39 protein-coding genes and 1 other RNA gene (2 of these 40 cut by a window edge) are annotated in these 57,671 nt (G+C 71.7%); 26 read left to right on the top strand and 14 right to left on the bottom strand.

What is annotated here, in order from left to right:
- The 4 genes from galE to ACWD02_RS04370 all read right to left on the bottom strand — a co-directional run.
- Positions 1–32, bottom strand: partial view of a UDP-glucose 4-epimerase GalE gene (gene galE / locus ACWD02_RS04385; protein ID WP_451204247.1) — the beginning only. It extends 952 nt beyond the left edge of the window; 32 of the gene's 984 nt are visible here — the first part of the coding sequence; the start codon lies at positions 30–32; its stop codon lies beyond the left edge, outside the window.
- Between the two features lie 116 nt (positions 33–148).
- Positions 149–1,810: a glycosyltransferase family 2 protein gene (locus ACWD02_RS04380; protein ID WP_451204245.1), complete on the bottom strand. Its 1,662-nt coding sequence runs from the start codon at positions 1,808–1,810 to the stop codon at positions 149–151.
- A gap of 35 nt (positions 1,811–1,845) precedes the next feature.
- A complete protein-coding gene (locus tag ACWD02_RS04375; protein WP_451204243.1) occupies positions 1,846–3,465 on the bottom strand; it encodes a hypothetical protein in 1,620 nt (539 codons plus the stop codon).
- Positions 3,462–6,953: a CDP-glycerol glycerophosphotransferase family protein gene (locus ACWD02_RS04370; protein WP_451204241.1), complete on the bottom strand. Its 3,492-nt coding sequence runs from the start codon at positions 6,951–6,953 to the stop codon at positions 3,462–3,464. The genes ACWD02_RS04375 and ACWD02_RS04370 overlap by 4 nt, the downstream gene beginning before the upstream one ends.
- 151 nt (positions 6,954–7,104) lie before the next feature.
- On the opposite strand from ACWD02_RS04370, the gene ACWD02_RS04365 reads away from it, so the two are divergent.
- Positions 7,105–9,213, top strand: a complete 2,109-nt coding sequence (locus tag ACWD02_RS04365; RefSeq protein WP_451204239.1) for a bifunctional glycosyltransferase/CDP-glycerol:glycerophosphate glycerophosphotransferase — start codon at positions 7,105–7,107, stop codon at positions 9,211–9,213.
- Here the strand turns inward: ACWD02_RS04365 and ACWD02_RS04360 are convergent.
- The gene (locus tag ACWD02_RS04360; RefSeq protein WP_451204237.1) at positions 9,198–12,035 is read right to left on the bottom strand and encodes a stealth conserved region 3 domain-containing protein; all 2,838 of its coding nucleotides are present in this window, start codon (positions 12,033–12,035) and stop codon (positions 9,198–9,200) included. The genes ACWD02_RS04365 and ACWD02_RS04360 overlap by 16 nt on opposite strands.
- Positions 12,032–12,973, bottom strand: coding sequence for a hypothetical protein (locus ACWD02_RS04355; RefSeq protein WP_451204235.1), 942 nt, complete (start codon positions 12,971–12,973; stop codon positions 12,032–12,034). The genes ACWD02_RS04360 and ACWD02_RS04355 overlap by 4 nt, the downstream gene beginning before the upstream one ends.
- A 133-nt stretch (positions 12,974–13,106) precedes the next feature.
- Here ACWD02_RS04355 and ACWD02_RS04350 point away from each other — a divergent pair, with 133 nt between their 5' ends.
- The 7 genes from ACWD02_RS04350 to ACWD02_RS04320 all read left to right on the top strand — a co-directional run bounded on the left by ACWD02_RS04350 (position 13,107) and on the right by ACWD02_RS04320 (position 25,345).
- Positions 13,107–14,831, top strand: a complete 1,725-nt coding sequence (locus ACWD02_RS04350) for a hypothetical protein (protein WP_451204233.1) — start codon at positions 13,107–13,109, stop codon at positions 14,829–14,831.
- Positions 14,828–15,967, top strand: coding sequence for an acyltransferase family protein (locus tag ACWD02_RS04345; protein ID WP_451204230.1), 1,140 nt, complete (start codon positions 14,828–14,830; stop codon positions 15,965–15,967). The genes ACWD02_RS04350 and ACWD02_RS04345 overlap by 4 nt, the downstream gene beginning before the upstream one ends.
- Before the next feature lie 75 nt (positions 15,968–16,042).
- Entirely contained in the window at positions 16,043–16,783 is a 741-nt protein-coding gene (locus tag ACWD02_RS04340; RefSeq protein ID WP_451204226.1) for a methyltransferase domain-containing protein, read from the top strand.
- A 55-nt stretch (positions 16,784–16,838) separates the two neighbouring features.
- On the top strand, positions 16,839–17,657 hold the full coding sequence (locus ACWD02_RS04335) for a TylF/MycF/NovP-related O-methyltransferase (protein WP_451204224.1): 819 nt from the start codon (positions 16,839–16,841) through the stop codon (positions 17,655–17,657).
- 187 nt (positions 17,658–17,844) lie between these two features.
- On the top strand, positions 17,845–21,339 hold the full coding sequence (locus tag ACWD02_RS04330) for a CDP-glycerol glycerophosphotransferase family protein (protein WP_451204222.1): 3,495 nt from the start codon (positions 17,845–17,847) through the stop codon (positions 21,337–21,339).
- Positions 21,336–24,167: a CDP-glycerol glycerophosphotransferase family protein gene (locus ACWD02_RS04325; RefSeq protein WP_451204220.1), complete on the top strand. Its 2,832-nt coding sequence runs from the start codon at positions 21,336–21,338 to the stop codon at positions 24,165–24,167. The genes ACWD02_RS04330 and ACWD02_RS04325 overlap by 4 nt, the downstream gene beginning before the upstream one ends.
- Entirely contained in the window at positions 24,164–25,345 is a 1,182-nt protein-coding gene (locus tag ACWD02_RS04320) for a glycosyltransferase (RefSeq protein ID WP_451204218.1), read from the top strand. Before ACWD02_RS04325 ends, ACWD02_RS04320 begins: the two co-directional genes overlap by 4 nt.
- 7 nt (positions 25,346–25,352) lie before the next feature.
- On the opposite strand, the gene ACWD02_RS04315 is transcribed toward ACWD02_RS04320, so the two are convergent.
- The 6 genes from ACWD02_RS04315 to ACWD02_RS04290 all read right to left on the bottom strand — a co-directional run bounded on the left by ACWD02_RS04315 (position 25,353) and on the right by ACWD02_RS04290 (position 35,757).
- Positions 25,353–26,267 carry a class I SAM-dependent methyltransferase gene (locus tag ACWD02_RS04315; RefSeq protein ID WP_451204216.1) on the bottom strand — a complete coding sequence of 305 codons (915 nt, stop codon included), beginning with the start codon at positions 26,265–26,267 and terminating at the stop codon, positions 25,353–25,355.
- A gap of 38 nt (positions 26,268–26,305) precedes the next feature.
- Positions 26,306–28,555 carry a bifunctional glycosyltransferase/CDP-glycerol:glycerophosphate glycerophosphotransferase gene (locus ACWD02_RS04310; RefSeq protein ID WP_451204215.1) on the bottom strand — a complete coding sequence of 750 codons (2,250 nt, stop codon included), beginning with the start codon at positions 28,553–28,555 and terminating at the stop codon, positions 26,306–26,308.
- A gap of 161 nt (positions 28,556–28,716) precedes the next feature.
- Positions 28,717–29,598, bottom strand: a complete 882-nt coding sequence (locus ACWD02_RS04305; RefSeq protein ID WP_451204213.1) for a carbohydrate ABC transporter permease — start codon at positions 29,596–29,598, stop codon at positions 28,717–28,719.
- Positions 29,595–30,875, bottom strand: coding sequence for a carbohydrate ABC transporter permease (locus tag ACWD02_RS04300; RefSeq protein ID WP_451204404.1), 1,281 nt, complete (start codon positions 30,873–30,875; stop codon positions 29,595–29,597). Before ACWD02_RS04300 ends, ACWD02_RS04305 begins: the two co-directional genes overlap by 4 nt.
- A 73-nt stretch (positions 30,876–30,948) precedes the next feature.
- The gene (locus ACWD02_RS04295; RefSeq protein WP_451204211.1) at positions 30,949–32,346 is read right to left on the bottom strand and encodes an ABC transporter substrate-binding protein; all 1,398 of its coding nucleotides are present in this window, start codon (positions 32,344–32,346) and stop codon (positions 30,949–30,951) included.
- A 174-nt stretch (positions 32,347–32,520) separates the two neighbouring features.
- Complete coding sequence (locus ACWD02_RS04290; protein ID WP_451204209.1) at positions 32,521–35,757, bottom strand: FHA domain-containing protein; 3,237 nt, start codon at positions 35,755–35,757, stop codon at positions 32,521–32,523.
- Positions 35,758–36,183: 426 nt separating this feature from the next.
- Between ACWD02_RS04290 and ACWD02_RS04285 the strand changes: the two genes are divergently transcribed.
- The 4 genes from ACWD02_RS04285 (at position 36,184) to ACWD02_RS04270 (ending at position 41,450) form a co-directional block, all read left to right on the top strand.
- Positions 36,184–37,845: a serine/threonine-protein kinase gene (locus ACWD02_RS04285; RefSeq protein ID WP_451204207.1), complete on the top strand. Its 1,662-nt coding sequence runs from the start codon at positions 36,184–36,186 to the stop codon at positions 37,843–37,845.
- 142 nt (positions 37,846–37,987) lie between these two features.
- Positions 37,988–39,223: a serine/threonine-protein kinase gene (locus ACWD02_RS04280; RefSeq protein ID WP_451204205.1), complete on the top strand. Its 1,236-nt coding sequence runs from the start codon at positions 37,988–37,990 to the stop codon at positions 39,221–39,223.
- 175 nt (positions 39,224–39,398) lie between these two features.
- A complete protein-coding gene (gene prfB / locus ACWD02_RS04275) occupies positions 39,399–40,505 on the top strand; it encodes a peptide chain release factor 2 (RefSeq protein ID WP_367042449.1) in 1,107 nt (368 codons plus the stop codon).
- 270 nt (positions 40,506–40,775) lie between these two features.
- Complete coding sequence (locus ACWD02_RS04270; protein ID WP_451204203.1) at positions 40,776–41,450, top strand: hypothetical protein; 675 nt, start codon at positions 40,776–40,778, stop codon at positions 41,448–41,450.
- A gap of 114 nt (positions 41,451–41,564) precedes the next feature.
- Here ACWD02_RS04270 and ACWD02_RS04265 read toward each other — a convergent pair whose 3' ends face one another.
- The gene (locus tag ACWD02_RS04265; protein ID WP_160505338.1) at positions 41,565–41,756 is read right to left on the bottom strand and encodes a hypothetical protein; all 192 of its coding nucleotides are present in this window, start codon (positions 41,754–41,756) and stop codon (positions 41,565–41,567) included.
- Positions 41,757–41,996: 240 nt separating this feature from the next.
- On the opposite strand from ACWD02_RS04265, the gene ftsE reads away from it, so the two are divergent.
- The 8 genes from ftsE to dacB all read left to right on the top strand — a co-directional run bounded on the left by ftsE (position 41,997) and on the right by dacB (position 49,035).
- Positions 41,997–42,686 (top strand): cell division ATP-binding protein FtsE, encoded by a 690-nt coding sequence (ftsE, locus tag ACWD02_RS04260; RefSeq protein ID WP_030788113.1) that lies wholly within the window; start codon positions 41,997–41,999, stop codon positions 42,684–42,686.
- 43 nt (positions 42,687–42,729) lie between these two features.
- On the top strand, positions 42,730–43,647 hold the full coding sequence (ftsX, locus tag ACWD02_RS04255; protein WP_451204201.1) for a permease-like cell division protein FtsX: 918 nt from the start codon (positions 42,730–42,732) through the stop codon (positions 43,645–43,647).
- Positions 43,648–43,725: 78 nt separating this feature from the next.
- Entirely contained in the window at positions 43,726–44,907 is a 1,182-nt protein-coding gene (locus ACWD02_RS04250; RefSeq protein ID WP_451204199.1) for a S41 family peptidase, read from the top strand.
- Between the two features lie 18 nt (positions 44,908–44,925).
- Positions 44,926–45,447, top strand: a complete 522-nt coding sequence (smpB, locus tag ACWD02_RS04245) for an SsrA-binding protein SmpB (protein ID WP_365816413.1) — start codon at positions 44,926–44,928, stop codon at positions 45,445–45,447.
- Positions 45,448–45,567: 120 nt separating this feature from the next.
- Positions 45,568–45,956: a transfer-messenger RNA gene (ssrA, locus tag ACWD02_RS04240) on the top strand.
- Positions 45,957–46,136: 180 nt separating this feature from the next.
- Positions 46,137–46,409, top strand: coding sequence for a hypothetical protein (locus ACWD02_RS04235; protein WP_451204197.1), 273 nt, complete (start codon positions 46,137–46,139; stop codon positions 46,407–46,409).
- On the top strand, positions 46,406–47,200 hold the full coding sequence (locus tag ACWD02_RS04230; protein ID WP_451204196.1) for a collagen-like protein: 795 nt from the start codon (positions 46,406–46,408) through the stop codon (positions 47,198–47,200). The genes ACWD02_RS04235 and ACWD02_RS04230 overlap by 4 nt, the downstream gene beginning before the upstream one ends.
- Before the next feature lie 242 nt (positions 47,201–47,442).
- The gene (gene dacB / locus ACWD02_RS04225) at positions 47,443–49,035 is read left to right on the top strand and encodes a D-alanyl-D-alanine carboxypeptidase/D-alanyl-D-alanine endopeptidase (RefSeq protein WP_451204194.1); all 1,593 of its coding nucleotides are present in this window, start codon (positions 47,443–47,445) and stop codon (positions 49,033–49,035) included.
- Here dacB and ACWD02_RS04220 read toward each other — a convergent pair.
- Positions 48,959–50,221: an MFS transporter gene (locus ACWD02_RS04220; protein ID WP_451204192.1), complete on the bottom strand. Its 1,263-nt coding sequence runs from the start codon at positions 50,219–50,221 to the stop codon at positions 48,959–48,961. The genes dacB and ACWD02_RS04220 overlap by 77 nt on opposite strands.
- A gap of 173 nt (positions 50,222–50,394) precedes the next feature.
- Between ACWD02_RS04220 and ACWD02_RS04215 the strand changes: the two genes are divergently transcribed.
- The 6 genes from ACWD02_RS04215 to ACWD02_RS04190 form a co-directional block, all read left to right on the top strand.
- Positions 50,395–51,378, top strand: coding sequence for a LysR family transcriptional regulator (locus ACWD02_RS04215; RefSeq protein WP_451204402.1), 984 nt, complete (start codon positions 50,395–50,397; stop codon positions 51,376–51,378).
- A gap of 230 nt (positions 51,379–51,608) precedes the next feature.
- Complete coding sequence (locus tag ACWD02_RS04210; protein ID WP_451204190.1) at positions 51,609–52,310, top strand: hypothetical protein; 702 nt, start codon at positions 51,609–51,611, stop codon at positions 52,308–52,310.
- Positions 52,307–54,577, top strand: a complete 2,271-nt coding sequence (locus tag ACWD02_RS04205) for a glycosyltransferase (protein ID WP_451204188.1) — start codon at positions 52,307–52,309, stop codon at positions 54,575–54,577. Before ACWD02_RS04210 ends, ACWD02_RS04205 begins: the two co-directional genes overlap by 4 nt.
- Before the next feature lie 101 nt (positions 54,578–54,678).
- Entirely contained in the window at positions 54,679–55,914 is a 1,236-nt protein-coding gene (locus ACWD02_RS04200) for an acyltransferase family protein (RefSeq protein ID WP_451204186.1), read from the top strand.
- A gap of 259 nt (positions 55,915–56,173) precedes the next feature.
- Positions 56,174–56,500 carry a type VII secretion target gene (locus tag ACWD02_RS04195; protein WP_451204184.1) on the top strand — a complete coding sequence of 109 codons (327 nt, stop codon included), beginning with the start codon at positions 56,174–56,176 and terminating at the stop codon, positions 56,498–56,500.
- Positions 56,497–57,671 carry the 5' portion of a putative T7SS-secreted protein gene (locus ACWD02_RS04190; protein ID WP_451204183.1) on the top strand. It continues 172 nt past the right edge of the window, so 1,175 of the gene's 1,347 nt are visible here — the first part of the coding sequence; it begins with the start codon at positions 56,497–56,499; the stop codon falls past the right edge of the window. The genes ACWD02_RS04195 and ACWD02_RS04190 overlap by 4 nt, the downstream gene beginning before the upstream one ends.

Here is a 57,671-nt window from a genome sequence, read left to right as displayed (position 1 = left end):
TAGCCGGCGCCGCCGGTGATCAGCCAGGTCATCGTCAGTCGGCCTTCCGTGGGAGTTCGAGTGGGCAGGCGCCAGGTGCCAGGTGCCAGGTGCCAGGTGCTTCGAGTGGGTGGTGTGCAGTGTCGCAGAGCCGCGCGTACGGACGGCGTCAGCGCCCGCCGCCCACCCACCGCGCGAGCCGCCTGCGCACCACCCCGAGCACGCCCCGCAGCCCCGGCGCGAGCCGCACCGCCAGGTTCCCCGCCTGCGTCCTGTACGGCTGGGCCAGCAGGACTCCCCGCGGTGACACCAGCGCCGTGCGCCGCAGCAGACCAGGACCGGCCACCGCGCGCGCCGTCGTCTCGCGCGCCGTCCCGTCGGCGAAGTGCAGGCGCAGCCGGAGGTCCCATACGCCCCCGCCGAGCGATCCCAGGTCGAGGACGGCCTCGGTCAGCCAGGTGTCCGCCGTGTCCGCCCCCTCGGCAGCCGCGGGAGCGAACGCCGCCGTGCGGCGAAGCACCGGGCCCTCGCCGCTCCTGGGCGCGAGTTCCACGTCGACCGTCGTCGGGCCCGCTTCCGCCACCCGCCCGTACAGCTCGTGCAGCCGCAGCGTGAGGCGGCTGCCGCCCGCGCGCGGCCGCAGCTCCGCGTCCACCGCGAGCGGGAGGAGGCGGATGGGCCGTGCGAGGAGGTGTTCCAGGGTCACCTGGGGGAGGTCGGGGGACCAGACGGGAGTCGTGCCGTCGGCCGATCGCGCGTAGGGAGGCGAAAGGCGCGCGGGTCGCGCGGCCACCTCCTGGAGGCGGGTCAGGTCGCGCGGCTCGGGGGACGCCAGGACGACGCGGGCGATGATGCGGCCCGGCGCGGGCGCCGCGTCCAGATCGGCCGTGTCGAAGGCCTCAAGGTACGCGCGCGTGGCCGTCCACCACTCCCTGCGGTACTCCGGGCTGCGTGTGGTGAGTTCACGCGCGTACATCCGCAGGCTGTGGTCGATGAACTTGGCCCGTGCGGCCCGGGCGAGCCGCTTGCCCGCGTCGCCCGACGCGCTCCGCGCCTCCCGCAGGATCTCGACGGCCTGGCGGTGGGCCTCCAGGCGGGCCCGCCAGTTGGCGATGCCCGAGCGGTCCAGGGAGATCGACAGCTTGGCCGCGGTGCGCCGCACGTTCCACACGTAGACGGGGTCCGTGATCAGCGCGATGCGCGGGCCGGCCGCCAGGACGCGGGCCGTGAAGACGAAGTCCTCGTACGTGAAGCGGCCCTCGGGGAAGCGGAGGCGGTGCCTGCGCAGGAAGTCGGTGCGGTAGAGCTTGTTGACGCACAGGGTGTCGTGGACCAGGCGGGTGCGCAGCTCGGGGCGGGCGATGAGGCGGGGCTTCGTGTAGAGCATGGGCTGCCACGGCGTCTCGCGTCCGGAGGGCAGTTCACGGCGTACGCACAGGCCCGTGACCACCTCGGCGTCGTGCCGCGCGGCGGCCGTGAGGAGGGCGTCCACCGCGCCCGGCGGCAGCACGTCGTCGCTGTCGAGGAACATCACGTACGCGGACGTCGTGGCCTCGATGCCGTCGTTGCGGGGGGTGCCGCAGCCGCCGCTGTTGGCGGCGCGGCGGATCGGTTCGACGCGCGGATCCTCCTGTGCGAGCGCCGCGAGCAGCTCGCCGCTGCCGTCGGTCGAGCAGTCGTCGACGGCGATCACCTCGCGGACGGCGGGGCCCTGGGCGAGCGCCGAGCGCACCGCGTCAGCGACGTGCGCGGCGTCGTTGTAGCCGATCACGACGACGCAGACCTGGGGCGACGGGGGCGACGGGGGCGAGAGAGACAGAGAGGGATCCACGGGGGAAATTTTAGTGGTTGCCAGTAATTATCCGATTAGGGGGTCTTCTGCTGGTTCGTGTTGCTGTCTCCCGTGTTCCTGTCTGCCGTGTTCCTGTCTTCCGTGCTCGCGTCCTGCGTGTTCCCGCCGCTGACCCGTGCAAGCACCTCACCCGTCCGCGGCCCCCACGCCACCACCACCGCCTCCTCGGGCACCTTCTGGTCGGGGGAGAGCAGCAGCCAGCGCACGTCGTAGCGGCGGACGATCCGCTTGCGTTCAGCGCGGGTCGATTCCTCGGACAGGAAGTCGCGGACCTTCTGCAGGCGGTGGTTGCGCGTGTCCTCGGCCAGCGAGGCGTCCGGCCAGGCGGGAGCCACGAGGTTGGCGCCGTACGCCGGGATGGAGCGGGTGGGGTAGTAGCCGTTGGTCAGGACGACGTCACCCTTGTGCATGTGACTCACCGCCCAGTCGTAGCCCGGCCAGCGCGGCGGCTGGTCGAAGCCCACCGGGTCGAGCGCGCGCGGCACGACGGCGCCCGCCTGGAGCGTGCAGAAGCCGATGGCCGCTCCGGTCGCCGCCACGCCCCCCAGGGCCATGCGCCACCGGCGCCAGGGGCGGGGTGCGGCCAGCTCGATCGCGAGGGCGAACTGGAGCGGGACGAGGGTCAGGCCCAGGATGCGGCCGTAGGTGTAGTGGCCGCTCAGCCAGCCGTACGCCACGCCCGCGCAGTCCAGGGCGAACATCAGGACCAGCGGGTCGCGCCGGTTCCTGCGGAACCTGAGGGCGAGCGCGGGCAGGCCGATCAGCGCGAGCCAGAACCGCTGCGGCATCTCGGTGTAGAGCTGCCGGTGGATCCAGTCGACGCTCTCGTCCCCGACGAGCGAGAAGACGGAGAAGTAGGGCCAGCTCGCCGCGACCACCGCCGCCGTCACGGCGGTCGCCGCCCACTTCCACGGCGCCGCGAAGGGCCGCCGGGCCGAGGCGGCGAGCGCCACCACCCCGATCACCGCGGCCACGGACGAGATCGGGTGGACGAGCAGGATCACCCCGCACAGCGCGCCGAGACCCACGTGCGCGAGCACGCCCCGGGGCGACTTCGCGAGCGAACCCGCCCACGCCCAGGCCCAGAACGCCAGGCCGATCGCGAACGTCGACGGGTAGGCGAGGTTCCCCGTCATCGACATCAGACCGAGGTAGCCGCTCCACCACGCCATCCGGGTGCCCCAGAGCAGCACCATCGCCGACAGGGCCAGCACGGGCGCCCACTGACGTGGCGTCAGGACGCGCACGAACCGGCCGAGGCCCGTGAGCAGCACAAGGAGGTTCAGGGGCCCCGCCAGCTTCACGACCTCCCAGCCCGCGAGCCCGGTCACCCGCGCGAAGACGCCCTGCGCCACCGCGTACGGCGAGTAGTACGGGCTGCCCGCGCCCGGCAGGTCCGCCATCGGGTGCCGCGGATGCAGCAGGTCGGCCTTGAGCCGTTCGACGACCGCCGCGTGCTGCCCGAAGTCGCAGCACATCGGAACCCGCCAGAAGGCGAGTGACATCACGATCCAGAAGAGCCCGCCGCACACGACGTACGGGCTAGGCCGCCACCGCTTGCGCCCGTGCAGGGCCGTCGCGCCGTGGACCTCGCGGCGCGTGAGGAGACCGGCTCCCCGTGTGGCCATGGTCATCGCATGAGCCTCTCCGCGACACGGGCCGCGGCCCGCCCGTCGTCCAGGTCGCAGTAGGCCTCGCGGAACGCCGCGTACGCCTCCGCGTGCCGCGCCGTGAGCGAGTCCAGGTCGCGCAGCGCCTCGACGACCTCGCCGGTGGAGGCGAGCAGCGGCCCCGGGGCGCTGGTCTCGAAGTCGAGGTAGAAGCCGCGGACCGTGTCGCGGTAGTGCTCCAGGTCGTAGGCGTGGAACAGCATCGGGCGCCCGGTGTGCGCGAAGTCGAACATCAGGGAGGAGTAGTCCGTCACCAACACGTCCGCGATCAGGAGGAGTTCGGCCGTGCGCGGATGCGACGACACATCGCGTACGAAGGGTGCGCGGGCGCCGGGCAGCCGGCCCGCCGTCAGCGGGTGCTTGCGCACCAGGAGGACGTGGTCTCCGCCGAGCACGTCCTGCGCCGCGGCGAAGTCGAGCGCGGGTTCGTAACGGAATCGGCCGGGGGAGTAGGCGAGATGGTCCCGGTAGGTAGGCGCGTACAGGACGATCCGCTTGTCGGGGGCGATGCCGAGCTCGCGGCGCACGCGTTCGGCGACCTTGGCGCGGTCGTCGGAGAAGAACACGTCGTTGCGGGGCGAGCCCGCCTCCATGACCTCGCCCTCGTAGGCGAGCGCGCGCCCCAGGTGGGGGGTCGAGAAGCGGTTCGGGGAGACGAGCACGTCCCACTGGCGCGAGAGCCGCGGCAGGACGTCGAGGTGGCCGTGGTCGGCGTAGAGGGTGTCGGTGAGATCGGTGCCGATGCGCTTGAGGGGCGCGCCGTTCCAGGTCTGCACGACGGTCTGCCCGTCCCGCCGCTCGAAGAAGTCGGGCAGATGGCCCGCGGTGACGATGCGCCGGCAGCGGGCCAGCGCCTCGTGGAAGGCCGTGCTGTGCTCCTCCACGCCCTTCGCCCCGGCGGGCACCCGCGTCTGCTGGTCCTGCGTCACCCACAGGTGCTCGACGTCCGCGCCGCGCCGCACCAGCTCCTCGTGGACCGCGCGCGGAGAGTCGCCGTCGAAGTAGAGCACCGCGTCCCGCAGGGGTTTGCTGCGCTGCTGCGGGTAGTGCGCGGTGCGCAGCCGGTGCTGCCGGTAGGCACCCCGCTCGCCGCGTGCGAGCACCGACCCGGCTTCGATCAGCAGCCGGTCACCGAACCGGCGGTCGACGGTGAACTCCCGCCCGTCCACCGTCTGGTGGAGGGGGAACGCGGCGGACACGGAGGCGAGCAGCCGCACGGGCATGCCGTCCTGCGAGGCGCCGTGCGCGGCGGCCTCGCCCCCGCCGCCCCCCGCCTCCCGCAGGAACGCGTACCAACGCCCCTCCCGCAGCACCCCGCCCCCGGGGGCCACCACCCCCATGAAGCGCCCGGCGGAACGTTCCACCGGAACGGTCACCTCCTCGTCCCTGCCGCTGTGCCGCAGCACCAGTTCCGTCGCGTCCCGGCCCGCGTCGGACACCGTGCCCTCGATCGTCAGCGTGCCGTCCGTGCGCCACGCCACCCGGTCGGCGATCGGCTGCCGGGTCAGCTCGACGACCAGCTGGCCCTGGTCGTTCGCCGACGCGCACAGCTCACGGCCGCCCGCACGTGAGGCGTAGCGGCCCGGCGGCAGGTCCAGGGCCGCCGCCAGGGACTTGAGCCTGCCGTCGGGCAGCACCAGGTTGGCCTGCCAGCGGTCGCCGTGCGGCGGCTCGACCTCCTTGGGAGCCAGGTGCGGGGTCGGTGCGATGTCCTCCAGGTCCGCGAGGCGCACCCGTACGTCGAAGCGGTCGTCGCCCGGCAGCGTCACGGGGTACTCGAACTCCGCCGACGAGTGCTTGTGCGTGAGGCGCAGGGCCGTCGGCCGCAGGTGGCTCGGCAGATGGCCGCTGAGGACCATCTCGTCGCCGTCCCGGTGATGGGCGTCGACCCGCGCGACGTACTCCTGGATCCGCAGCACCAGGCGTCCCTTGCTGAAACCGAGGACGAGGCGCAGCCCGTCGCCCAGTTCGCGCACGACGGACTGGGCGGCCGACCCGTCCAGCGGGCGTACGGCGGCCCGCCGCACCGAACCGTGGCCCGCGACGACCACGCCGAGCAGCCAGTTGCCCGGCCGCCACCGGCCGCCGGTCTTCAGCTGCTCGGGGTCGACGGTCATCTCGAACCCGGAGAGGTCGTAACAGTGCAGCCGCTGGCGGGAGTTCTCGGTGGCCTGCGGGGCGGCGACCGTCCGGGTGGCGACCCTGCGCAACGTGGCCCTGCTGCTGGTCGACTTGAGGACGGCGGCCTTGAGGGAGTGCCCGGGACGCGTCGCCTCCAGATTGCGGACGTACGCGTATCCGCTGATCCGCAGCAGCCCGTCGGGGCTCCAACCGGCCTCCCGCACCCGGGCGATGACCGGCAGCTCGCCCCGCCCGAGCCGGGCGATCTCCTGCGGCACCCGGATGTGGCCGCCGGAACCGCGCGGATGGGCGGCGCTGCGCCGCACCACCCCGCGGACCCGGAAGGCGTTCTTGTTGTTGCGCTGTTCGAAGGTGAGCAGGTCGATCAGGTCGGCGGTGCGCCCTTCGCGGACGAGGTGCCATTTCACCCTCAGGGACACCGGGAGCCCCGCGATGACCCCCGGGTCGGCGCGGCGCAGGAACGCGGCGGCGCCCTTCACGAAGGCGGCGCGGTACTCGGGCCCGCCCATCGGCAGGCCCTCCAGGAAGTACACGAAGTCGTCGCGCAGGCAGGAGGTGTCGTACGTCTTGCGCATCTCGGGCGCGTGTTCGGCGAGGAACGCGCTGACGTGCGCGCACGCGGCGATCCGGTCGCGGACTCCCTTGACGTCCGTGCGCCGCCGGGTGATCGAGCCCTCGCGCACCCGCCAGTAGTAGACGTGGTCGCTGAGCACGTCCACGGACCCCGCGAGGAAGTGGGCGGGGATCATGACGGGCGTGTCCTCGTACAGCTTTCCCTCGGGGAAGGTGAAGCCGTGCCGGTCCCAGAAGGCGCGCCGGAAGACCTTGTTCCAGGCGACGCGGTCCGCGAGGAGTTCCAGGTCGCGGCTGATGTGGGTGCGCGAGCGCGGTTCGGTGAGCCACTTGTACTGCCAGGCCTGCTGGCGGCCCCGCTCGTTCAGGCGCCAGACGTTGCCGCTGGCGAAGTCGGACCCGGTCGAGTCCAGGCTCGCGGTCATCCGGGCGTACGCGTCGTGCGGCACGACGTCGTCGCTGTCGACGAAGGTCAGGTACTCGGCGGTCGGGGTCGCGTGCCGCACCCCGGTGTTGCGGGCGGCGCTGAGGCCCGCGTTCGGCTGGCGCACATAGACGAACCGTGGATCCTTCGCCGCGAACTCACGTGCGATCCGAGGGCTGCCGTCCGTGGAGCCGTCGTCGACGAGCACGGCCTCCAGGTCGGCCATGGTCTGCCCGGCGATCGACTCCAGGCACTCCTCCAGGAACTCTTCGACGTTGTAGATGGGCACGACGACGCTGAGACGGGGCTGCACGGCGACCGGCCTTTCACGGGGGAGCAATCATGGGAGTACGGGCGTATTCATCCCCTTTGCCCGTTCCGGTCAATTTCTTTGCCCCCCTTCACCCCAATGAGTGATGCGGGGTCTTCGACAGGCCGTGTCCGGCTGACTACCGTCGGTGTGCATGTCGCGCTTCTCGGTTGTCGTCCCCGCCCATCGCGTCCAGGGCTACCTGCGGGAATGCCTGGACTCCGTGCTCGACCAGGCCTTCTGCCGAAACGGCGGCGACCTGGAGCTGATCGTCGTGGACGACGCGTCGCCCGACGCGTCCGCCGCCATCGCCGCGGAGTGTGCGGAGCGCGACCCGCGCGTGCAACTCGTACGCCTCCCGGCCCACGCGGGCGCAGGACCCGCCCGCAACATCGGCGCGGACCGCGCCACCGGCACCTACCTCCTCTTCCTCGACGGCGACGACCTGCTCCTGCCGGGCGCCCTGGAGGCGATCGCCGAGGCCCTCGACGCGGCGGACGACCCGGACGTCCTCCTCTTCGGCCACGATCGCGTCGACTGGTGGGAGAACGTGCGCTCGGGCGGCGACGACCTCGCGGGAGACCCCCTCGCCGTCACCGTCGCCCCCTGGAACCGCGTCCACCGGCGCGCGTTCTGGCAGGAGCGCCGCCTCGCGTTCAGCGACGGTCCGTACGAGGACGTGGTGCCGGTGCGGCGCGCGGCCCTGGCGCCCGGCGCGCGCACCGCCGTCCTCGACAGGCCCTGCGTCCGCTGGCGCGAGCGGCGCGGCGGCAGCTTCGCCACGACACCGGGCCGGGCGCACTTCGCGCTGATCGGCCGGTACGAGGAACTCCTTGCCGCGGCCGACCCCGCCGACCGCGCCCGGCTCGTCCCGCACGCGGCCAGGCATCTGCTCGCCGTGCTCGACGACGCGGGGCGCATCACGCCGGGCGACCGCAAGGACTTCTTCCGCGGTGCGGCACGCCTCTACCGGACGTACGGCCCTGCGGGCCCGGCGGCGACGCCGGGGGAACGCGCCCTGGCCACCGCCTCGTACGCCGCCTACGAGGCGCACCGCAAGAGCCGGTCCCGCAGGAGCGTCCTGGCCCGCGGGCTCAAGCGGCAGAAGAAGAAGCTGCGCGCCCGCGCCATGCGCCTCACCTACCGCGCCGACCTGCGCCGCCCCCTCGACCCTCACCTCGCGGTCTACGGCGCCTACTGGAACCGCGGGATCTCCTGCAACCCGGCCGCCATCCACGCCAAGGCCCGCGAACTGGCCCCGCACATCAGGGGCGTATGGGTGGTCTCGTCCCGCAACAAGCACCGCGTACCGCCCGGGGTCGAGCACGTCATCGAGGGCTCGCGCGGCTACTGGCGGACCATGGCGAGAGCGACGTACCTGATCAACAACTCCAGCTTCCCCGGGGGCTTCACCAAGCGCCCCGGCCAGGTCTACCTCCAGACCCACCACGGCACACCGCTCAAGAAGATGGGCCTGGACCAGCGCCGCTACCCGGCGGGCACGCACGGCATCAGCTTCCAGAAGATCCTCGACCACACCGACCAGTGGGACTACAGCCTCTCCGCGAACCCGCACTCCACGGAGATCTGGGAACGGGTGTACCCCTCGACGGCGTATGAGGCCCTGGAGGCGGGTTACCCGCGCAACGACGTCTACTTCACGGCGGGCAAGAGCGAGATCGCCGCCCTCCGCGAGGAGCTGGGCATCACGGACGGCCGGACGGCACTGCTCTACGCCCCCACGCACCGCGACTACCAGAAGGGCTTCTCGCCCCGCGTCGACCTGGAGCGCTTCGTGCGTGCGCTGGGCGAGGAGTACGTGGTCCTGGTCCGCGCCCACTACTTCTACGGCGCCGACGCGGGCCTGCGCGCCCACCCCCAACTCGTCGACGTCACCGGCCACGCGCGCGTGGAGGACCTCTGCCTGGCCGCCGACGCCCTCGTCACGGACTACTCGTCCCTGATGTTCGACTACGCCTGCCTGGACCGCCCGATCGTGACGTACGCCCCGGACTGGCAGGCCTACCGGCTGGCGCGGGGAACGTACTTCGACCTGCTCTCGGGCCGGGCGGGGGAGACGCCGGGGGCCGTGGCGCGGGACGAGGCGGAGCTCGTGCGGGTGTTCCGGGACGGGGCCTGGAACTCGGCGGCGGCGACGGCGCTCCGGGCGGCCTTCCGGGACCGGTTCTGCCCGTACGACGACGGAGGAGCCGCCGAGAGGGTGGTGCGGCGGCTCTTCCTTGCGGGTCAGCCCCGCTCGTAGGGGGAGCGGACCGGGAAGTACGCCGCCAGGAACGCGCGCATGGCCAGCGCCATTTCCTCGTCCGTCAGTTCGCTGTCGGGGGACTCGCCGATGCAGAAGGCCGTCTTGTTGCGGCCCTGGAGCAGCTGGCCGAGGCGTGCGTGGTCGGTGCGGGTGCCGATGTCCACGAAGTCGTACGCGATGCCGGCGGGCACCGCGCGGCCGGTGAGGTACGCGTAGTGGTGGTGCAGGGACGAGACCAGGGAGAGGTCGCTGTTCGAGCGGAAGCGGCTGCGCGCGGTCGCTTCGAGCTCCGCCGGGAAACGTTCGGTGAGCTCGGCGAGGACGCTGCGGTGCAGGGCGTAGGGGGCGTGGAAGAAGCTGTGGGTCGTCGTCCTGCCGAACGCCTCCCGCAGCAGCTCCCGGTTGTTCTTCGCCGCCGCCAGGTAGCCCTCGTCCTCCTCCGACACGGGCAGCGCGGGCACCGAGGCCGACGACCAGAAGAAGCGTGCGGTGCCCGAGCTGAGGAAGAACGTCTCCGGGGTGGTGGGTCGCCCGAGGAACATGTCGTCGTTCAGGTAGAGGAAGTGCTCCGACAGGCCCTCGATGCGGTGCAGTTGGCTCTCGATGGCGTGGGAGTTGAAGGTGGGGAGCGCGGCGTCCGGATCGGCGAAGAGGTCACGGTGGTCGATCACCGTGAGGCCCGGGTGGGCTTCGTCGAGCCAGGACGGCTGCTGGCCCGCCGTGACGAGGAAGACGTGCCGGATCCAGGGCGCGTACATGGCCAGGGAGCGCAGCGAATAGCGCAGCTCGTCGCGGTTGCGGAAGCGGACGGCGCCGTGGTCCGGCGAGGCGTCGTCCTCGGGCCCGCCGAGCGTCTCCACGCGGCGGGCGCGCCACTCGGGGTCGGAGTCGTCGACCCACGTGTAGACCGCGTCGACGGGGAAGTCGACGTCGCCGACGAGGACTTGGGCGAAGATGTCCGGCGTGGGGTACGTGCGGTCGCCCACCCGGAGGGTGGCGGTGGGCGCGAGCGAAGGCAGCTCGGACCCGGCGAGGGTGGTGCCGAAGGGCGCGCGCCGGGCGTCGGCACCAGTGGGACCGGCGGCCCCGTCGGCCCGCGGCCAGAACGCCACCGTGCAGGCCTGCTGGACGCCGTGGCGCAGGGAGAGCGTCGTCGTGGTCACCGGCTTGAAGAGCTTGATGCCCGCGACCTCGCCGATGCCGTCGAGCCGCTCGGCGAGCACGACGCCGGGGGCCGCGTCCCGGGGGTGGACCAGTTCGGCGTAGACGGGCTGGCCGTGCAGGGACTCGGAGAGCGCCTTGAGCGCCCCCTCGCGCTCGTCGTCGGCCACGGCGAGCGTGTGCGCGGTGCCGGACGTGCGGACGAGGACGTACGGGATGTCCTGCGACTCCAGGGCGGTGGCCGCGATCTCGAGGTTCCAGTCCGTCATGACCGGCGCGAGGATGTCGTCGCGGCGCTCGGCGAGCCGGCCCACGGAGCGGATGAGCAGGCCGCTCGTGTCGGCGGCGGCGATCTCCTCCTCGCGGGCACGCTCCTCGGCGCTCGGCGGGGCGTCCAGGGTGTACGGCGTGGTCGGGCGGAAGCCGCTGCCGCCGGAGGCGACACCGAGCGCCACCCGGTCCGCCCGGTCGTCGAGGCGCTCGGGGGCGTCGCGCCGCGCCACGAGCCGGGAGTACAGCTCCTGCCAGCGCGCCGTGACGTCGGCGGAGGAGAAGCGGGCGTAGACACCTTCGCGCGCGGCCCGGGCGTAGGACCGCCGGGTCTCCGGGTCGCCCATCAACTCGCTCATCGCGGCGGCCAGTTCGCGCACTTCGCCGGGCGGCACGAGCAGCCCGTCGACGCGGTGCCTGACGATCTCGGCGGGCCCGGTCAGGACGTCGTACGCGACCACGGGCACGCCCGCGGCCAGCGCTTCGAGCAGCACGAGCGGGAACGCCTCGTTGTGCCCCGCGGTCATCAGCGTGAGCCCCGCCTTGGCCCACTCGGCGGCCATGTCCTGGCAGGGGCCGAGGAGTTCGACCCGGTCCTGGAGACCGAAGCCGTCGACCAAGCGGCGCAGGCTCTGCTCGCGGTGGCCGCCCCCGAAGACGCGCAGCGTCCAGTCGGGGTAGGCGTCGGCGACCTCGGCGAAGGCGCGCACGGCGTGGTCGACGCGCTTCTCGCCGGTGAGGCGCGCGGCCATGACGATGACCTTGCTCTCGCCGTCGGCACGCGGCCTGAAGCCGTCCGGCACGGCGTTCGGGATGACCGCGAGCTCGGGGGCGGTGGCGCCGAGGGACTCCGCGATCCAGTCGCGGGTGCGGTCGGTGAGCGTGACCAGGGCGTCCAGGCGCGGGGCGTGCAGGAGCAGGGGCTCGCCCGAGGGGCCGCGGCGCTGGGTGGGGCGGTGCTCCTGGTGCACGGTGACGACCCTGGCCGGGACGAGTCCGACGGCGGCGGCCATCAGGGCGGGCGTCGTGGTGACCAGGACGTCGGTGTCCAGGGTGGTGAGGGCGGCGGCCATCTCGATGTCGGAGAGGCGGTCGAAGGCGGACTCCCAGGAGGGCCTGATCAGTTCGCTGGGCAGCGCGGCCAGGGTGCGGCAGGCGGCCTCGTCGAGGCGCGAGCCGCGCACGGGACGCTCGGGGGAGGCCGTGCGGTCGACGAGATAGCGGACGGGAAGGCTGCGGGCCTCGGGGAAGAAGGGTTCGGGGCGGGTCCGGAAGACGGAGATGACCTCGACGTCGTGCCGGTCAGCGAGGTGCTGCGCCTGGGTGTAGGTGGCCAGCTCGGTGCCGCCCATCTCGTCGCCCCAGCCGAGGAGGTACGTGATCTTCATGAGGTCTCCTTCGAGATGTCCCGGCACGTCAGGGCGAAGCCACCGGACCTGGTGAAGTGGGCGTGAGCACGGACCAGGGCGCCGCCCGGCAGGGCGAAGACGCGGAAGGGGGTGGGGTAGGCGGCCGAGGGATCACGCACGTCGGAGAGCCAGCGCCCGAGGGGGAGCGGGGTCGGGTCGCCCTGGGTGTCCGCCGTGACGTGGAAGTCCCACACCCACTGCCCCGGACTCGCCCCCGCCATCTCCCCGAGCGGCAGCCGGAAGCTGAACTCCGTGCCCTCCCACACCGCCCCGACGGGCACGGTCACCCCGTCCCGCCTGCGCACCGCCTTCGCCCGCCAGCGCCGCGAGGGGCCCGCCATGACGAGCCGTCCGTGCACGACGATGCCGTCACCGCCGGGCACGAACCGCACGAGCTCGGCGCGTGGCCTGGACCGGGTCACCTGCAGCACCGCGCGCCCACCGCGGCACCGGACGACGCGGACGAGCGTTCCGGTGCGGGGGTCGGGGGCGTGCCGGACGGTGGGCGTGGGCGGCAGTTCCGTGTCGCCCTCGATGCCGATGCCACGCCGTCGTACGCGTCCGCGGGCGTCGGCGGTGACGACCGTGAGCCGCCAGACACCCTCGCGCACGTCGCGCAGGGTGGCCGTCCCGGCGAGCAGCGGGCCACCATGGGCGTGCTGTTCGAGGGCGAGCGGAACCCGGAACCGGCGGTGGCCGCGCGAGATCAACAGATGGGCGCCTTCGCCCCGTTCACCGGGGAGGGCGGCGACGGCGACGTTGAGCGTACGGCTGTCCCGGATCGACAGATGCACGGGTGCCAGAAGCGCCTGGGGCCCGCCACGCGCCCGGCCCGCGGCGGCGCGTTCCACGCGGAAGCGGGTGGTCCGTGCGGTGCTGAGGAGCCGCCGTGCCGCGGGCGGCAGGGCCGGGGTCATGGCGTGAACCCAATGTGGTGCATTGTGCCACTTTGCCCGTTCTTCACCCCGGGGCAGGGGGAGGCCGCGTACGGGTCACCCGCGTGGCGGAAGCGGGAGTGACTTATGGCGATATGTGTAAGTTAGCCCCTTAATGATCAGTCCCCTCGCGCAGTTCCAGCGCCGCAAGGAACTCTCCGCACCACCGTCCCCGCCCCGGGCCGCACCCCTTCCGGCCGCGTGTCCACGCTGGGCCGACCCCGCGGCCGTCGCCCTCGCGACCCTGCTCGTCGCCTGGCGTGCGAGCGCGCTCGGCCAGTGGATCGTGGACGACGCGGCCATCACCTTCGCCTACGCCCGGAGCATCGACGAGGGCCTCGGCCCCGTGCAGCAGCCGGGCGCCGACCCCGTCGAGGGCTACTCCAACCCCTCCTGGCTCGCCCTGCTCGTCGTCGGCCGCGGGCTCGGCCTCTTCGACCACGGCGCGCTCCTCGGCGTCAGCGACCTGGTGCTCTACCCCAAGGCCCTCGCGCTGCTCTGCACGGCGGGTGTCCTCGCCTGCGTGGCCGTGACGGCGCGCGCCGTGCTGCCGGGCCGCGCCTGGGCCGTGACGCTGCTGACCGGCGCCGTCCTCGCCGCGAACCTGTCGTACGTGGCGTGGTCCTTCTCGGGGCTCGAGAACCCGCTGTACGCGCTGACCGCCGCCGCGACCGGCGCCCTGCTCGTCCGGGCGGCCGTGCGCGGCACCCTGCTGCGGCCCGCCGTCGCCGCGACCGCGGGGGCCATCGCCCTGCTCGCCGCGCTGACCCGCCCGGACGGCGCGGTGCTGGCCGCCGCCTACCCGGTCACCGCCCTGCTGTTCCTGCGCGGGGACCACCTCGCGCGTGCCGCGCGGGCGGTGGCGCTGAGCTGCGGCACCTTCGCGCTGCCGTACGCGGCGTTCCTGCTGTGGCGGCGCGCGACCTTCGGGCTCTGGGTGCCGAACACGGCGGTGGCCAAGGCCCAGAAGACCCCGCGGCTCGGCCAACTCGCTTCCACAGGTGAGCTGTTGACGTACGGGGGCTGGGCGCTCGCCCTGCTCGGCGCGGCCTGCGCCGGCATCGCCCTCGCCCGCCCCGGACCGTCCCGCAGGGCCCTGGCCGCGCTGCTCGTCCCGCTGGCCCTGACCCTCCTGGCGTACGGCGTGCTCGGGCGCGACTGGATGGCGTTGTACCGCTTCGCGACCCCGGTGTGGGTGCTGGCCGCGACGGCGCTCGCGCTGGCCGCGGCCACCGTCTGGCGCGCGGAACGGACCCGCGCGCGTGCCCTCGTCGGCTGCGCGCTCGCGGGCGCCCTGCTGCTCTCGGTCACCGGACAGGCCGCGCAGAACGGCAGGTTCGTCGACCGGCCGACCCTGTCCATGTGCTTCGTCGCCGAGCGCTACGGCCACACCTTCAACGCCTACGCCTCGTATCTCGGCCTGCGCGACGCCACCGTCGCCCTGCCCGACCTCGGCGGCACCCTGCTGACCTCGCGGCTGCGTGTCGTGGACGTCGCGGGCCTGACCGACCGCCGCGTGGCCGACGCGTACGCGGCCGCGGACCCGGCGGCCCTGCGCCGCTACGTCCTGGACGAGGTACGCCCCGAACTGCTCCACGTGCACGCCGCCTGGACCGCCAAGTCGGGCCTGACCGCGCCCCGCCTGGCGGCCGCGGGCTACGTCCCCCTCTACCGCGAGGGCAACGGCGGCGACTACGTACGCGCGGCGGCGGTGCGCGACCCCGCCCGGATCACCGCACTGCGCGAGCGCGTGGGCCCGGTCCTGGACGCCATGGTCGCCGAGATGCGCCCGGCGGGCTGCGGCCCGGCCCTGCGCGCGGGTGAGGGGGCCCCGGCATGACGACGGCTCTTCCGCGCCAGACGCGGCCCCTGCCCGGACCGGTCACCCCCGTCGCCCCCGAGTCCCGGGTCGACTCCCTCACCGGGATGCGTTTCCTGGCCGCCTTCGCGGTCTTCGTGCACCACTTCACCGGGCTCAGCGCGTACGGCGGCGTCGCCCACGCGCCGCTGCTCTTCCCTTACTCGCGCCTTGGTGCGACCGGCGTCGACTTCTTCTTCGTGCTCTCCGGTTTCCTGCTCACCTGGGGGCACCGCCCCGGCGCCCGCGCCGGCCTCTTCTACTGGCGCAGGTTCGGCCGCATCTGGCCCGCCCACCTGGTCGCCACCGTGCCCTGTGTCTGGGTCTTCTACCTCTGGGGAGGCGTGCCGACGGACGTCCTCAGCTTCGTCGCCTCGCTGTTCCTCGTGCAGACGTGGTTCCCCGGCGTCACGCCGATGTTCCCCGGCAACGGCGTCGCCTGGACCCTCAGCGTCGAGGTCTTCTTCTACCTCCTCTTCCCGTTCGCGATCCGCCACGTCCTGCGCCTGCGCACCCGTACCCTCGCCCTGCTCGCCGTGGTCGGGCTCGTCGCGATGTGGGCGCTCAACTGGTGGACGGCCACCCACCTTTCGCCCTTCGCCAGCGAATGGGTCATGCGGCATCCGCTGACCCGGCTCCCGGAGTTCGGCGTGGGCATGGCCTGCGCCCTGGCCCTGCGCCGCGGCCACCGGCTCCGCGTCAGCCCGCCGGTGCTCTTCGTGTGCCTCGTCGCGTACGCCGTCGTGCACAGCCACCGCGCGGACCTGTTCGGTCCGTACGCGGCGAGCCAGCTCACCTGGGCCCTGCGGTCGGTCGCGGCGCTCTTCGCCGTCCTGTTCATCGCCGCCTACGTCCAGCGTGAACTGTCCGGCCGCCGCGGCTGGCTCTGCTCGCGCCCGATGGTGCTGCTCGGGCTCTGGTCGTACGCCTTCTATCTGCTGCACCAGACCCTCAACCGGCTGATCCTCGACACCTGGGGCCGCCCGCAGCCGGAGAACGTCGCGGTGTTCACGCTCCTCGGCGTCGGCGTCGTCGTGACGGCGCTGTCCTGGGCGCTCTACACGTACGTCGAGGAACCGGCGAGGAAGTGGTGTGCCCGGCGGACTCCGCGCGGATGACGAGCTGTGTCGGTACACGGTAAACGCGTGTGATGCCGAGAAGATCCCGGTTCAGGCCCCTGTGTAGGAGGAGACGTGCACCAGTCCGCGTACGAACAGATGGAACTCTGTGTGGAGCAGTACATGCCCACGGGCAAGCGCCACCGGGTGGTCGACCTCGGGGCCCGCGTCTCCGACGGGCAGACTCGCACCCACAAGACCCTGCTCGAAGGGCGTGACACGGAGTACGTGGGCGTCGACGTGCTCGACGGCCGCAACGTCGACGCGGTGATGACGAAGCCGTACCGCATCCCCGTGAAGTCCCGCAGTGCCGACTTCGTCATCTCCGGGCAGGCGTTCGAGCACATCCCGTTCTTCTGGGCGACGATGCTGGAGATCGCCCGCGTCCTTAAGCCGGAGGGCATCGCCTTCGTGACGGCCCCCTCGCGCGGTCACGTGCACGACGCGCAGGACTGCTGGCGCTACTACCCCGACGGCTTCCGTGCCCTGGCCGCCTACACCCGCCTCGAACTCCGCGAGGCCTACACGGACTTCCCGCCCATGACCGGCATCCGGCACGCCTACGGAAGCATCGACGCCAAGCACGCCTACTGGGGTGACTCCGTCGGCGTGTTCCAGCGCCCCAAGAACTACCCGGGCCTCACCATGGCCTTCGTGCGCGGCACGACCAACTGGTGGGCGAACAGGATCGGCGGCGTCGACGGAGTCCCGCTGCCCAAGCCCGTCGAGGGCCGTGCCGACTGCGGCAGGCCGAAGGTGGTGGCGCCGCGCGAGACCGACGAGCAGTCCGTTTCGGCTACAAGTGATGTCAAATGACTTCATGTTGACGAAATGTGGCATCAGGGATGTTTGGCGCGTACTGTCCGCTCCCATGGCATGGCGACGCGCTGTGAATGGCGCACTGAAGCAACTGACCGGTTATCAGCTGACACGCAAGCCGGTGCCGGCCCAGCGAGCGGCGGCCGCCCCGGCGCCGAAGCCCGCCCCGGCACCGAAGCCGAAGCCGAAGGCCCTGAACCTCCCCGCCGACTACGACGAAGAGGCGAAGGAGATCATCCGTGCGGTGAAGCCGTACACGATGACCTCTCCCGAACGGCTGAACGCCTTCATCCTGGCGACCCGGCACGTGGTCCGGCACGACATCCCCGGCGGCATCGTCGAGTGCGGCGTGTGGCGCGGAGGTTCGATGCAGGCCTGTGCCAAGGCGCTGCTCGCCGCCGGAGTCACCGACCGCGACCTGTACCTCTTCGACACCTACGAGGGCATGACCCCGCCCACCGACGAGGACCTGCGCCTGGACGGCAAGTCCGCCGAAGAGCTGCTCAAGCTGCAGGGCAAGGACCGCCCGATCTGGGCGGTCGCCTCCCTCGACGACGTCAGGTCGGGTTTCGAGAAGGTGCCGTACCCCAAGGAGCGCGTGCACTACGTCAAGGGAATGGTCGAGGAGACCGTCCCGCGCGAGGCGCCCGAGCAGATCTCGATCCTGCGCCTCGACACCGACTGGTACGCCTCCACCAAGCACGAACTGGAGCACCTGTACTCACGGTTGGTCAGCGGCGGCGTCCTGCTCATCGACGACTACGGCTACTGGCAGGGCTCACGCCAGGCGGTCGACGAGTTCATGGACAAGACCGGCGAACGGCTGCTGCTCCTGCGCATGGACGAAGGACGCATCGCCGTGAAGCCCTGACCGGGCGGCGGCACTCGAGCGGGCCCCGCGCCCGGCGGCCTCGGCCACCGGGTTCCGGGCCCGCTCGCGCGATCACCCGAATGGCTCTGTGCGGGTGACCCGGAAGGGCGGTGGTTGTTAACCGAGTGGCCCTCAGCAGGACGCGCGGCCGTGCCCGTCAGCTCTCCGGAAGGAATGTGCGCAGCGCATGACACCCCGACTCGCCGTCGTCGTCCCCGTCTACAACGTCGAGGAGTTTCTCGCCCCTTGTCTGCGGTCACTGGCCGAGCAGACCATGCCGGACCTCGAGGTCGTCATGGTCAACGACGGGTCGACCGACGGGAGCCCCCGCATCGCCCGCGAGTTCGCCGCCGATGACGCCAGATTCCGTCTCGTCGAGCAGGAGAACGCGGGGCTCGGGGCGGCCCGCAACGCGGGGGTGCGCGAGGCGCGGGGCACGTATCTGACGTTCGTCGACAGCGACGACGTCGTCCCACGGGACGCCTACGAGCGGATGCTGGCGGCACTGGAGAAGTCGGGCTCCGACTTCGTCACCGGCAACGTCCACCGGCTGCGCTCCGGCGACAGGAGCGAGCAGTCGCCGATGTTCCGCAAGATGATGGGGAGCGACCGCAGCGGCACGCACGTCACCCGCGACTGGGAGCTGCTCGGCGACCGCATCGCCTGCAACAAGGTCTTCCGCAGGGACTTCTGGGACCGCCACGCCTTCACCTTCCCGGAGGGCGTCCTCTTCGAGGACACCCCGGTGACCGTCCCCGCCCACTTCCTCGCCGAGTCCGTGGACGTACTGAAGGACCCCGTCTACCTCTGGCGCGACCGCGACGGCTCCATCACCACCCGCCGCGCCAAGCCCCGCGCCGTCCGCGACCGCACCGCCGCCGTCCTCGCGGCCAGCGGCTTCCTCGCGTCGAAGGCCGCCGGGGCGGCGGGCACACCGCAGGGGGCGGTCCTCGCGGAGGCCAAGCGGCGCTACGACACGACGGTCCTGTCCGGGGACCTGTGGCTGTTCATGGAGGCACTGCCGCACGGCGACTCCGAGTATCACGACGTCTTCATGGAGCAGGCCAACGCCTTCGCCGACACCGTCGACCCCGCGGTCCTTGCCGCGCTGCCGCTCGGCCTGCGCGTGCGCTGGCAGCTCATCCGCGGCCGCCGGGTCACCGACCTGCTCACCTTCATGGCGCACGAGAAGGCCAACCCCGACGCCTTCAGGGTCCGCGGCCTGCGCGGGCGCCGCGCCGAGTACCCCGGGATCAGGGGTCTCGCGCGCGAGACCGTCGCCCTGGAACGTTCCGATCTGCCGCTCTCCGCGCAGCTCACGCACGTCGCCTGGGACGAGCAGGGCAGGCTGCGGCTCAAGGGCTACGCCTACATCCCCAACCTGCCCGCGGGACGTGTCGCGGCGCGCGCCAGGGTCGCCTGGCTGCGGGCCGGACGGCGGCGCGTCCTGCCGCTGAAGCTGCGCACGGTGCGGGCGCGCGAGGCGACGTACCGCTCCAGGCAGGGCCTGCACAGCTACGACCGGTCGGGGTTCGAGACGGTCATCGACCCCCGCAGGACCGTCACCAAGCGGCGCAGCACCACCTGGAAACTGGAGATGGGCGTGGTCAGCGGCCTCCTGCCGCGCACCGGGCCGGTCAGGACGAGCAGCCCGCCGCGGCTTCCCGTGCGGTATCTGGAGGAGTTCCTGCGGGTGGCCGTCACCCTCAGCAAGGGACGGCTGAGGCTGCGCACGGAACGGGTGGTGGCGCGGCTCGTCACGCACGAGGGCTGCGGCGGCACCGTCCGGCTGCACGGGCGCCTCGCGCCGGGGGAGTCCGGGAGCGTCGACACCCTGCGGGTGGAGAACTGGGCCACCAAGGAGACACACCACGTCCCCGCCCTGGTGAACGGCCGCGACTTCAGCGCCGACGTGCCGCTCGGCCTCTTCCACGCCGGTGAGGACGAGCGCACCGGCGAGCCGCGCGAGGCCGACCCGTGGGGCGTCTCGGTGATCCGCGAGGGCGGCGACCGCACACCGCTCGCCGCCTGCCCCGACGTGCCGGCCGGGCGGTACGGGCTGCTCCCGGGGCGCGAACTCCTCGTCCTCGCCAACGCGTCGGGGAACCTGGAGCTGCGCGACCAGACCGTGCGGCCGCTCGCCGACACCGTGACCTGGCAGGACGAGCTGATCGTCGAGGGCAGCCACCCCGACGCCCGGACCCGCACCGGGGAGCTGGTCCTCGTGCACGCAGGCCACGGCGACGAGGCCGTGGTGCCGGTGCGGATCGAGGGCGGGCGGTTCACCGCGGCCCTGCGGCCCGAGGCCGTGCCAGGACCCGGAGGCACCCTGCCGCTCGCCGAAGGACGCTGGAACCTTTTCCTGCGCGCCCCGGGCGAGAGCGACCCCGAGCAGTACACCGCCGTGTGCGTGGCCCCGGGCAAGGGCCGTGAACTGCCCCTCGTGCGCACCAGATCCGGCCGTGAGATCAGCCTGAAGCGTCACGCCCACGACGGCCTCCACCTGCGCGCGGGCTCCGCGCTGCCCGTCGCCGACCGGGGCGGCCCGCGCCAGCGCAGGCTGCGCGAGGAGTACGCGGCCCGGCGCGGCGGACCCCTGCGCGACGCCGTCCTGTACTGCAGCTTCGACGGACGGCAGTACTCGGACTCGCCCCGCGCCGTGCACGAGGAACTGGTCGCCAGAGGAGTGGAGCTTGAGCACCTGTGGGTGGTCCGCGACCAGCAGGTGGCGCTGCCCGAGAGCGCCACGCCGCTCGCCCTGTGGAGCGCCGAGTGGCATGAGGCCCTCGCCCGCTGCCGGTACATCGTGACCAACACCCAGCTGCCCGAATGGTTCGAGCGCGCCGAGGGACAGTACGTCGTGCAGACCTGGCACGGCACCCCGCTCAAGCGCATCGGCCGCGACCTCGCGGGCCACGCGTCCGCGGACCGCGCCTACATGGCGACCCTGCCGGGACGCGCCGACCAGTGGAGCCTGCTGGTCTCCCCCAACCGCTTCTCGACGCCTCTCCTGCGCGGCGCCTTCGGCTACACCGGCGAGGTCCTGGAACGCGGCTACCCGCGCAACGACCTGCTGCACGCCGCCGACCGCGCGAAGGTCGCGGCCTCCGTACGCGAACGGCTCGGCATCCCCGAGGGCAGACGCGTCGTCCTGTACGCGCCCACCTGGCGCGAGAACCAGCCCAAGCAGGCAGGACGCTACGCCCTCGACCTGCGGCTCGACCTCGACGCCGCCGAGCGCGCGATCGGCGACGACGCGGTGCTCCTGGTCCGCAGGCACTACCTCGTCGGCGGCACCGTCCCCGGCTCGGACTTCGTCCGCGACGTCACGCGCCACCCCGACGTCAGCGAACTGCTGTTGATCAGCGACGTCCTGGTGACGGACTACTCGTCCCTGATGTTCGACTTCGCGCAGACCGGGCGCCCGATGCTCTTCCACACCCACGACCTCGACCACTACCGCGACACCCTGCGCGGCTTCTACTTCGACTTCGAGGCACAGGCACCGGGCCCGCTGCTCGCCACGAGCGACGAGGTGATCGCCGCGCTGCGCGACCCGGGGGCGGCCACCGCCGCGTACGCCGAGAAGTACGACAGGTTCCGCGAGGTCTTCTGCGACCTGGACGACGGGAACGCGGCAGCGGGAGTGGCGGACGCCCTGCTCGAAGGAGGCCGCGCATGAGCACGCCGGACCTGCACGACGTCAGCTGCGTCGTGGTCGCCGGCATCGACGCCGAGGCGCTGGCGCAGTCGGTGCGGTCCGTGCTCGACCAGACGATGGGCAACGTCGAGGCGGTCGTCGTCGACCCCGGCGCGGACGGTCCCGCCCGAGACGCGGCGCGGGAGTTCGCCGCCGACCAGCCGCACCGGGTGCGCCTGGTCCGCGCCGACGCCGGGCTGCCGGTCGCCGCCGCGCGGAACCTCGGGCTCGACGCGGCACGCGGGCGGTACGTCATCGTGCTCGACGAGGGCGAGCTCCTGGAGCGGCACGCCTGCCGGAACCTCTTCGACGCCGCGCGCTCCACCGGGGCCGACCTGGTGGCGGGACGCTGGACGCGGCTCACGGGCAGCGGCAAGAAGGAGCGCGGGCCCGACTGGCAGCCCCAACTGCACGCCAGGACACGGAAGATCGAGAACCTCTCCGACGCCCCCGAACTCGTCGCGAGGGACTCGCTGGTCACCGGATTCTGCGTCCGCCGTGACGTCCTGGACCGGTTGCGTCTTCGGTACGCGCAGGACCTCGACCACAGCGAGGTCCTCTTCGGCGTGGAGGCCGCGCTCGGGGCCCGCGCCCTCACCCTCGTGCCGAACCTGATCACCACCCACCGCGCACCGCGGGACCCCGCCCGCGAGACCCCGGCGCTCGCCGCCGCCAACGCACGCGTCGCCGGGCTCCTGGTGAGCCTGGGCCGCCTCGACCTGGCCGACCGGCGCGAGCGGTCCTTCCTCGTCGACCACGTGCTGCCCTGCGCCCGTACGTTCCCCCAGCTCACCGCCGGGGAGCGGCGCCGGGCCGCCGACGGGATCGCCCCGCACCTCGAAGGCCGCGCGGACGTGCGCGCCCTGGACGCCCTCGCCCCCGTGGAGCGCGTCTGCGTGCGGCTGCTCGCGGACGGCGACACCGACGGCGTCCTCGCGGCGGCGTACGCGCTCGCCCGGCCCGGCACCGTCGTCTCGGAGCTGACCGAGCGGGAGGGCAAGGTTTACTGGCGCGCGGACGGGCTCGACGACCCCCGCGTACGGGAGGTGCTCGACGTCACCGAACTGGGCCACCAGCACCAGGGGTTGGCGGAGGTGCGCCTCCTGAACCGCCTCACCAGGTGCGACGTCGAAGCGGGCAAGGCAGTCCTCGAAGGCCGGGTCGTGCTGCCCGGCGGCCTGGTGCCCGACCGGCCGCCGCTCACCGCCTGGCTCGACGTGCGGGCACACGGCGCGCGGCGGCGCGGCTTCCGCGTACCCGTGGACGAGGTGCACTACGACGGCGGCGCGGTCCTCTGGCGGGCCACGGCGGTCCTCACCGCGCGGCTGCGGGACCTCGGCATCGGCGACCGCGTATGGGAGCCGCGGCTCCAACTCGCCGCCGGTGGCCAGGACATGACCACGGAACTCGTCGCCGAACCGGAGACCGTGGGGCAGAGCCAGGGCATCACCGTCACCGGCGCGAACCAACTGGAGCTGCGCCTCATGCCCCGCCACCGTGCCGCCCGCACGCTGCGCGCGGCACTGCACTACGCCACCCACTTCCGGCCCGCGCGCAAACTGCGCCTGCGGCTGCGCGCCCTGCGCAAGCGGTGGGACGGGCTCAGCGGCAAGGCGGTCAAGCTGCGCGTCTACCGGCGGGTGCTGCGGCGCCTCCCCGTCAGCAAGGGCTCGGTCGTCTTCGAGAGCCATATGGGCAGGTGCTACGGCGACAGCCCGCGCGCCGTCCACCAGGAGATCGTCGACCGGGGGCTGCGGCTGCGCTGCACCTGGGCGTACGCCACTTCGGCCGACGGCTACCCCGACTCCGTCCGCCTGGTGCGCCGCTGGTCCTGGCGGTATCTGTGGGCCCTCGGCCGCGCCGAGTTCTGGATCGACAACCAGGGCTTCCCGCACGCCCTGGACAAGCCGCGCCACACCACGTACCTGCAGACCTGGCACGGTTCCGCGTACAAGCGCATGGGCTTCGACGAGGCACGCCTGAAGACGCAGAACGCCCCGCAGCGCGAACGCCTGCGGCAGGCCGTCGACCGCTTCGACCACTTCCTGGTCCGCTCCGAACACGACGTGAACACCCTCGCCCGCGCCTACGGCATCCCCGAGGACCGGCTGCTGCGCTGCGGCTACCCGCGCAACGACCGCCTGGTCGCGGCGCGCGTCCGCGACGAGGCATCGGGCCGCTTCCCCCGGCCGTCCGTGGCCGCCGGCCTGGGCATCCCCGACCACAAGACGGTGGTCCTGTACGCGCCGACGTTCCGCGGACTGCCCAAGGACAACAAGAGGGTCCAACTGCCGCTCGATGTACGCAAGTTCGCCGACCGCTTCGGTGACACTCATGTCCTCCTGGTGCGCGCCCACTACTCGGAGGCGGCCGACCTGCCCCTCTGCCCGCCGGGCACCGTCATCGACGTCTCGGCGCACCACGACGTGAGCGAGCTGCTCTGCCTCGCCGACGTCCTGGTCACCGACTACTCGTCGATCATGTTCGACTTCGCGCTCCTGGACCGGCCGATGGTGCACTTCGCGCCGGACCTCGACGCGTACACCGCCGAGCGCGGCAGCTACTTCGCGCTGCGGGACGACGCGGGCGGGCCCGTCGTGGAGACGGAGGACGAACTGCTGCGCGTGCTCGCCACGCTGAAACAGGCCGACGGCGCGTGGGCCGGGCCCCGTCGCGCGTTCGCCGCGCGGTTCGGCGCCTACGACCGGGGGCGGGCCGCGGCCGACGTGGTGGACGCGCTCTTCGGCGAGCGGTCGGCAGAGCGGCCGGGCAAGCAGTCAGGGGACACGGAGCAGAGGGGCGGGGCATGACCACGACGATCGCGACCAAGAGGATCGTGGCCCCGGCGAAGAGCCGCGATCTCTTCCTCGTGGCGAACACCGTCGACGAACTGGGCGGCGTCACCGCGTGGGCCCACCAGATGGCCGGGCTCTTCCAGGGCAACGGCCACCGGGTGCACGTCATCGGCGTCCACGAGGCCGAGCTGAAACTGGCGCTCCCGGACGACCTCGGCTACCCCGTGACCAGCCTCTACCGCGAGCATCCGCAGACCCCGCGCCCGGTGCGCGGCCTCGGCCGCCTCAACGTGGTGGCGCGCCGCCGCGAGGCGGCGCGGGTCGCCGCCAAGCGCCGCACCGTCGACCGGCTCTCGGAGCTCTTCCGCGCCGCGCGCCCCGGAGCGGTCGCCATCGTCACGCAGGTCTGGCCGATGGAGTGGATCAGGGAGGCGGACACCGCGGGCCTGCGCATCATCGGCATGAGCCACGAGTCGTACGCCTACACCCGCGCCTGTCACCGCTACAAGGCGGTCAAGCGCAGCTACCCGTCCGTGGACCGCTGGCTCGCCCTCACCCAGGAGGACGCCGACGACTGGATCGCCGACGGCATGCACAACGTCGGCGCGATGCCCAACGCCCTGGCCCACCTCCCCGAAGTGCCCTCGCGGCGCGAGGGCAAGGTGGTCTGCAGCATCGGCAGGCTCGCCGACCAGAAGGGCGTCGACATGCTCGTCGACACCTGGGCGCTCGTGGCCCCGCAGCGCCCCGACTGGACGCTGCGGATCTACGGCGCCGGAGCGGACGAGGCCGACCTCAGGCGGCAGTGCACGCGCCTGGGCCTCGACGGTTCGGTCCAGTGGCGTGGCCGCACCAGCGATGTGCCCGGCGTGCTCGCCGAGAGCTCCCTCTTCGTGCAGTCGTCCCGCGGCGAGGGCTTCCCGCTGGCCCTGATGGAGGCGATGGCCAGCGCGGTGCCGTGTGCCGCCTTCGACTGCGCGCCCGGCGTCCGCGAGATCGTGCGCCACGGCGAGGACGGCCTGCTCGCCCCCGCCGGTGACATCGAGGCACTCGCCGACCGCCTGCTGCGCCTCACCGGCAACCCGCGGCTGCGGGACGCGATGGGGGAGCGGGCCCGCAGGAACGTGCAGCGGTTCTCCGAGGCACGGGTCCTGGAGCGCTGGGAGGAACTGTTCGAGCTGCTCGAGCGGTGAGCCGCCGTCAGGAGCGGCCCGAGCGGGCGAGCAGCGACGACAGCAGGCCCCTGGCCCGGCCCCCGGCTCCTGCCGCAGCCGGCTCGGGCGCCTTGCCCGGCAGCTCGGGAACGGCCTCGTCCGCGTGCCGTGACACCGGGTGCTCGGGAGGCTTCGCCTTCTTGCCGCTGATCCGGATCATCGGGAAGCCCGCGACCTCCTCGGCGCCGTGCCACATGTCGTCCCGCCCCTTCAGGAACGCGGCGAGATCGGCGTGGATCGCGTCGTAACTCCCCCACGTGCCATAGAACTTGGTGGCCGTGATGCACAGCGGTTTGAGCCCCGAGCCCGCCACCGCGCCCCAGGTCGCAGCGGCCACGCCCGGACAGTGCTCGGCCCGGAAGTCGTCGAGCACGACGATCCCGTCCGGCCCGAGGACCTTCTTGGCGGCGGCGATGTCCGCGTGGACGTGCTCGTACAGATGCGAGGCGTCGATGTGCACGAAGCGGCAGCTGTCCGCCTCCACGTGCGCGGTGATCCCCGCTGACGGCTCCTGGACGATCCGCGGCAGACCGTCGTGGAACGCGCCGTAGTTGGCCTCGAAGGCGCGGCGCGTCAGCGTGGCGTACGAGCGGCCCATCTCGGCGGAGTTGGCCTCGTCGGGGGCGGGCGAGTCGAAGAGGTCGCAGACGGTGAAGGTCTCGTCCGGCCGCAGGTACGCGCCCATGAAGATGGCGCTCTTGCCCAGATACGCGCCGAGCTCCAGCAGGTCACCCCGCTGCTCGGGGTCGCGCCGGCGGCTCAGGATCCAGTCGAAGAGCACTTGGTCGACCGGATGGAACCAGCCCTTCACATCGGAGAGCCGGCGCGGTCGCGGCAGCCGGCCGGAGTCCTGGCCGGTCGTGGTCGCGGACGTGGGCGGGGTGGCTGAGGCGTTCTGCATGTCTTGTCCCGGGGATAGGGGCGAGAAGGGCAGGGCTGCTAGAAGCGCGGAGTGGGCCGGGCGACGTCGGCCCGCGGCAGCGGCTCATCGGCCACCCCCGCGGCCGGCGCCGGGTGCCGGTCCGCCAGTGGCGCGACAGACGGTAGACCCCCTGGCTCACCGAGCACCACATGTCTCACAACTCGTTCAGCGGCCCGCCCGTCGTCGTACACGCAGAAGCGGTTTCGGAAGGCGGCGCGCAGCTGCGCCGAGCGCGAGCCGCGCCAGTGGCCGGTGGCGAAGATGTCGGTGAGTTCGTCCTCGCTGCGGGCGATCGCGCCGGGCGGGAACTCGCGTACGTCGAAGTAGGTGCCGCGGGCCGCCTCGTACGCCTCCCAGTCGGTGGCGTGCAGGACGACGGGGCGGTCGAGGTTGGCGTAGTCGAACATCAGCGAGGAGTAGTCCGTGACCAGGGCGTCGGAGGCCAGGCAGAGCGACTCGACGCTGGGGTGGTCCGACACGTCGATCAGGCGGTCCGACGAGGGCGCCAGGGGCTCCCCGTACGAGTGGTGGGCGCGGGTCAGGACGACGAAGCGGGGTCCGAGGCTCCGCAGCAGCCGCTCCAGGTCGAGGGAGCGCAGCTGTGAGTGGCGGTAGTCGCGCAGCGTGGGCGCGTAGAGGATGGCGACGGCGCCGTGCGGGATGCCGAGGGACTCGCGCAGGCGGGCCACGTCGGCGGAGCTCGCCCGCTGGTAGATGTCGTTGCGCGGGTAGCCGTACTCGAGCGTGGTGAACGAGGCGGGGTAGACGCGCTCCCAGACCAGCGTGGAGTGCCGGTTCGACGACAGGACGTAGTCCCATTTGTCGGCGTTGCGCAGGAGGGCGCCGAAGTCCATGTCCCGGGCGGCGGCCGGCCGGTCCTGGAGGTCGAGGCCCATCAGCTTCAACGGTGTGCCGTGCTGGGTCTGGATCATGATCTGGCCGGGGCGCTTGACGAGCCTGCGGTCGAAGTTGACGTTGTTGACGAGGTACTTGGAGCGCGCGAGGGCGCTCCAGTACGCGGCCGTGCCGGGGCGCAGCCTGCGGGTGGCCGTCGGCAGGGTGTGGTGGTGGGCCGGGTCCGCGATCCAGGCGGTGCGGACATGCGGGGCGTGCTCGCGCAGCGCGGCCTCCAGGGCGCCGGGGTTGCAGCCGTAGCCGCGGCCCCAGTACGAGGAGAAGACCGCGCGGTCGGCGCGCAGCGGCAGGCGCAATTGGACGCGGTAGTGCAGTTGCAGCACGGCGCCCTTGGCGCGGCGCCGGGTGGTCGCCACGTACCGCTTGGCCCTGGACCTGACCCGCAGCGCCGTCCACAGGGTCCGGTAGGTGCGGTGCGTGCCGAGGCGGACCAGGCCGTGCCGCACCCGGGTGCTGGCGCGGGGGCGGGCACCGGGGACGCGGTAGCGGCGGTAGTGGGTGCGGGCCTTGCGCAGGAACGCGGCGCGGCTGCCGCGCGGCAGCCGGTCGTGCTTGGTGAAGACCGTCGAGTAGTGGTCGATCATCCGCCGGAAGAGGACGGGCCGCCAGGCCGCCGAGAGCTCCGGGTGCTCGTCGAGGAACGCGAAGACCCGCTCGTACTGGTCGAAGATCTCGAAGTGTCTGCGGGTCGTGGTGCGCAGGATGCTGCCCCTGCGGCGCTGCAGGTAGTGCACGCAGACCCGGTCGAGGGTGGCGATCGTGTCCGCCCTCATCAGGACCGGATAGGTCCAGGGCGTGTCCTCGTAGAGTCCGGGCGGGAAGGCGAGGGCCTCGCGTTCGATGAAGTCGCGGCGGTAGGCCTTGTTCCAGGCGACCATCAGAAGGCGAAGCAGGCCGGGCCGTTCGACGAGCCGGAACGGGGCCGGGCCCTCCTCCGTGAGGAGGTTCGCGAACTGGTTGCGCACGGCCTCGCCCGACCAGAAGACGCGCGCGTAGTCGTAGAGCAGGACGTCCGGTTCGTCCGTCTCCTTGATGCGGTCGGAGATCGCGTGGAGGGAGTCCGGGGTGAGGGTGTCGTCGCTGTCGAGGAAGATGAGGTAGTCGCCGCTCGCGCGCTCCATGCCGGCGTTGCGGGCCCGGCCGAGGCCGACGTTCTCCTTGAGGTGGACGGCTTTCACCCGGGTGTCGCGGGCCGCGCATTCGTCGATGAGGACACCGCACGCGTCGGGGGATGCGTCGTCGACCACGATCAGCTCAAGATCCGTGAACGATTGCTCGAGTACGGATGCGAGGCATGCGTGCAGATAGGCCTGCACCTTGTACACGGGCACGATGACACTGAACCGGGGCAAGGCACATCCATGGGTCGACGCGGGCATACTGCCCGAAAACGCCCGGACGTCCGGTCGGGTTACGTCGTATGCGGCATACGGGGGATGGACGCGAGTGAGGCGGACCCGGCGCCGGGCCCGCCTCACTCATCGAACGTAAGTGCCTGTGTCGCTGCGGTCGGCTACTTGACCGCGCCCGCCATCACGCCGGACACGAACTGCCGCTGGAACGCGAAGAAGACGGCCAGCGGGATCACCATCGAGATGAACGCGCCCGGGGCCAGGATCTGCACGTTGTCGCCGAAGGACCGCACCTGTTGCTGGAGCGCGACCGTGATCGGCGGGCTCTTGGAGTCGGCGAAGATCAGCGCGATCAGCATGTCGTTCCAGACCCAGAGGAACTGGAAGATGCCGAGCGAGGCGATCGCCGGCGCGCCGAGCGGCATCACCACCCGGAAGAAGAGCCGCAGTTCACCGGCTCCGTCGAGGCGGGCGGCCTCCAGGAGTTCGCGGGGGATCTCCGCGAAGAAGTTCCGCAGCAGGAAGATCGCGAACGGCAGGCCGAAGGCCACGTGGAAGATGACCACGCCGATCGTCGACTCGAAGATCCCGATCGCGCCGAAGATCTTCGACACCGGAAGCAGCGCCACCTGCACGGGCACCACGAGCAGCCCGACCACACCGAGGAACCACCAGTCGCGGCCCGGGAACTCCATCCACGCGAAGGCGTATCCGGCGAGGGACCCGATGATCACGACGAGCAGTGTCGCCGGGACGGTGATCATGATGCTGGACAGGATCGAGTCGGTGATCGTCTCGTCCTTGAGAAGGGTCGTGTAGTTGTCCAGCGTCATCTGCGACGGCGTGCTGAAGACCTTCCACCAGCCGCTCTCCGCCATGTCGGCCGACGTGCGCAGCGAACCGAGCAGCAGACCGATCGTCGGCACCAGCCAGAACAGCGCGACGACGACGAGGAAGACGCGTACGGCGGTGCCGCTCAGGACGGAGGTGATCCGCCCGCCGAGCGACTGCTTCGCCTTCACCGCTTCGGCTTGGGTGGTCATCGCCGTGCCTCCCGCCGAAGTCGCCGCACATTGAAGAGCATCACCGGGATCACGAGGAGGAAGAGCAGCACGGCGATGGCGCTCGCCACGCCCGAATCCTCGTCGAGGAACGCGGAGTTGTAGAGCTGGAGCGCCAGGACGTTCGCGTCGTCCTTCGAGGAGTTCGGCGCGATGATGAAGATCAGGTCGAAGATCTTCAGTACGTTGATCATGAGCGTGACCGCCACCACCGCGAGCACCGGCGCGAGGATCGGCACCGTGATCCTGCGGAACACCTGCCACTCGTTGGCGCCGTCCACCCGGGCGGCCTCCAGGAGTTCACGCGGCACGCTGGCGAGTCCGGCCGCGATCAGGACCATCGCGAAGCCCACCCAGATCCACAGGTACGAGCCGATCACCGCGGGCGTGATGAGGGAGGGGCCGAGCCAGTCCACGCCGTTGTACGGCTCGCGGAAGTTCGATGCGGGGAAGCGGAGCTGTGACCCGTCCGCCTCCTTGGGCAGCGCGAAGGTGCCGTCCGCCGCGGCCTCGGCCGATGCCACCACCCTGCCGTCCTTGACGGCCTCGATCTTGATCCCGGGATAGCCGAACTCGGCCTTGTCCGGGGCGTTGATCTCGCCCCTGCCCTTGCCGCGCGTGAAGTCCTGCCAGGCCGTGCCGGTGACCTTGTCGGGGTCCGGCTTCGCGGCCGCGGCGGACTCGGCGCCGTCCGGCATGCTGTCCGGCGCGACACCGGTCAGCGGCAGGGCCACCGGGGTGCCCGCGCTGACCGGCTCACGCGTGATGAACGCGCCGCCGCTCGCCGACTTCAGCGGTGACCGCGAACTGGGGTGCGCCTGTGGGAAGGCGGACGACTCGGCGAACGTGTCGTGCACCCCCACCATCACGGCGTTGGCGACACCCCGGTCCGGGTCCGACTCGTACACGAGCCGGAAGATGATGCCGGCCGCGAGCATCGAGATCGCCATCGGCATGAAGATGACCAGCTTGAACGCCGTGCCCCAGCGGATCCGTTCGGTGAGCACGGCGAAGATCAGGCCGAGGCCGGTCGCCAGGGTCGGGGCGACGACCACCCAGATCGCGTTGTTCTTGATCGCGGTCAGGATGGTGTCGTCCGTGAACAGCGTCTTGTAGTTGCCGAACGCCGTGAAGTCGCCCGACTTGTCGAAGAAGCTGCGGAAGACCGAGTACCCGATGGGGTAGAGGACGAGCGCGCCGAGCAGCACGAGCGCCGGTGCCAGGAACAGCACCGCCACGCCCTTGTGCGTGCCCGTCACGCTCTTGCGCGGCTTGGGAGCCGGGGGCAGCGCCGCGCTCGGCGTGCCCCCGGCGTTCGCGGACGCCACCGTGTCAGTCCTTGTAGGCCGCGGCGGCGGCCGTCTCCAGCGCCTTCTGGGTGCCCGCGACGTCCTTGGGGTTCTTCAGGAAGTCCTGGAGCGCCTTCCACTCGCCCTTGCCGGGCGTGCCGCCGAAGGCCTGCGGGGCCTGGTCGGACATGTCGTAGCGGATGTCGTCGCCCGCGGCGATCAGCGCCTTGGCGATGCCCCGCTGCACGTCGTTCGGGTACGCCGCCAGGTCGAGCTTCTTGTTCGGCGAGACGAAGCCGCCCGCCTCCGCCCAGATCTTGGCCGAGTCCGGCGAGGCGAGGAAGGTCAGCAGCGCCTGGGCGCCCTTGCTGTCCTTCAGCGCCACGGCGGCGTCGCCGCCGACGACCGCGGGGGACTCACCGTCGCCGACCGCCGGGAACGGGAACACCTTGGCGTCCGTGCCGACCTTGGCCTTCGTCTCCGAGATCGGCAGCGAGACCATGTCGCCCTCGAAGACCATGCCCGCCTTGGGCTGGTCGCCGCCGGTGAACGTCTGCTTCACGGAGGCGGGGAACTCGGTCTGCAGCGCGCCGTTCGCGCCGCCCGCGACGAAGCCCTTCTTGCCGAAGAGCTCACCGAGCGTGGTCAGCGCCTCCTTCACCGAGGGGTCCGTCCACTTGATCTCGTGCTCGGCGAGGTCGTCGTACTTCTCCGGACCCGCCTGCGAGAGGTAGATGTTCTCGAACCAGTCGGTGAGCGTCCAGCCGTCGGCGCCCGCGACCGATATCGGCGGCACCCCGGAGTCGTACACGGTCTGGGCCGTCTTCATGAAGTCGTCCCAGGTCTTCGCCTCCTTGGCGCCCGCGTTGTCGAAGACCTCGGTGTTGTACCAGACCAGGGACTTGTTGGCGGCCTTGAAGTACACGCCGTACTGCTTGTCGTCGACGGCCCCGAGGTCCTGCCAGCCCTGGTCGTAGTTCTTGTCGAGCTGCTTCTGCGCCTCGGGACCGACCGGCTTGGCCCACTTGTTCTCCACGGCCTGCTCGATGGCGCCGACCTGCGGAAGCATCGCGACGTCCGGCGGCTGGCCGCCCGCGACCTTCGACTCCAGGAAGCTGATGATGGGGTCCTGCGCCGGTACGAAGGTGACCTCGGCCCCGGTCCGCTTCTCGAACTCGTCGAGGACCTTGAGGAAGACCTTCCGCTCGGAGCCGCCCCAGACGGCGGCCACGGAAACGGTCTGCCCGTCCAGCTTGGGCAGTTTCACCGCGGCGGCGCTCTCCTTGCCGCCGCCCTTGTCGCCGCTGTCCCCGTCGTCGTCACCGTCGCCGCCGCACGCGGTGACGGTGAGCGCGAGCGCGCCCGCGACGAAGGCCGCGGTGAGTTTGGCGGTGGTACGCCGGTGGTGCGGTGCCCTGCGTGTTCGAAGACTGCTGCGCATCACTGCCCCGTTTCTCTGCCATGGCGAGTCCCGTGCGGTCTGTCTACGCCCGGGCGGGGAGGGGCGGCAAGAGCGCAAACAGTGTCAACCAGGTGATCGTGATGGCGTTGTGACGTGCCGTCATGAGGCCTGATGCCCCGCGAAGTGCGGAGTCGGCGGAGAGGTGGTGCGCAACTAGAGGAGAGAGGGCACCTGATCCGCCGCGACGGAGCGGGCGGCCCGCTCCAGCGCGCTGGCCAGGAGCGCCAAGTCCGTTGGTCCGTTGCCCAGTTCACGCACCGGGCGGCGGGCCGGAGGATCACCCATCCGCTCCCACTCCAGCGGGACGACGGTGGGCCGCACCGTGGACGTACGAGGAATGCGTCCCGTGACCCGCCCCGCCTGGAAGGGGCTCACCCGTCCGTCGGCCGTACGCAACTCACCCCGGCCCGGGGCGGGTTCCTCCGGCCCCGGGGTGACGGCGTCAAGGACGATCCGCAGCGTCGCCCGCCGCCCCAGCTCCGTCTCCGGCATCCGCTCGCTGCGCGCGGTGGTGGCCACCAGGTGCACCCCCAGCCGCTCCCCGTCCCGGGCCACCGCTTCGAGCGCCCGCACGACGGAACCCGCGGCAGGCCGCCCCGGGGACCCGAGAGCGGGCGAGAGCAGCGCGTCGAAGTCGTCGACGAGCACGACGAGCCGGGGCAGCGGCGGCCCCGGCTCGATCCCCTTGCGGGCGGCAACGGGCCGCAGCCGCATCGTGGAACTCGGCGGAGCATCCAGATCGCCCCCGGCGCCACCGCCCCCGCCCGCGTGCCCGGCGCTGACACCGCTCCCGCCGGACACGGCGCCCTGAGATGACTGTGCGTGCCACTCGGCGAACCCGAGCCGCCCCAGAAGCTCGGCACGCCGCTTCAGCTCGGCGGTCAGCGACTGCGCGAACTCCCGCATCCGGACCGGGTCGTTGGCGGCGAGATGCGTCGTGACGTGCGGCAGGTCCGTACAGACCGCGAGGCCTTCGACCAGCCGGACGTTCCCGCCGTTCGTGCCGCTGCCGCCGCTTCCCGTGGTGTCACGTCCGTCGATCAGGACCATGCCGAGACGGTCCGGGCGCTCGGCCGCGGCCAGCGAGGCGGCGACGGAACGCAGCAGTTCCGTACGCCCGCTGCCCGAAGGGCCCTCGGCCAGGACATGCGGTCCCTCGGTGGCGAGATCCACGACCACGGGTCCGCGCGGGCCCGCGCCGAGCACCGACCAGGCCCGCCCGCCCAGCGCCTCGGCGTCATCGGCGGCCGCGGCCCACCGCGCCATCAGGGACGCGGGAGTGGCGCGTGCGAGGCCCAACTCGTCGAGGAGACGCGCCATTTGAGGCAGCGGAGCGGACACACGCGCGTGCCCGTCGCCTTGGGTCCCGTCCGTGCGGAAAGGCGCGAGAGCGCGGGCGAACCGCTCGGCCCAGGCCTGCGACACCGCGTCCACCGCGGCGACCGTGCCGTGCCCGGCGGGCCGGCCGTCCACGGTCCGCAGCAGCCGCAGCGCGGTGGCCACGTCGCCGCTGAGCAGCGCGACGGCACCGCAGGCGCGGAAGGCGGGCGACACGGAGCACGCGGCTTCGTACGTGGCCGTCACCGGGGAGGCGGGGGACGCGGCGGGGGTCTCCGCCAGGCAGACGACATGGATGCCGGCGTCGGCCCCTTCCCGCGTCAGCCGCACCACGGCTTCGCGCAGCCCGGCCGACCCGGGGTCGCCGTCCACCACGACGACGGTGCGGGGGCCTGCGTCCGGGGTGCTCGGGGCGGGGCTGTCGTTGTCGGCGGCGGCGGAGGAGGTGACGGAGGCGGCGGAGGTGGCGGCGGCGGTGGCGGACGCCCGGTCCGCCTCGTGGTCGTCCAGGCGCCGCAGCAGCTCTCCGGTGCGTGCGGCCGCCTGCTCGCGGTCGTAGGCGAGGAGGAGGCGGCAGTCCTGGCCGTGCGTGGGCCGCAGATGCGGGAGCCAGCCGAGCCAGGACCACTCGGCGGTGCGCTCCGGTGTGGGCCGTGCCCGGTCCGTGCTGAGCAGCACGATCTCCAGGGCGTCGGGGGAGTGCAGCGCGGCGAGCTGGGCGACGACGGCACGGGTGAGGCCCGCGAGCCGCTCCCGCGGGCCCGCGAGGCCGAGCGCGCCCGCCTCCCGCAGGCTGACCGTCACGGGGACGGCGGGCAGCAGGCCGCGCTCGTCCGGGGTCGCGCGGTCCACCGTGCCGAGCCGGACCGCGAGTGCCTCGGGGTGGCCGGGGCCGCGCTCCCAGAGCCGGGGGCCGGGGCCGAGCGCCGTGAGCAGCAGGGCCGCGGGGTCGGGCCAGGACTCCGGGGTCCGCGCGGCGGCGGCCACCGCGAGGTCCTCCGGGGTGGGGGCCGCCGGTGCGGGGAACGGGGCGTCGCTCCCCGTCCCGTACATGTCGTCCTCGTGGCCGGCGATCCCGTGTTCGTCGTCGCGGGCACCCGTCAGCCGCCTGGCCCAGGCCGAGAGGCCGCCCCGCTTGCGGAGCGTGCGCGGCACGGGCGTCCCGCGCAAGGGGGTGCCGACGCGGGTGCTCTCGGCGTCCGGGGCGCCGCCCTGCTGCGGCACTTGCGGCACGTCGGTGAGGGGCGGCTGGCCGAACGTGCCGTGGGCCCCGCCCTGGCCGCCCTCGCCCGCGGCGCCCCAGCCCGCGGAGCCGTAAGCGTGATGGGTGCCGTCCGCGGGCGCGCGGCCCGCTTCCGGGGGCGCGTCGTGGGGGGCATCGGCGCTCGCGGCCACCCGCACGCGCACATGGCCCTCGCCGTCCGGAGCCGTCGGCAGCGCGCCGCCCGTGCCGTCCCCGGCGGTGAACCGCAGCGCGGACTCGCCGAGCCGCAGCAGGGAGCCGGGGGTCAGGCGCACCGGGCGGTCGGTGATCTCGTGGCCGTCCACCGTCGTGCCGTTCGTGGACCCCAGGTCCGTGACGGTGACCTGGCCGTCCGGGGCGAGCGTCACCGCGCAGTGCAGCCGCGAGACGTCCGGGTCGTCCAGCGGGACGTCCGCGTCCGCCGAGCGGCCGACGCGGATCTGGCCGCCGTGCAGGAGGTGCACACCGCCCGCGTCCGGGCCCGCGACCACGTGCAACTGGGCGGCGACTCCGGCGAGTTCGGGCCCGGGCTCCGCGGGGGAGCCGAAAGAGAGCACCGCCCCGTCTATCAGCGGGGGTTCCCCGAGGGTGCAGCGCTGGGCGTCCAGGCGCTCCGACTCCGCGTACAGGACGACGGGGCCGTCGCCGCCCGCGACGACGGCGGCGAGACCGGAGGCGACGGTGGCCAGAGCGGTGCCCGCGGGGGCGGTGACCAGCACGTCACAGGCGCCGCGCGGCGCGGCGAGGCGTCCATGGGGCTCGGCGGTCTGGCCGCTGCGCGGCCCGAGGACGGTCAGCCGGATCTGCATCGCCGTCAGCGGTCCCTTCTGCCCTTGCCGCCGGGCACGGGGACTCGCGCTGTGATTCCCCCCACCGCACACGGCCACGTCGGCCAGTAACAGAGAAGCATCCTCGCACCTGCCACTGACAACACGCCCGGCGGCCACCCGTAAGTGATCTTGATTGGTCGGCTCTGCTCGGAAAAGTGCCTGCTTGGACCGTTGCGATCGCCGGTCATCCCTTCGTGACGAAGGTCAATTCGACGCCATCCGGCAACCAACGGCTCGCAAGGGGCGTCTTCCCACCGAACAGCTATCCGGATCACCCGGCGTCCGACATGGAATGTGACCGGCCGGTGCCCCGTTCGGCGGCACTAGAGTGGGTCGGAACATCTTCCGGCGGGGAGCCGGGTCCGGACACACCAGCCAGATCAGCAGATCAGCAGGGAGCATGACGTGCGGCCGGTAGGCAGCAAGTACCTGCTCGAGGAGCCGCTCGGGCGCGGCGCCACGGGCACCGTCTGGCGAGCCCGCCAGCGTGAGACCGCGGGTGCCGAGGCGGCCGTTCCCGGCCAGCCCGGCGAGACCGTCGCGATCAAGGTCCTGAAGGAAGAGCTCGCCAACGACGCGGACATCGTGATGCGGTTCCTCCGCGAGCGATCCGTCCTGCTCAGGCTCACGCACCCGAACATCGTGCGGACCCGTGACCTGGTCGTCGAGGGCGAGCTCCTGGCCCTCGTCATGGACCTGGTGGAGGGCCCCGACCTGCACCGCTACCTCCGCGAGAACGGCCCGTTCACGCCGGTCGCGGCAGCCCTCATGACCGCCCAGATCGCCGACGCCCTCGCCGCGAGCCACGCGGACGGCGTCGTGCACCGGGACCTGAAGCCCGCGAACGTCCTGCTCAAGCAGGACGCCGACAGCGCAGGCGGCGCGATGCACCCGATGCTCACCGACTTCGGCATCGCGCGCCTTGCCGACTCCCCGGGCCTGACCCGCACCCACGAGTTCGTCGGCACGCCCGCGTACGTGGCGCCCGAGTCCGCCGAGGGCCGCCCGCAGACCAGCGCGGTCGACATCTACGGCGCGGGCATCCTCCTGTACGAGCTCGTCACCGGACGTCCGCCCTTCGGCGGCGGCTCGGCCCTGGAGGTCCTGCACCAGCACCTGAGCGCCGAACCGCGCCGCCCCTCCACGGTCCCGGACCCGCTGTGGACGGTCATAGAGCGGTGCCTCAGCAAGAACCCCGACCACCGCCCCAGCGCCGAGAACCTCGCGCGCGGCCTGCGGGCCGTCGCGGACGGCGTGGGCGTGCACGCGTCCAGCGCGCAGATCGCCGCGGCCGAGGGCGTGGGCGCCCTGCTGATGCCGGACCCGGACCCCGCCATGGTGCCGGGGACGGCCGGAGCCGCCGATCCCACCCAGGCGCTCCCGCACAACGCGGGCTCGTACGACCCGAACGCGGCGACGAGCGTCATGCAGAACACCGGCTCCGGGGACGCCGACCCCACGTCGGTGCTCCCCTCCGGCGGCCACGGCGCCGCCGACCCGACGGCCGTCATGCCGCCGGTGCCGCCGAACCAGCCGGGCGCCGACCCGAACGACCCGCACCCCTGGCAGAACCAGATGCGGGCCGCGCGGGACCGCAACGACCAGACGCAGGTCCAGTCGTACCTCGACCCCAGCCAGGACCCGCTGCGCCGCCGTCGCCCCCAGCGCCAGGTGCAGCAGCCGCAGCCGCAGCAGCAACAGCGCCCCCAGCAGTACGCGCCCCAGCAGCAGCGCGGGCAGCAGTACGCCCCGCAGCAGCAGCCCCAGCAGCGTCAGCAGTACGCGCCGCCGCCGCAGCAGGCACCGCCGCCCCAGCAGCCGCCCGCGGGACGGCCGCCGCGCGAGCCCAGGCAGCGCGGCTCGAACCCGAACCGGATGAAGATCCCGGGTCTCGGCTGCCTCAAGGGATGCCTCTTCACGATCATCATCCTCTTCGTGGCGAGCTGGCTCGTCTGGGAGCTGAGCCCGCTCCAGGAGTGGATCGGCACGACGAAGGGCTACTGGGAACAGCTGACGGACTGGTACGACACGGTCTCCGGCTGGATGGGGAAAGTGGGCGGCAATTAGCCGTCCGGCGGTCAGTGGTGGGCGAATCCCCTCCCGACTCTGGGGATTTGTCGACACCTGCGGGGTGATTTCTGCTCCTGGAGTGAAGGTTGGCGTCGAGGCCGCGTAGTTTTGTCGCCAACACGCATCCGTAGGAGCAGTCTTGGCACGCAAGATCGGCAGCCGGTACACCGCCCACCAGATCCTTGGTCGGGGCAGCGCCGGCACGGTGTGGCTCGGCGAAGGACCCGAGGGTCCCGTCGCCATCAAGCTGCTGCGCGAGGACCTGGCGTCCGACCAGGAGCTGGTCGGCCGCTTCGTCCAGGAGCGCACGGCCCTGCTCAGCCTCGACCACGCGCGCGTGGTGGGCGTCCATGACCTGGTGGTCGACGGGAACGACCTCGCCCTGGTCATGGACCTCGTCCGGGGCACGGACCTGCGCACCCGCCTCGACCGTGAGCGGCGCCTCGCCCCCGAGGCTGCGGTGGCGATCGTCGCGGACGTGGCGGACGGCCTCGCCGCGGCACACGCGGCGGGGATCGTGCACCGTGACGTGAAGCCGGAGAACGTCCTTCTCGACATGCAGGGTCCGCTGGGCCCCGGCGGCTCGCACCCCGCCCTGCTCACGGACTTCGGCGTCGCCAAGCTGATCGACTCCCCGCGCAGGACCCGCGCGACAAAGATCATCGGTACGCCGGACTACCTCGCCCCGGAGATCATCGAGGGCCTGCCCCCGCGCGCGGCGGTCGACATCTACGCCCTCGCCACCGTCCTGTACGAGCTCCTCGCGGGCTTCACCCCCTTCGGGGGCGGCCACCCCGGGGCGGTCCTGCGCCGCCACGTCACGGAGACCGTCGTCCCCCTCCCGGGCATCCCGGACGAACTCTGGCAGCTGATGGTCCAGTGCCTGGCGAAGGCCCCCGCGTCCCGGCTGCGCGCCTCGGAGCTCGCGGCGCGGCTGCGCGAGCTGCAGTCGCTGGTGGCGGGGATGCCGCCGCTGGACGTGGACGAGCCGGACACGGAGCCGCTTCCGGAAGAGGCGGAGGAGGAGCCGGCACCGGAGCCGTCCGCGGGCGCTCCCCGCCGCGGAGCGGTCCCTCTCGTCCCCGGTTCGTCCCCCGACTCGAACCGCGACACCCACACCTCCATGCGTGTCCCGGGCCCCGACGAGCTCGCCGGGGGCGCCCGAGGCACGGCCCGCGCCCCCCGGGCATCCGGCGCGGCCCGCCCCGGCTCGGCCCGCCACCGTTCCTCCGCCCGCCGCCGCAGGATCACGCTCGGCGTGGCGGGAGCGGTCCTGGTGGCGGCCGCGGGCATCGGCACCTGGGCGGCCACAAGCGGCGACGACGCAGACGCAAACCCCCAGGACACAAAAAACTCGGCCCCTTCGGCGCCGTAGCCTCCCGACGGGGCGACACCGGGTCGGCCGGCGTCCCGCGGGGCGACAGGGGAGGGCCCCGCCGCCCCGCAGGGGCCAGGTGGGGCAAGGTGAGGCGGCGCCACCGGCCGGGCGGCAACCACGGCCCCGCAGCCGGGAGGGAAGACCGCTTGCCCTCAGCCGTTAGGCTGGACCCGTGGCAGTCGTCGATGTATCCGAAGAGCTCAAGTCCCTCTCCTCGACCATGGAGTCGATCGAGGCCGTCCTGGACCTCGACAAGCTGAGGGCAGACATCGCCGTGCTCGAGGAGCAGGCGGCCGCGCCGTCCCTGTGGGACGACCCGGAAGCGGCACAGAAGATCACCAGCAAGCTGAGCCACCTCCAGGCGGAGGTGCGGAAGGCCGAGGCCCTGCGCGGGCGTATCGACGACCTCAGCGTGCTCTTCGAGATGGCAGAGGAGGAGGACGACCCGGACACCCGGGCCGAGGCCGAGACCGAGCTCACGGCCGTCAAGAAGGCGCTGGACGAAATGGAAGTCCGCACCCTCCTCTCCGGCGAGTACGACGCCCGCGAGGCGCTCGTCACCATCCGCGCGGAGGCCGGCGGCGTCGACGCCTCCGACTTCGCCGAGAAGCTGCAGCGCATGTACCTCCGCTGGGCCGAGCGCCACGGCTACAAGACGGAGCTCTACGAAACCTCGTACGCGGAAGAGGCCGGCATCAAGTCGACCACCTTCGCCGTCCAGGTCCCGTACGCCTACGGCACGCTCTCGGTCGAGCAGGGCACGCACCGTCTCGTCCGCATCTCGCCCTTCGACAACCAGGGGCGTCGCCAGACCTCCTTCGCGGGCGTCGAGATCCTCCCGGTGGTCGAGCAGACCGACCACATCGAGATCGACGAGTCCGAGCTCCGCATCGACGTCTACCGCTCGTCGGGCCCCGGCGGCCAGGGCGTCAACACGACCGACTCCGCGGTCCGCCTGACGCACATCCCCACCGGCATCGTCGTCTCCTGTCAGAACGAGCGCTCGCAGATCCAGAACAAGGCGAGCGCCATGAACGTCCTCCAGGCCAAGCTCCTCGAGCGCCGCCGCCAGGAGGAGCAGGCGAAGATGAACGCCCTCAAGGGGGACGGCGGCAACTCGTGGGGCAACCAAATGCGTTCGTACGTCCTGCACCCGTACCAAATGGTCAAGGACCTGCGCACGGAGTGCGAAGTGGGCAACCCCGAGTCCGTGTTCAACGGCGAGATCGACGGTTTCCTCGAGGCCGGAATTCGCTGGCGCAAGCAGCAGGAGAAGTAAGCGCCGCTTTATCGACAAGGCAACTGCCGCCCATGAGGCGGCAGTTGCCTTTTACGTCACAGTCACATCTCCGTAGGCCGGTCAACTGCTGTTATTTCAGACATCGCGCGCGCAACGACCTTGACGTTGCTGTGGAAACTGGAAAGGCTACCGAGCGGCATGCGTATCTCTGGGGCGCGTGTGATCTGTGGGGGCCGATCCAGCGCCCCCGACGAACGCAGTCCCGGACGCTGCCTCACTGACGATTCAGCTACTGGGGGTAGCAGCCAGATGACCAAGAAGACGCGGATCCGCGTAGCACGCATAGCGGCCGGCGCGGTGATCGCCGCAGGTGCTTCGCTGACCGCCGCCGGTGCCGCCTCGGCCCTCGACGTAGGTGTCGACCTCGGCGGCGCGAGCGCCAGCGCCAGCGCCGACGAGAACGGCATCGGCGTCGACGTCGGCATCGGCGAGGACGACGACGAGCCGACCACTGGGCCCACCGAGCCGACGGGCATCCCCGAGGACCCGGACCCGACCGAGCCCACCGAGGACCCGGAGCCGACCGAGCCCACCGAGGAGCCCACGGAGCCGACCGAGGAGCCCACGGAGCCCACCGAGGACCCGACGGACCCGGGCACGCCCACCGAGGGCCCGAGCGACCCCGGTAACGGCAACGGCACCGGTGGTGGCAACGGCACCGGCGGCGGCAACGGCACCGGTGGCAACGACAACGACCCCGACGGCGGCTCCAACCCCGTCGAGCAGGGCAAGGGCAAGGACAGCCTGACCGACACGGGTTCCACCCCGGTCGAGCAGGGTGACAAGGCCGACAAGGGCGAGCTCGCCGAGACGGGCGCCGCCGAGACCACGTTCCTGCTGATCGGCGCCGCGACGATGATCGCCGGCGGCATCGGCTTCCGCATCCTGCCGCGCTTCGCCGGCAACCGCGGCGCAGCCGCCTGATCCAGGGCGACGGCATCCGCGTACGGGAACGTGCGCGGAGTGTGACATGACAGAAGGGCCCGGAGCAGCCAGCTCCGGGCCCTTCTGGTGTCTCGGCGCGCGCCTTCGGGCGCGCTAAGCGGTCTGGTGCGCCAGCAGGGCCACCGCCGCGATCAGCACGACGAGCACCCCTATCAGGGCCGCAGGGCTGAGACCGCCGAACGGTCCCTCCTGCTGCAGGCGCTCGCGGCTGGCCCGGCAGACGGGGCAGCGGCCTTCACTCACGGGCCCCGCGCAGTTCGCGCACACCAACCTGTCATGGGTCATGCGCTTCTCCTCCCGCACAGTTACAGCCTGCCCAACGCTAGAGGGAACCCAACCGTTCCCCCTACCACTGTGCCAGCTTCCACGAATTTCGGCGCGGCCCGCCCGTCCTCGTCGGTTTCAGACTGTTACGTTCCGTGGTATATCCGCGACAATTCGCGCAACTCAGGACGCTGACTGCGCTCGCGTACCGGCTTCGCGTATGGTCACGCTCACCTACCCCCGGCGACCCGTGGTGCATCCGTGATCCGATTCGACAACGTCTCCAAGGCCTACCCCAAGCAGACCCGGCCCGCCCTCAGGGATGTCTCCCTGGAGATCGAGAAGGGCGAGTTCGTCTTCCTGGTGGGCTCCTCCGGCTCCGGAAAGTCCACCTTCCTGCGGCTGGTCCTTCGCGAGGAGCGCACCAGCCACGGCCAGGTGCACGTCCTCGGCAAGGACCTCGCGCGCCTCTCCAACTTCAAGGTGCCGCACATGCGGCGCCAGTTGGGCACCGTCTTCCAGGACTTCCGGCTCCTTCCGAACAAGACCGTCGGCGAGAACGTCGCCTTCGCGCAGGAAGTCATCGGCAAGTCCCGCGGCGAGATCCGCAAGTCCGTGCCCCAGGTCCTCGACCTCGTCGGTCTCGGCGGCAAGGAGGACCGGATGCCCGGCGAGCTCTCCGGTGGTGAGCAGCAGCGGGTGGCGATCGCGCGAGCCTTCGTCAACCGGCCGAAGCTCCTCATCGCCGACGAGCCGACCGGCAACCTCGACCCGCAGACCTCGGTCGGCATCATGAAGCTGCTCGACCGGATCAACCGGACCGGCACGACCGTCGTCATGGCGACCCACGACCAGCAGATCGTGGACCAGATGCGCAAGCGGGTCATCGAGCTGGAGAAGGGCCGTCTCGTCCGCGACCAGTCGCGCGGCGTCTACGGCTACCAGCACTGACGATCCGTACTGATCCACCGCACTGATCCACTGAAAGGGAGCCATGCGCGCCCAGTTCGTCCTGTCGGAGATCGGCGTCGGTCTCCGCCGGAATCTCACGATGACCTTCGCGGTCATCGTCTCCGTGGCCCTCTCGCTCGCCCTGTTCGGCGGCTCGCTGCTCATGCGCGACCAGGTGAGCACGATGAAGGGCTACTGGTACGACAAGGTCAACGTCTCGATCTACCTGTGCAACAAGGGTGACGCCGAGCAGGACCCCAACTGCACGACGGGCGCCGCCACGAACGAGCAGCGGCAGCAGATCCTCGACGACCTGAAGAAGATGCCCGTCGTGGACACGGTCCAGCACGAGACGGCGGACGAGGCGTACAAGCACTACAAGGAGCAGTTCGGCGACTCCCCGCTGGCCAACTCGCTCACGCCGGACCAGATGCAGGAGTCGTACCGCGTCAAGCTGACGGACCCGGAGAAGTACAAGGTCGTCACGACCGCCTTCTCCGGACGTGACGGCGTGCAGTCCGTCGAGGACCAGAAGGGCTACCTCGACAACCTCTTCGAGCTCCTGAACGGGCTGAACTGGGCTGCGCTCGCGGTGATGGCGCTGATGCTCGTCGTCGCGCTGATGCTGATCGTCAACACGGTGCGTGTCTCCGCGTTCAGCCGGAGACGTGAAACCGGGATCATGCGGCTCGTCGGCGCGTCCAGCTTCTACATCCAGATGCCGTTCATCATGGAGGCGGCCGTCGCCGGTCTCCTCGGCGGCGGTGTCGCCTGCGCAATGCTCCTCGTGGGCCGGTACTTCCTCATCGACCACGGCCTCGCGCTCTCCGAGAAGATGACTCTGATCGATTTCATCGGGTGGGACGCGGTCCTGGCCAAGCTGCCCCTGGTGCTCGCCATCGGGCTCCTGATGCCCGCGCTCGCGGCGTTCTTCGCGTTGCGCAAGTATCTGAAGGTGTGACAAAACCCGCCTGTTCCGAAGGGCGCTGTACGGTTCAACCGACCGTACGGCGCCCTTCGTTGTCCTAGACTCACCGGCATGTCAGGCCCCGACCGGTTCTGTGAACTGCTCTCCCGGCCCCGCCGTATCCGCCGCGGGGCGACCCTGACATTGGTGTTCGCGAGCGTGCTCGCCACCGGTGCGGCCACCGGTTCCTGGAGCGAGGCGTCCGGTGAAGGCCGGAAGTCGCCCGTCCCGTCCGCCCGTTCCGTCGCCTCGTCCGGGGACACCGCCGACGAGGCGGCCGACGCCGCGGCCGAGGCGATGGCCGACGGCAAGTCCGGCAAGAAGGCCGCGGAGGAAGCCGTCAGCCGCAGCGGTGACCGCTGGGGATCGGTCTACTCCCCGGGGGAGTACCAGGAGTTCGAGCAGGCCCTCGACGGCGCGTACACCGGCGTCGGCCTCTGGGCCAGGCGCGCGGAGGACGGCCGCATCGAGGTCTCCCGGGTCCAGCGCGGCGGCCCCGCCGAACAGGCCGGCATCCGCGAGGGCGACCAGCTCCGCAGCGTCGACGGCAAGCGCGTGGCCGGACGTCCCGTCACCGAGGTCGTCTCCCTGCTGCGCGGTGCCCGCGCCGGCACCCCGGTCGAGCTGGGCCTGGAGCGGGGCACGCGCGCGTGGAGCGAGACGCTGCACCGGGCCCGCCTCTCCACGGACTCCGTCACGGTCACGCAGCTGGCGGGCGGTGCCGTCATGATCAAGGTCGAGGCCTTCACCAAGGGCGCGGGCGAGCGCGTGCGGTCAGCGGTGCGTGACGCCCCCAAGGGCGCCGGGATCCTGCTGGACCTGCGGGGCAACTCCGGGGGTCTGGTGTCGGAGGCGGTCACCGCGGCCTCGGGCCTCGTGGACGGCGGCCTGGTGGCGACGTACGACGTACGCGGCCGGCAGAAGGCCCTGCACGCCGAGCGGGGCGGCGACACCAGCAGGCCGGTGGTCGCGCTGGTCGACGGCGGCACGATGAGCGCGGCCGAATTGCTCACGGGCGCCCTGCAGGACCGTGGCCGCGCGGTGGTGGTGGGCTCGAAGACCTTCGGCAAGGGGTCGGTCCAGATGCCGAGCCGGTTGCCCGACGGTTCGGTCGCCGAGCTGACGGTCGGGCATTACCGCACTCCCTCGGGGCAGGCGGTCGACGGACGGGGCATCACACCGGACCTGGAGGTCGAGGACGGTGCCGAGACGCGGGCCGAGACAGTATTGACTGGCCTCGGACCCCCCTCGTAGTGCGAAAATGGCCGCACTATGGCGAAGGAAAAGGTAAAGCGCAAGGCCGCGAAGGCCGCCGAGAAGGCCCCCAGCAAGAAGATGGTCGCGCAGAACAAGAAGGCGCGGCACGACTACCACATCCTGGACACGTACGAGTGCGGCCTGGTGCTGATGGGCACCGAGGTCAAGTCGCTGCGGATGGGCAGGGCCTCCCTGGTGGACGGCTTCGTGCACATCGACAACGGCGAGGCGTGGCTGCACAACATCCACGTCCCGGAGTACGTGCAGGGCACCTGGACCAACCACTCGGCCACGCGGAAGCGCAAGCTCCTGCTGCACCGTGCGGAGATCGACAAGCTGGAGTCGAAGTCGCAGGAGACGGGTCACACGATCGTGCCCCTGGCCCTGTACTTCAAGGACAGCCGGGTCAAGGTCGAGATCGCCCTCGCCAAGGGCAAGAAGGAGTACGACAAGCGTCAGACGCTCAAGGAGAAGCAGGACCTGCGCGAGACGAACCGCGCCGTCGCGGACGTCAAACGGCGTCAGCGCAGCGCCTAGTCGCCCGGCCCCCGTGGGCCCCTGGTGGGCCACGCGGGAATTGGCTGGCCCCGTCGGGCGTTGGTCACGTACGATGGGCACTGCCCCGCACAGCCGGGGCGCGGATTGATAAAAAAACATGGGGATGATCGGTTTCGACAGCGGATGTCGAAGCAGGGGAAGCGAGCCGAGGAAGCGACAATGATCTCGTAAACCATATGTCGCAACCAATAATCGCCAATTCCAAGAGCGATTCCCAGTCCTTCGCCCTCGCTGCTTAATTAGCAGTGAGTGAAGGACCCTTAATGGGTGTCAGCCCGGGGGTGTTCCCGACCCGGATCCTGGCATAATCTAGGGAACTAAACCATCGAGTCCGGTCACGGGATTCGATGGGAAATCAAACAGTGACTGGGCCCGTCGGAGACTTGTTCGCGAGATCTCCGGGGCCGAGAAAATCGTAGCGAACTGCGCTCGGAGAAGCCCTCCTTTTGCACCGTTGGACGCGGGTTCGATTCCCGCCATCTCCACAATTCCCATGTGAGGTTAAAGCCCTCCGGCCGGTGGCCGGGGGGCTTTTTCCGTGTGCGGGGCACGCACCGTCCGGGCACATCCTCTGGGCATGTGACTCGTTACTGCATCAGAGTGCAGGTTCCCAAACGGCCGGGCGGCACAGAAGTCCGGCCGAGTACGCAAGTGCAGGAGGCAGTCGCTTGGATGCCACCGTCACTCTTCTAGGCTCCGTCGTCGCCAGCCTGGGAGTTCTCGGCGCGGCAGTGGTGGCCTATCTCGGCAAGCGCGGTGAGAACGCGCTCCTCGGCTACTCCAGCCTCACGGAGAGACTCCAGACCGAACGCGACCGGCTGGAGCGGCAGGTCGCCGAACGCGACACGAAACTCGCCGAGTTAAACGCTCTGCACGTTCATGACCAGAGCGAGATCGCCCGGCTGCTCATCGACAACCAACGGCTCGGAGGCACTCCGTGATCCAGCTCGAGCGACTGCTGGCCCGCCGTTGGCGCAGCGTATTCCTCGTCTGTGTGCTGGTCGCGCTGTGCGGGGTCGCGGCGCTGCTCTGGGCCCGCATCGACGCGGGTGACCGTCGTGCCGACCAGCTCGCCACCGAGGCGGACCGGCGCGGTGAGGCCGTGTCCACCCTGGCCCGCGACGTACGGACCCTGCGCGCGCAGGTCCGCTCGCACGGTGACACCCCTGCCGCGCCCGACCCCGCCGACGCCGTCGACGACCTGCTGTCCAGGGCGCGGGTGCCCGGGTCGCCGGGCGCCACCGGCTCACAGGGCGAGGACGGCAAACAGGGCGAGAAGGGGATGCCGGGGGACGGCGGCCGACAAGGCGACCAGGGCGAGACAGGAGAGCCCGGCGAGGCGGGAGCGTCCGGCGAGCCGGGCCCGGCAGGGGCCGACGGCACGGACGGCGCGAACGGCGAACGAGGCCCCGAAGGACCGGCGGGGGCGGCGGGCCCTCCGGGCTCCAACGGCGCCGACGGCGCAAACGGGACCGACGGCGCGGGCGGTGCCTCGGGCCCCGAAGGCCCCGCGGGTCCCGCAGGGCCGCGCGGTGAGCGTGGTCCCAAGGGCGAGACGGGCGACGCCGGCCCCGCCTGCCCCGACGGCTACCGGCTCCAGCAGTCACCGGGCGACCCCGACGCCCTGGTCTGCCGCCGCGTGGGCGTGACCCCGGCCGATCCCGCCCCCGCCGTGCTGCTCCTGGCGTCACTGCTGCCCCGCTGCCGCCGCACTTCGTACGCGCCGGACTGACGCACACCTTCGGGCGGACCGCGGTAGACCCGTGAGCGACCCGACGCCCTGGTCTGTCGTCGTGCGGGCGTGCGGGCGTGTCCCCGGCCGATCCTGCCCCCCGCCGTGTTGCTGCTGCCCCGCTGCCGCCGCACTTCGTACGCGCCGGATTGACGCGCACCTTCGGGCGAGCCGTACTCGTGGCGTACGTGGCCGGAGTGGGGGCTGTCGCGGGGGGCCGGAGTCGGGGATGCTCCTGGGTCATGAGTAGACCCGTGAGACGCGTCAACGCCCGTATGCGCCACTGGATCTGGCCCGCCGTGCTCGGCGTCGCGGCGGCCACCCTCTCCGTCAGCTCGCCGGCCGGGGCGGACTCCGACCGCAGCGGCCTGCCCGAAGCCATCGACACCATCCTCGGAGATCCCCGGATGGAGGGCGGCGCGGCGAGCGTCGTCGTCGCCGACGCCGCCTCCGGTGACGTGCTCTACCAACACCTGCCCAGCGGGCGCCTGATGCCCGCGTCCAACACCAAGCTCCTGACGTCGGCCGCGGCCATGGAGCGGCTCGGCCCCGACCACCGCTTCACCACCGACGTGCTCACCGACGGCAGGCAGCGCGGCCGGGAGCTCTCCGGTGATCTGTATCTGCGCGGCACCGGCGACCCGACGACGCTCGCCAAGGACTACGACGGACTCGCAGCGAAGATCGCCGACTCGGGCGTCCGGCGGGTCTCGGGACGCCTGGTCGCGGACGACACCCGGTTCGACGACAAGCGCATCGGCGACAGCTGGGCCGCCGACGACGAATTCGCGTACTACGCCGCCCAGATCTCCGCGCTGAGCGTCGCCCCGGACACCGACTACGACACCGGGACGGTCATCGTCGAGGCCACACCGGGCGCGAAGGCCGGGGACCGGCCGAAGGTGACGGTCACCCCGAAGACGGACTACGTGGACGTCGACATCAGCGCCAGGACCGTCCCCGCGGGCGGCGAGGACACGCTCACGATCGAACGTGAGCACGGCACCAACACGATCACCGTCACCGGCACCGTGCCCGTGGGTGGCTCGGCCACCAAGGAGTGGATCGCCGTCTGGGAGCCGACCGGCTACGCGGCCGCGATCTTCCGGGACGCGCTGAAGGCGCACGGGGTGCGGGTGAGCGGCCCGACGAAGACAGGGCTCGCCACCCCCAAGGGCGCCCGGCGGCTCGCCTCGCACGACTCCATGCCGCTCAGCGAGCTGATGATCCCCTTCATGAAGCTCTCCAACAACATGCACGCGGAGAACCTCACGAAGACGATGGGGTACGAGGCGACCGGGCGGCCCGGCAGCTGGCCGGACGGACTTGCGGCGACCGGCGCCTACTTGAAGACGGCCGACGTCGACCCCGGCAAGCTGCGCCAGGCCGACGGCTCCGGGCTCTCGCGCAAGACGAACGTCCCCGCCGACCAGCTGATCAAGCTGCTGCTCTCGACGAAGGGCGAGCCCTGGTACGCCGACTGGTACAAGTCGCTTCCGGTGGCCTGCGACCCGGACAAGTTCGTCGGCGGCACCCTGCGGACACGGATGTGCGGGACCCCGGCGGCCCTCAACGTACGAGCGAAGACCGGGTCGTTGACCGGGGCGTCCGCTCTTTCGGGGTACGTGAAGGACGCGGGCGGGCGTGAGCTGGTGTTCAGCATCATCCTCAACAACTACCTGCCCTCCTCGGTGAAGGCCCTGGAGGACGCGATCGTCGTGACGCTCGCCAAGTCGACCAAGGACGAGGCCGTTCTCGTCAGGCCGCGCTCGGAGCGCGGGGCCGGGACGGGCGGGGACCTGGAGTGCTCGTGGCGCAAGCCTGCGCGATGCTGAGCAGCAGCGCGCAGCACGCGGCGGCGACCGGGACCGCGTAGCCCTGGGCGGCGCCGAGGTGCTCCGCCACCCAGCCGCCGGAGGCCGAGCCGCAGGCGATGCCCCCGAGGAGTCCGGTGACGGCGAGGGTCATGCCCTCGTTCAACCGGCCCTCGGGGGTGCGCTGTTGGATCAGCGACATGCCGGTGACCATCGTCGGGGCGGTCGCCATGCCGGCGACAAGGAGAGCCCCGGCGAGCACAAGGAGCGAGCCGGTGAGCGTGGCGGCGAGCAGCGGCAGCGTCATGAGGGCCGCCATCGCCACGGCGCACAGGATGTGGCGGCGGTTCGGCGGACCGCTCGGCTTGACCGTCCCGTAGAGGAGGCCCGCCGCGCAGGAGCCCGCGGCCTGGAGCGCGAGGATCGCACCCGCGGCGGCCTTGTGGCCCTCCGCGTCGGCGTACGCGATCGTCACGACCTCCATCGAGCCGAAGACGGCACCGGTGGCGAGGAAGGCGGCGAGCAGGGTGGGCATCCCGCGCGCGTGCAAGGGCGACTTCTCCTTGGTGGTCGTACGTCCCCGGGGCGGCGGTTCCGTCGAGCGCTGGGCGGCGAAGAGCAGGACGCCGGTCAGGAGCAGCACCACCCCGATGAGGGTGCCCGCCTCCGGGAAGAACGCACCGCACAGGAAGGCCGCGAGAACGGGGCCGAGCATGAAGCACAGCTCGTCCGCTGCCTGCTCGAAGGAGTTGGCGGTGTGCACGGCCCGTTCGTCGTCCTTGAGGAGGTGGGCCCAGCGGGCCCGTGACATGCCGCCCGTGTTGGGCGTGGTGGCCGTCGCGGCGTACGCGGCGAACAGGGTCCAGTCGGGCGCTCCGTAGTGCACGCACAGCAGCAGCGCGAGCGAGCCGAGCGCGGCGATCGCGGTGGCCGGGACGGCGATCCGCGCCTGGCCGTACCGGTCGACGAAGCGCGCCGTCCAGGGGGCCACGACGGCGGTCGCGGCGAGGCCCGTCGCGGTGACGGCGCCGGCGAGCGCGTACGAGCCGCGGGTCCCGGCGATCATGATGACGGCGCTCACGCTGAACATGCCCATGGGAAGGCGGGCGATGAGGTTGCCGATGGTGAAGGCGGTGGCTCCGGGTATCTCGAAGAGACGGGCGTAAGGATTGCGGCGGCGGGGTGCGTGGGGTTCGGCGGGCGGCATGGGATCACCCTCACCGGGGCGCGGGTGTGAGGTCCAACACCTTCTGGGGCCCGACTCACGCACTCCTGTTGTGAGTTCCGCTGGTCGCGAGTTCCCGCTGTTGTAGGTTCCCGCGGGTGACAGCAGAACCCCGCCCACCAGAACCCCGCATACCCCGTGGCCCCGAGGGTGCTCTGCCCCGCGACGTGGAGCCCCGCCTCCTGCGCGCCTTCCTGGCCGTCTCCGAAGAGCTGCACTTCACCCGGGCTGCCGCCGGGCTGTACGTGGCCCAGCAGGCGCTGAGCCGTGATGTGCGGCGCCTGGAGCGTGAGTTGGGGGCCGATCTCTTCGTGCGGACGACACGGCAGGTCACGCTGACCGCCGAGGGGGAGCGGCTGCTGCCGTACGCCCGTCGGGTCATCGAGGCGCAGGACGACCTGACGGCGGCCTTCGCGCGGGGCCCGGGGGCCCGGGGCGCGGCCCGCCCGCTGCTCGTGGACCTGAACAGCCCGGGTCTCATCTCCGGGCGCGTCCTGGAGCGGGCCCGCGAGCTCGCCCCGGACTGCGAGCTGATGGCCCGCTTCGAGAGCGGGCTCACCGGGGCCGCGGCCGAGATCCTCGCCGGGCGGCTCGACGTCTCCTTCGGGCGGTACGCGGGGCTGGAACCGGCGCTGCGGGCGCGGCTCTCGCAGCAGCCCGTGCGGTACGAGCCGATGGCGGTGCTGCTGCCGCTCGGTCACCCACTGGCCGAATTCGACGCGGTGCCGCTCGGTGCGCTCGCGGGGGAGAGCGTGTACGCGGGTGCCGGAAACCCCCGGACGCTGGAGTGGACCGATCTGGCGCATCGCCTTTTCGAGGGACGCGGGATCGAGGTGGCGGCGCCCGCGCCCCTGGCGGTGGGCCCCGAGGAGTTCGGAAGGATCATGGCGAAGAATCGCACCCCCGTCCTCACCGCTGTGGATTTCCCCACCATGCCCGAGTCCGTCCTGCGGCCCCTGACCGACCCCGTTCCGCTGTCCCCCGTGTCCCTGGTGTGGCGAAAGGGGCTCGTGCACCCGGGTGTCGACGCGCTGCGCGTGGCCGCGGCCGAGCTCGCCGCCGCCGAGGGGTGGCTGCGAAGGCCCGAGGACGGGTGGGTTCCGGCCACAGATGCACTCATCATGATGAGGCTGGACTGACGGATTAGTACGACTGTCACCGCCGTGCGCTACATTCATGGTCCGGGCGCGGTGTGATAGGGGGGCGCTCGGATCGGGTGGGGGCTCGGTCCGAACGGCAAGTTCCCGGAGTCGTGCGCGCCCGAGTCAAGGTATGTGGGGGGTTGTGCGTACGCATGGAGAATTGGCGAGAAGATGCCCTACCGGAACACACCCATGATCCGAACGAGGTCACTGTTCAGATCGACGGGGTGGGCCGGCAGCTGGCGGAGCTGGCGGCCGAGAGCGACCAGGACGGGCCCGACGGGCCGGTCTTCGTCGACGAGACGGGCCGCCGCAGCCGGAGGTACCGCCGGATAGGCGTGTTCATCGGCATGGCCTGCGCCGTCTACGCGGTGATCATCGTGGCCACCCTGTTCTCGGGCAACTCCAGCGCGCCCTGGCTCCCGATCGAATCCAAGGACGAGAAGCCGGCGAGCAAGGTGGACACACCCGACCGCCCGGCCGACTCCCTCGACCCTTCGGCCTCGCCCGGCGACACCCCGTCGCCCGGCGCGTCGGAGAGCGGCAGCACCGCTCCCGCGACCGGCGACGAGGACGCGGACGATCCGTCCGCGCCGGACGACGGCAAGACGAAGCCGGGCGGCGGCAAGCCCGACCCCGACCCCACGGGCGGCGGCAAGCCCGACCCCGATCCCACGGACGACGGCGGGGACCCCGACCCGAGCGACGACCCCACGAAGCCGGACCCGGACCCGGACCCGACCGACGACCCCACGACGCCGGATCCGGACCCGTCGACCGAGACCCCGCCCGGCGCGTCCGGAGGCGGCGGCGAAGTCCCCGCGGTGCAGCAAGCCGCCGATCAGCAGTCCCCGCAGCGCGCCCAGGCGATCGGTCATCTGTCCCCGCGAGGCGCCGGCCAGCAGCCCTCGGAGGGCGCACAGCTATGAACACCCGCACCAAAAGGGGCCGGTCAGCCGGCTCCCGGCACAGTCACGCCCAGCCCCGGGGCGGCCACGCCCAGCCCCGCGGGGGCGGCGGCGGCCGGCGCCGCGCGCAGCCGGCCCGCGGCGCCAAGCGGCGCAGGGTCCCGCTCCGCTATCTCCTGCCGCTGCTCCTCCTGGTCGCCCTGATGGCGATGCTCATGCTGCGCGGCTACACCCACAGCGAGATCCTCGCCGACCACCGCGTACAGCCGCCCGCGGCCACCGACAAGGTCCCGAAGAAGGTCCTCGAGGACGGCGGCCCGGTCATCGACACCCGCGGCGGCCACGAGGAGACGCTGAGCGTCCCCCATCACCGCCTCGTGCTGACGTTCGACGACGGACCGGACCCGGAGTGGACCCCCAAGGTCCTGGACGTGCTGAAGAAGCACGACGCGCACGGCGTCTTCTTCGTCACCGGCACGATGGCCTCGCGCTATCCCGACCTCGTCGAGCGGATGGTGGACGAGGGCCACGAGGTCGGCCTGCACACGTTCAACCACCCCGACCTGTCGTACCAGTCCAAGAGCCGCATCGACTGGGAGCTCTCGCAGAACCAGCTCGCCCTCGCGGGCGCCGCGGGCGTCCGCACCTCCCTCTTCCGCCCGCCGTACTCCTCGTTCTCCGACGCCATGGACAACAAGTCCTGGCCCGTGACGAAGTACATAGGCAGCCGCGGCTACCTCACCGTCGTCAACAACACCGACAGCGAGGACTGGAAGCGCCCCGGCGTCTCCGAGATCATCCGCCGCGCCACGCCCAAGAACGGCAACGGCGCCATCGTCCTGATGCACGACTCCGGAGGCGACCGCTCGCAGACGGTGGCCGCGCTCGACACCTTCCTGCCCGATCTCCAGGACAAGGGCTACCGGTTCACCAACCTCACCGAGGCCCTGGACGCCCCCAGCGCGCACGCGCCGGTCACCGGCCTCGACCTGTGGAAGGGCAAGGCCTGGGTCTTCCTGGTCGGAGCCTCGGAGAAGATCACCGGCGTACTCGTCGTGGCCCTGGCCATCGTCGGCTCGCTGGTCATGCTCCGCTTCGGCATGATGCTGCTGCTCTCCGCGGTGCACGCGCGCAAGGTGCGCAAGAAGGGCTTCCGCTGGGGCCCCGACATCACCGAACCGGTGTCGGTCCTCGTGCCCGCCTACAACGAGGCGAAGTGCATCGAGGCGACGGTCCGCTCCCTCATGACGAGCGACCACCCCATCGAGATCATCGTCATCGACGACGGCTCCTCGGACGGCACCGCACTGATCGTCGAGGGCCTGCGCCTGCCGAACGTACGCGTCGTACGCCAGCAGAACGCGGGCAAGCCGGCCGCCCTCAACCGCGGCATAGCCAACGCCCGACACGACCTCATCGTGATGATGGACGGCGACACGGTCTTCGAGCAGTCGACCGTGCGCGAGCTGGTGCAGCCGTTCGGCGACCCGCGCGTGGGCGCCGTCGCGGGCAACGCGAAGGTCGGCAACAGGGACTCGCTGATCGGTGCCTGGCAGCACATCGAGTACGTGATGGGCTTCAACCTCGACCGCCGGATGTACGACATGCTCGGCTGCATGCCGACCATCCCGGGCGCCGTGGGAGCCTTCCGGCGCTCGGCGCTCGAACGGGTCGGCGGCATGAGCGACGACACGCTCGCCGAGGACACCGACATCACGATGGCGATGCACCGCGACGGCTGGCGGGTCGTGTACGCGGAGAAGGCGCGCGCGTGGACCGAGGCGCCGGAGACGGTGCAGCAGCTGTGGTCGCAGCGCTACCGCTGGTCGTACGGCACGATGCAGGCGATCTGGAAGCACCGCCGCTCGGTGATCGAGTCGGGCCCGTCGGGCCGCTTCGGCCGCGTGGGCATGCCGCTGGTGTCGCTCTTCATGGTCCTGGCCCCGCTGCTCGCGCCGTTGATCGACGTGTTTCTGCTCTACGGCCTGGTCTTCGGCCCCACCCAGAAGACGATCATCGCGTGGCTCGGCGTGCTCGCCGTCCAGGCGGTGTGCGCGGCGTACGCCTTCCGGCTCGACCGTGAACGCATGACCCATCTGATCTCGCTGCCCCTCCAGCAGATCCTCTACCGGCAGCTGATGTACGTCGTGCTGCTGCAGTCCTGGATCACCGCCCTGACCGGAGGCCGTCTGCGCTGGCAGAAGCTCCGGCGCACGGGAGTCCTTGGAACTCCGCCCTCTATTCCGCAACAGCGGACGGGCAGCCCTGATCGGAGGCCCGTCGCATGACGTATCCCCCACAGCCCACACAACCGCTGCCGCAGGTGCCGCCGCCTCCGGGGCTGAGGAATCACGCGCCGGGGCACGGCGGTCCGGGGGGTCCCGGACAGATGGCTCCCGGCGTGGGGGTGACGCCGGTGGGCCCGGCGGCTCCGTCGGCCCCGTCGGACCCGGCGGCCCCGGCGGCTCCCAAGAAGCCGGGTCGGGACCGCTACTTCGACGTACTGCGCTCGCTCGCCCTGGTCCGTGTCGTCATCTACCACCTGTTCGGCTGGGCCTGGCTGACGATCCTCTTCCCGTCCATGGGCGTGATGTTCGCGCTGGCGGGCGCGCTGATGGCACGCTCGCTGAAGCGCCCGGCCTGGGGCGTGATCAGAGGCCGAATACGACGCCTCCTGCCGCCCATGTGGGCCTTCAGCGCGGTGGCACTGTTCCTCCTCTTCTACGGCGGCTGGAACGTAACCAAGGACCCGGACCACGGGGACACGTGGGGCCTGGTCAGCATGCTCAACTACGTGTTCCCGATCGGTGCCCCGCCTTTCCCCTGGCACATCGGGGACAAGGCCGGCCTCCTGGAGGACACCTGGCCGGCGCAGGCCGCGGGCCCGCTCTGGTACATCCGCGCGTATCTGTGGTTCGTCATCGCCTCGCCGCTCCTCCTGTGGGCGTTCCGCAGGGTCCCGTGGGCCACGCTCTTCGCCCCGCTGGCCCTGACGGCGGTACTGGCCACGGAGATCGTCAAGATCCCCGGCGAGACGGGCAACGCGGTGTCGGACTTCGCGGTGTACGGCAGCTGCTGGGTCCTCGGCATGGCCCACCAGGAGGGCGTCCTGGCCCGGGTCCCGCGCTACGTGGCGGTTTCCGTCTCGGCCCTGATCATGGCCTTCGGCCTGTGGTGGGCCTCGGGCCATCTGGGCCCGGACGGCTGGGACCTGAACGACATCCCGCTGGCCCAGGCGGCCTGGTCCTTCGGCTTCGTGGTCATCCTCTTCCAGTACTCCCCGTCGTGGCAGGAGCTGCCGGGCCGCCTGAAGCGCTGGGACAAGCTGATCACCCTCTCCAACAACCGAGCGGTGACGATCTACCTCTGGCACAACCTCCTGATCATGGCCACGGTGCCGCTCATCGACATGGCGTACGACCTGCCGCTCATGGAGGACGAACGCTGGAGCTCGGCCCTGGACTCGACGTACATGCTGTGGATGACGGTCCTGGTCTGGCCGCTGATCGGTCTGATGGTGATGGCGGTGGGTTGGCTGGAGGATATTGCGGCGAAGCGGAAACCACGGCTGTGGCCGGACGGCGCGAAGAAGGGGAAGGGGCGGAGGGCTCGGGCAGAGGCCTGACGTCTGAAGGGCTGACGTGAGGGCGGCCGCACACGCACTTCGGTGCGATGTGCGGCCGCTTTTGCGTGGGCGGGGGCCTCGGGGGCTCGGCAAGTTACCGACTAAGAGTGAAATACCGGCCCTTGAATGGGCGGATATGTCCTGACGCTCGGTGACCATGCTGCCGGCATCACCCACGGCTCCCGGATAGCTTCCTCGGATGGTCGCGTGGGCGGTCGCCGTGGGCGGTGGCCCCGGCGGGTCGCGGAGGAGGTTGTGCATGGCGGATCGCCTGACGGTCGACGGCGATGAACTCGAACACTTCATGAAGCTGCTCAACAGATCGAAGGATTCCCTCAGGAGCATGCGCAAGGCGCTGGGAAGCGCGACCACGGTGGGCCTCGGGACGGATGACCTCGACTGGGCCTGTGAGGAATTCCAGGACGACTGGAAGTACGGCACGGAGCAACTCGGGGAGCAGGCCGAGGACTTGGCGAAGATCATCGACAAGAGCAAGGACGCCTACCGCGAGGTCGACAAGGCGCTCGAGGAGAATCTGAAGGAAAGAGGCAGGGGAAAGAGCGGCGGAGGCGGGGGAGCGAAGTGACAGTCACCCCGGGCGTCGAGAACGACCGCTTCGCGGGTTCACCCGCTGCCAGGAACGGGCCTTTGCCGCAGGGCCTCAAATTCTCCCCGGCCACCCCGGACGCCGGTTACTCCGACCTCGGATTCAATCCAGTGCCAGGCGACTGTGACACCGTGAAGGCGCTGCACAAGAAGCTGACGAGCTGCGCCAAAGTCCTCCACGAGACGCATGGCACCGTCACCAAGCTGATGGACGGCAGCTACTGGGAAGGGGACGCGGCGGTCGCCTTCCGAGAACAGATCGACGGCGGTCCGTTGCCGAAGAACCTGCGGAACGCGGCGCATTCCGTCAGCAAGGCCGCCAAGCACCTGGACCGCTGGCATGAGGAGCTCGCCGCCTACCAGCGTCGCGCGAAACTCCTGAACGCGGACGCGAAGGAGGCCCGAGCCGCGCTGGAGGCGGCGCAGGGGCGGGCGGACACCGCGGTCAAGGACCCTGACCTGGACAAGAAGGGCGCGCGGCACGACGACGCGGTCAAGGCCCGGACGCGCGCCGACGGAAGGGTGGACGAGGCCCAGGCCGACCTCGACCGCATCCTGAGAAGGGCTCGCGACCTCGCCTACGAGCACGAGGAGAGGTCCGGCTACCGGGCGGGCAAGATCCGGGACGCGACCCACAAGCTGGCGCCGCAGGAACCGGGCTGGTTCGACACGAGCATGGACTGGGTCAAGGAAAACCTGCCCGACATCCTGAGCACCTTGTCCGCCATCGTGGGGCTTGCGGCGCTCTTCGTGCTGACGGGTGGGACGGCGGCCGCGGTGCTGTTGCTGGCTGCGGCGGCGTTGAGTGGGACGGCGTTGGCGTTGAGGGTCACACAGGACCCCACCGTGTGGGCGTCCCTGAAAGACGGCATGACAAAGGGCGAGTGCGATACGGACTTCTGGAGCAACGTAGTAACGCTGGGCGGGGACGCACTTGGCGCCGTCCCGGGTATTGGTGCGGCGTGGAAGGGCGGTGCGGCGGCCCTGCGGGGTGCCGGTCGGGCGGGGGAGGCCCTCACGCTGGGCAACCGACTGGCCGATGCCGGAGCATCCACCATGGAGCACGCGAGAAACATCTCCGGATTGAACAACTTCCTGCTGGGTCTCACCATTCGGGGCGCGCGAGCTGAACCGATCGCCAGGACCGTGGA

This window comes from Streptomyces sp. NPDC002853, assembly GCF_053591915.1.
Note: the sequence above shows the minus strand (reverse complement) of the source record. Positions and strands in the feature narration are given on the sequence as shown.

What these genes read in the sequence shown, in the direction of transcription:
- ACWD02_RS04375 (WP_451204243.1), bottom strand. Translation starts at nt 3,465, where the DNA reads ATGACCATGGCCACACGGGGAGCCGGTCTCCTCACGCGCCGCGAGGTC.
- ACWD02_RS04365 (WP_451204239.1), top strand. Translation starts at nt 7,105, where the DNA reads ATGTCGCGCTTCTCGGTTGTCGTCCCCGCCCATCGCGTCCAGGGCTAC.
- ACWD02_RS04360 (WP_451204237.1), bottom strand. Translation starts at nt 12,035, where the DNA reads ATGAAGATCACGTACCTCCTCGGCTGGGGCGACGAGATGGGCGGCACC.
- ACWD02_RS04355 (WP_451204235.1), bottom strand. Translation starts at nt 12,973, where the DNA reads ATGACCCCGGCCCTGCCGCCCGCGGCACGGCGGCTCCTCAGCACCGCA.
- ACWD02_RS04350 (WP_451204233.1), top strand. Translation starts at nt 13,107, where the DNA reads ATGATCAGTCCCCTCGCGCAGTTCCAGCGCCGCAAGGAACTCTCCGCA.
- ACWD02_RS04345 (WP_451204230.1), top strand. Translation starts at nt 14,828, where the DNA reads ATGACGACGGCTCTTCCGCGCCAGACGCGGCCCCTGCCCGGACCGGTC.
- ACWD02_RS04335 (WP_451204224.1), top strand. Translation starts at nt 16,839, where the DNA reads ATGGCATGGCGACGCGCTGTGAATGGCGCACTGAAGCAACTGACCGGT.
- ACWD02_RS04330 (WP_451204222.1), top strand. Translation starts at nt 17,845, where the DNA reads ATGACACCCCGACTCGCCGTCGTCGTCCCCGTCTACAACGTCGAGGAG.
- ACWD02_RS04325 (WP_451204220.1), top strand. Translation starts at nt 21,336, where the DNA reads ATGAGCACGCCGGACCTGCACGACGTCAGCTGCGTCGTGGTCGCCGGC.
- ACWD02_RS04320 (WP_451204218.1), top strand. Translation starts at nt 24,164, where the DNA reads ATGACCACGACGATCGCGACCAAGAGGATCGTGGCCCCGGCGAAGAGC.
- ACWD02_RS04315 (WP_451204216.1), bottom strand. Translation starts at nt 26,267, where the DNA reads ATGCAGAACGCCTCAGCCACCCCGCCCACGTCCGCGACCACGACCGGC.
- ACWD02_RS04305 (WP_451204213.1), bottom strand. Translation starts at nt 29,598, where the DNA reads ATGACCACCCAAGCCGAAGCGGTGAAGGCGAAGCAGTCGCTCGGCGGG.
- ACWD02_RS04295 (WP_451204211.1), bottom strand. Translation starts at nt 32,346, where the DNA reads ATGCGCAGCAGTCTTCGAACACGCAGGGCACCGCACCACCGGCGTACC.
- ACWD02_RS04290 (WP_451204209.1), bottom strand. Translation starts at nt 35,757, where the DNA reads ATGCAGATCCGGCTGACCGTCCTCGGGCCGCGCAGCGGCCAGACCGCC.
- ACWD02_RS04270 (WP_451204203.1), top strand. Translation starts at nt 40,776, where the DNA reads ATGACCAAGAAGACGCGGATCCGCGTAGCACGCATAGCGGCCGGCGCG.
- ACWD02_RS04265 (WP_160505338.1), bottom strand. Translation starts at nt 41,756, where the DNA reads ATGACCCATGACAGGTTGGTGTGCGCGAACTGCGCGGGGCCCGTGAGT.
- ftsX (WP_451204201.1), top strand. Translation starts at nt 42,730, where the DNA reads ATGCGCGCCCAGTTCGTCCTGTCGGAGATCGGCGTCGGTCTCCGCCGG.
- ACWD02_RS04250 (WP_451204199.1), top strand. Translation starts at nt 43,726, where the DNA reads ATGTCAGGCCCCGACCGGTTCTGTGAACTGCTCTCCCGGCCCCGCCGT.
- smpB (WP_365816413.1), top strand. Translation starts at nt 44,926, where the DNA reads ATGGCGAAGGAAAAGGTAAAGCGCAAGGCCGCGAAGGCCGCCGAGAAG.
- dacB (WP_451204194.1), top strand. Translation starts at nt 47,443, where the DNA reads ATGAGTAGACCCGTGAGACGCGTCAACGCCCGTATGCGCCACTGGATC.
- ACWD02_RS04220 (WP_451204192.1), bottom strand. Translation starts at nt 50,221, where the DNA reads ATGCCGCCCGCCGAACCCCACGCACCCCGCCGCCGCAATCCTTACGCC.
- ACWD02_RS04205 (WP_451204188.1), top strand. Translation starts at nt 52,307, where the DNA reads ATGAACACCCGCACCAAAAGGGGCCGGTCAGCCGGCTCCCGGCACAGT.
- ACWD02_RS04200 (WP_451204186.1), top strand. Translation starts at nt 54,679, where the DNA reads ATGGCTCCCGGCGTGGGGGTGACGCCGGTGGGCCCGGCGGCTCCGTCG.
- ACWD02_RS04195 (WP_451204184.1), top strand. Translation starts at nt 56,174, where the DNA reads ATGGCGGATCGCCTGACGGTCGACGGCGATGAACTCGAACACTTCATG.